The sequence below is a fragment of the Stenotrophomonas sp. FW305-3-2-15-E-LB1 genome (assembly GCF_058787375.1).
Genome location: NZ_JBYSZR010000003.1, coordinates 169,821 through 225,224 on the forward strand (window position 1 = coordinate 169,821; position 55,404 = coordinate 225,224).

Below are 55,404 nucleotides of genomic sequence, written 5' to 3' on the forward strand. Positions count from 1 at the left end.
ACGTACCGATGCACGCCTGCCGGCACCGCTGTATGCGTTCCAGCTCAAGCAGGTCGGCATCGACATCGACCCGAAGCTGCTGATGCAGCGCGCCCAGCTGGAATTCATGGAAACCCGCTCGGCGATGCAGCAGCTGGCGCCGCTGGTGGCGAAGGAGAAGGGCCTGAAGGTGGCCGACCCGAGCGACCCGGTGGCGGTCATCCGCGCGCTGAAGGCCGACAAGATCGCCGATGACCAGCTGGAAGGCCATTACCGCAAGGTGATCGATGCGATCGATCCGCTGATCCGCGAACACCGCATCGTCGATGTGCCCAAGCGCGCCATGCAGATGCGCCTGGGTTCGGCGGCGGAGAGTGCGGCCAGCCCGGCCCCGCACTTCCTGCCGGCGCCGCTGGTCAACAACACCGGGCAGCAGGGCACCTTCGTGCTGCCGCTGGGCAACCCGGCCGCCGGCCCGGGCGCGCAGTACGACGATTTCAATTTCGGCTCGGCAGCGTGGACGCTGAGCGCGCACGAGGGCCGCCCCGGCCACGAGCTGCAGTTCACCGCGATGGTCGAGCGCGGCGTGTCGCTGGCGCGCACGATGTTCGCGTTCAATTCGGTGAACGTGGAAGGCTGGGCGCTGTATGCCGAAGCGGAAATGGTGCCGTACGAGCCGTTGGACGGGCAGATGATCGCGCTGCAGTTCCGCCTGCTGCGCGCCGCCCGCGCGATGCTCGACCCGATGCTCAACCTGGGCCTGACCGACCGTGCCAACGGCGAGCGCGTGCTGATCGAGCAGGTCGGCCTGTCCAAGGCGATGGCCACCCAGGAACTGGACCGCTACATGGTGCGCATGCCGGGCCAGGCGGGCAGCTACTTCTACGGCTACACCCGCATCCTCGAACTGCGCATGCAGACCGAACTGGCGCTGGGCGCGAAGTTCGACCGCCTGGCGTTCAACAACTTCCTGCTCGACCAGGGCCTGCTGCCGCCGGACCAGCTGGCAGAAGCGGTGCAGCAGCAGTTCGTGCCGAAGTACCGGTAGCGCCGGGCCGTGCCCGGCGAGCGCAGCGGGAAAGCCGCCGGGCATGGCCCGGCGCTACCGGCCTAGCGCTGCGGGGTAATGGTCTGCGTCGGCAACCGCGCCGGCGCCTCCGGGTTCGGCACCCAGATCGCCACGCCGGCCGCGCGCTTCTGCGTGGTCGGAATGCCGATGCCCAGGCCACCCCCCACGTGCGAGCCATAGCTGCCGGCACCCACCGACATGCCGACCGGCGAGCCGCTGCTGCCTACGCCCATCAGGATCACCCCGTTGGCGCCCAGTGCGGCCGCTTCGCGCTTGAGCCGGGCGACGGCGGCGTCGGTCTGGCCCTGGGTGCCAAAGCCCACCGCCGAGGACGATTCCAGCTGGGCAATCTCCAGCGAACCGGCCGGCGGGGTGGAATAGATCTGCACCTGCGCCGGGTCGATCGGCGCACGCGCGCGGCCCAGCATGACCTTGGAGGTGCTGGCGCAACCGGCAGCGGCCAGCAGCATGGCGGTCAACGCGACCCAACGGATGTTCATGGCGTATACCCCTGTAGGACAGTTCGGATCATCGGCCGGGGACTCTGAATCGGCGCCAACACCCGCGCCCGGGCCATGACCGCATGCTGGCACGGCAGGGGTGAGCGTGTCGCCAACGGCGGTAGGCGGCAGCCGCGGGAAGGGCTAAGGTTGGCGGGTAAACCAACCTGAGGGGAGCTGGGCATGGGTGTGATCAGTCTGTTGTGGGGCATCGTGGCGCTGTTGTGGATGATCCTGGCCCTGATCCCGCTGCTGGGCTGGGGCAACTGGTTCCTGATCCCGTTTGCCGCCGTGGGCGCGGTGGTCGCTGCGCTCGGCATCCTCTTCACCCACCCCAGCAAGCGCGGCCGCGCCAAGACCGGCCTGGTCCTGAACGGCATCGTGGTGCTGGTCGGCATCGTCCGCCTGAGCATGGGCGGTGGCGTGATCTGAGCAGCATGGTCTGAGCGGCATGTTCCGGGTCGCGGCCACGGGTGCGACAGGGCGTCGCAGGCCCCCGGCCGGGCGCCGGGCAGGGGAGTACAATGCCGGGCTGCGCGAGCCCCCCGCGTGCCTGTGAAACCGCGCCTGGCGCGGCTGCCCCCATGATCATTCGTTCCCGTCCCCACGGCTGGCAACTGCTGTACATCCTGCGCGGTTCCATCGTGCCGGCCATCGCACCGAAGGTGCTTGCCATCCTGGTGCTGTCCATCGCGGTGGCCGCAGTGGTGGAACTGGCCCCGCCGTTCGGCATCGAGCGGGTCTCGGTCACCCCGTTCACCCTGCTTGGCCTGGTCCTGTCGATCTTCCTCAGCTTCCGCAACAGCGCCTGCTACGACCGCTGGTGGGAGGGCCGCAAGCTGTGGGGCCAGCTGATCTACGAATCGCGCTCGCTGGCGCGGCAGGTACACCTGCTGCTGGCCGATGACAGCGGCCGCCGGCGCCGCATTGCCTACCTCACCACCGCCTTCGCCCATGCGCTGGCTGCGCGCCTGCGCGGGCGCATCGTCGCCCTGGTGGCGCTGCCGTGGCTGGACAAGCCGCAGCGCGAGCAGCTGGCCGAGCGCGAGAACGTGCCCGACGCGCTGCTGTCGATGATCGCCGCCGAACTGGCCCAGGCGCTGCGCAGCGGCGAGCTGGAGCCGATCCTCTACACCCAGCTCGAAGACCGCCTGCACGCGATGTCCTCCATCCAGGCCGGCTGCGAGCGCATCCTCAGTACGCCGCTGCCGTTCGCCTACACCCTGCTGCTGCACCGCTGCGCATGGATGTTCTGCGTGCTGCTGCCGTTCGGCCTGGCCAGTTCGCTGGGCTGGGGCACGCCGGTGCTGTCGGCCGTGCTGGCGTATGCCTTCTTCGGCCTGGACCAGCTGGGCGAGGAGATGGAAGAGCCCTTCGGCCTGGAGCCGAACGACCTGCCGCTGGACGCCATGGTGCGCACGATCGAGATCGACCAGCTCGACGCGCTCGGCGAACGCCCCCTGCCCGAACCCCTGCTGCCGCAGGGCTACCTGTTGCAATAGCCACTCCTCGGAGCCTGCCATGCCTCATCCCCATTACCGCCCGCGGCGCATGCGCCATGACGAGTTCTCGCGCCGCCTGATGCGCGAAAACACGCTGACCACCGACGACCTGATCTACCCGGTGTTCGTGCACGAGCTGGCCGGCCGCACCGCCGTGCCGTCGATGCCCGGCGTGGAGCGCCTGTCGATCGAGGAACTGCTGAAGGTGGCCGAAGAGGCGCTGGAGCTGGGCATCCCGGTGATCGACCTGTTCCCGGTGATCGACAGCTCGCAGAAGTCGCTGGATGCATCGGCCGCGTGGGCCGAGGACGGCCTGGCGCAGCGTGCGATCCACGCGCTGAAGACGCGCTTCCCGGAACTGGGCGTGATGACCGACGTGGCCCTGGACCCGTACACCACCCATGGCCAGGACGGGATCATCGATGACAAGGGCTATGTGCTCAACGACATCACCGTCGAGGCGCTGGTGAAGCAGTCGCTGTCGCATGCCGAAGCCGGCGCCGACATCATCTCGCCCTCGGACATGATGGACGGCCGCATCGGCGCGATCCGCCGTGCGCTGGATGCCGACCACCACCTCAACGTGCGCATCATGGCCTACTCGGCCAAGTACGCCTCGGCGTTCTACGGCCCGTTCCGCGATGCGGTGGGCAGCGCCGGCAGCCTCGGCAAGGCCGACAAGAAGACCTACCAGATGGACCCGGCCAACGGCGACGAGGCCCTGCGCGAGATCGCGCTGGACCTGGAAGAGGGCGCGGACATGGTGATGGTCAAGCCGGGCATGCCCTACCTGGACCTGGTGCGCCGGGTGAAGGAGACGTTCGGCGTGCCGACCTTCGCCTACCAGGTCAGCGGCGAGTACGCGATGATGAAGGCCGCCTTCGCCAACGGTTGGCTGGACGAACGCGCCTGCGTGATGGAGTCGCTGCTGGGCTTCAAGCGCGCCGGTGCCGATGGCGTGCTGACCTATTTCGCGCCGCAGGTGGCGCGTTGGCTGCGCGAGCGCTGACAATAGCGCTCACGACGGACGGAGGAACACGCGATGGGACCGGAAATGGGATGGATGCAATGGCTGATCTGGGGCACCGGCACGCTGGTGTTCGGCGCCATCATCATCGGCGTGTTCATTGCTGCCTGGCGCGCCAGCCGGCGCCCGCCGGAGCAGCTCTCCGCCGCCGCCCACGTCGCCCGTGAGCAGGCCCTGCCGGAAAGCGTGCAGGCCGAACTGGCCGCGCTGAACCGCCGCAAGGACAACGGCCAGCTGAGCGAAGTGGAGTACGAGAAGCAGCGCGCGCAGGTGCTGGCGCGCCGGTAGCCGCCAACCTTGGTTGGCGTTCCAGGGTGTGCCAACCAAGGTTGGCATCTACCAGACGGTCATCCACGCCCGGCGTGGATCTACCGCACGCACCCGGCCACGGCCACCACCTTCGGCACCGCCAGGCGGTACACATCCACGCCACCGGCGCGCGGTGCCTTGGCGGCACTGCTGGCCACCATCATCTCGCCCGGCTTGGCGTTGTCGACCACCGGTGCGCTGGTCCAGCCGCCGGTCTGGTTGAACGACAGCCCCAGCGGCTGCAGCGCCGCCCCGGTCCAGGCGCAGGCGCTGGTCATCACCTGCGCGGCCTCGCCATTGCCTCGGCTGAACACCACCGCGCCGTCGTTGCCCAGCCAGTCGCCGCCGGTTTCGTCGGCAGCCGTGTTGAGGCCGGCCAGCGCCACCGCGGCGCCGCGCACGCCCTGCGCATCCAGCGGCGCCACGAACAGATCCCAGCCCGCGCCACGGCCCTGGTCGCGCGCGAACAGCAGCCGGCGGCCATCGGCGCTCAGGGCCGCGCCGCGCTCGGCGCGGGTATCGTCCCTGCCAGCCAACGCCTGTGCGCGGCCCACGCTGCCATCGGCCGCCACCGGTGCGCGGTACAGGGCCAGCGCGCCTTCGCGGCCGGCGGCGAACAGCAGCCAATGGCCATCACGGCTGAAATAAGGGTCCAGCGCCTGCCCGGCCACGCCCACCGGCAGGGCCTGGGCCTGCTGCCAGCGGCCGTCCACCACCCGTGCCTGCCACAGCCCCCAGCCGGCCTCGCCACGGCGGGCGAAGACGATGCGCTGGCCGTCGGCGCTGATTGTCGCCCGGCCCTCGTCGGCGCGGGTGGAGACCACGCCCATGCCCTCGATGCCGTACTCGTTCAACGCCATCGCCACGGGGGCAGAGAGTAGACTGGCGGCAAGCACCAGCAGGGTCGGGGTGATGCGCATCATCCGGGTCCTTGCACGAAAGTGCACCAGTCTAGCCAGCTTGAGGATTCCATGACCGATCGTTACGCCGTCTTCGGACACCCCGTTGCCCACTCGAAGTCGCCGCTGATCCACGCGACGTTCGGTCGCCAGGAAGGCATCAGCATCGACTATCGCGCGATCGACCTGGCCCCGGATGCCTTCCTCGCCGGGCTGGAAGCGTTTGCCGCCGAAGGCGGTGCCGGCGCCAACGTCACCTCGCCGCACAAGGAAGCCGCGTTCTCGGTGTGCACCACGCTGACCGCGCGCGCGCGCCGCGCCGGCTCGGTCAACACCCTGCTGCGCAAGGGCGACCGCTGGCACGGCGACACCACCGATGGCATCGGCCTGGTGCGTGACCTGACCGACCGCCACGGCCTGGACCTGCGCGGCCGCCGCGTGCTGCTGATCGGCGCCGGTGGTTCGGCACGCAGCGTCGCCCCGGCGCTGCTCGATGCCGGCATCACCGAGCTGGTGGTGGTCAACCGCACGCCGGAACGCGCCGACGAACTGATCGATGCCATGGGCGAACCGGGCCGCGCGCTCAGCCGCTACTGGGAAGACCTGCGCGATCTGGGCGATTTCGAGCTGATCCTCAACGCCACCTCGGCCGGCCGCGACCGTGACGTGGAATTCAAGCTGCCGCTGTCGCTGGTCAATTCGATGACCACGGCGGTGGACCTGAACTACGGCGAGGCGGCCATCGCCTTCCTGGCCTGGGCGCGCGCGGCCAACTGCCGCAATACCGTCGATGGCCTGGGCATGCTGGTCGAGCAGGCCGCCGAGAGCTTCCTGCAGTGGCACGGCGTGCGCCCGCAGACCGACGAGGTCTACCAGCAGCTGCGTGCCGGTGCCGGCGCGTTTGCCGGCCAGGACTGATCGATGGACAGTTCCTCGCTGCTGCTGAGCGTGCTGAGCATGATCGGCGTGCGCCTGCCGGTGCTGATCGCCCTGTGCGTCGGCCTGGTCTGGGTGGTGGGCGCGCCGCGTGATGCGGCCCGCAGCGGTGCGCTGGCCGGGCTGGTGCTGCTGCTGGTGGCCAACCTCGGCGGCGTGGTCGCCAACGTGGTGCCGCTGTGGCTGGTCAGCAGTGGCGATTTCACCGCCATCTCGGCGATGAGCGCAGTGCTGGGCGGTGTGCAGTTCGTGCTGTCGCTGCTGACCGCCTTCGGCATCGTGCTGATCGTCTGGGCCCTGGTGCGCGTGCTGCGCCAGCGCCCGCCACTGCCGCCTGCGGCAGGCCGGTAGCGCCGGGCCATGCCCGGCGCTACCGTAGATGGGCTGGCAACGCCGCATCCGGCCCGGCCCCATCCGGCCATCCAGCCCATGACCGCCAACCCCCGACGCCGCTGACCCTGTTCAGCGCACGCGCCTCGGTCCCGGTGGCCGGCCATGCGACAATGGCCGGCCTGATCCAGCCACGGTAGTTCCCGGCGTGACCGAAACTGTCGCCGCCCCGCGCAAGCTCGATGACGCCTTGAAGGACGCGATCCGCAAGGCGTACACGACGCTGCAGGCCAACACCCCCGGCTTCTCTACCCGCCGCTCGCAGAGCCAGATGATCGGCGTGGTGTCGCGTGCGCTGTCCACCAGCGGTGGCGTCGGCGTGGTCGAAGCGCCCACCGGCGTCGGCAAGAGCCTGGGCTACCTGACCGCGGGCGTGCCGATCGCCCTGGCCAGCAAGAAGAAGCTGGTCATCAGCACCGGTACCGTGGCGCTGCAGTCGCAGCTGGTCGAGCGCGACATTCCCAATTTCCTCAAGGCCACCGGCCTGGAAGCGACCGTGGCGCTGGCCAAGGGCCGCACCCGCTACCTGTGCACGCGCAACGCCGCCGAAGCGCAGGGCGAGGGTGCGCAGGGCGGCATGTTCGAGGACGAAGCGCCGCTGTACGACCGGCCGCTGGCGCCCATCGAAATGGACATCGCCAAGCGCCTGTCCGATGCCTTCACCAGCGGCACGTGGGACGGTGACATCGACAACGCGCCGGAAACCATCAGCCCCGGCCTGCGCAGCCGCATCACCACGCCCGCCTCGGCCTGCGCCGGGCGCCGCTGCGCGTATTCGGCGCAGTGCGCGGTGCTGCGCTCACGCAACACCGTGCGCGACGCGCAGATCGTGGTGACCAACCACGCGCTGCTGCTGTCGGCGCTGTCCATTGGTGACAGCGACAATGGACAGCCGATGATCGCCGCGCCGTCGGACATGCTGCTGGTTCTGGACGAAGGCCACCACATCGGCAACGTGGCCATCGACCAGGGCGCGGCCAGCCTGGCCCTGGACGAGATGGCCAAGCGCACCGGCCGCCTGCAGATCCTGATTGCCGGCGCGTACCGCGCGGTCGACAAGGACCGCCTGGGCAACCTGCTGCCGAACGAAGCCATCGACGTGGCCAGCAACGTCGCCAAGCAGCTGCGCGCGTTCCGCGACCACGTGGAAGCGGTGTGGATGCCGGCGCCGGCCGACGAGGACCCGATGTGGCGCGCCGCCAACGGGCGCCTGCCCGAGGCCTGGCGCGAGCCGATCGAAGCGCTGGCCGACGACACCCGCAGCCTCTACAACTGGGCCCATGCCGCCAACGCACAGGTGGCCAAGGGCAAGCCGGATGACGCCGCGCGCGAGCGCCTGCAGCGCAACCTCGGCATGGCGCTGGAAATGATCGAGCAGCAGTACAACCTGTGGCAGGCCTGGCGCCGCGAGGACAAGGAGGGTGCGCCACCCACCGCGCGCTGGGTCACTGCCACCCGCGACGGCGACCTGGTGCTGCACGGCTCGCCGGTGTCGGCCGCGCACGTGCTGCGCAAGCTGCTGTGGGATGAAGTGGATTCGGTGGTGATGACCTCGGCCACGCTGACCGGCGGCGGTGATTTCCAGTCGCTGGCCATCGACAACGGCATTCCGCCGGAAGCGGAAATGGTTTCGCTGGCATCGCCCTTCGACCTGCCCAACCAGGCCGAGCTGATCGTGCCCAAATTCCCGGTCACGCCCGATGACCGCGAAGGCCATCCGCGCGAAGTGGCGCGCTACCTCGACCAGGAGTTGGACTGGGCCAAGGGCTCGATGGTGCTGTTCACCTCGCGCTGGAAGATGGAGAAGGTGGCCGGCCTGATGTCGGCCGCGCGCCGCAAGCAGGTGCTGGTGCAGGGCGACATGTCCAAGACCCGGCTGATCGACGAACACCTGCGCCGCGTCGCCGCGGGCGAAGGCTCGGTGCTGTTCGGCCTGAACTCCTTCGGCGAAGGCCTGGACCTGCCCGGCGAGGCCTGCACCACGGTCGTCATCACCCAGGTGCCGTTCGCGGTACCGACCGACCCGCAGACCGCCACGCTGAGCGAATGGGTGGAAGCGCGCGGCATGAATGCCTTCAACCTGATCGCCATCCCGCACGCGCTGCGCACGCTCACCCAGTTCGCCGGTCGCCTGATCCGCACGTCCACCGACACCGGCCGCGTGGTCATCCTCGATTCGCGGCTGCTGACCCGCCGCTACGGCAAGCGCATCATCGACGCGCTGCCACCGTTCAAGCGCGTGATCGGCTGACGATCAGAAGGTAGCGCCGGGCCATGCCCGGCGGAGCGCCTCAACCGCCCTTCGGCTTCCGGCAGGCCTGGTCGCCATAGGCGTTGTGGTAATCGCGATCAAAGCAGCGCAGGAAGCCATCGAGCACATCCAGGTTCGGTGGCCAGGCGACATCCACCTTCTGCCCGCCTGCCGTCGTGAAGTGGTAGCGCCCATCCTTCAACGCTCCCGCGAATTCCTCCGGTGTGGGAATCGCGACCAGGGCCGCGCGGGCCTTCTCCAGTGCCGCACGGTTGTGCTGCAGGAACGCAACCGTCCCGTCCACGTAGGCATTCCAGTAACCGGGATCTTTGTCCTTCGGCTTGTAGGTGCGCTGCATCAGCGCAATCGCCTGGGCCGTCTGCCCGAGCTCGGCGCGCAGCTGCCCCTCATGCCAGAGGATGGTGGTGTTGCCCGCCGCCTTGGGCAGGGCGCTGTAAGCGGCAAGCAGGTCGGCCGCCTCGCGCTGGCAATCACGCTCGGCCAGCGGGCGCCAGCCGCCTTCCAGGTCCTGATCGAACGCATCCGGTTCCATCGCCAGCAGCGCATCGCGGTCGTAGTTGCAGTCTGGCGCCTTCGGCGGTTCGGCTGCGGTGCCCAGTGCAGCGGCCAGGGCAAGCGAAAGCAACGTCATCACAACCTCCGTGTCAGTGAGTACCCGGACACCGTACCAAACTGGCACGGGTAGTGCCGGCCGCTGGCCGGCAACCTCGCAGATCGGACGACCGTGGTGCGACTGCACACGACTGGACCATCATCGCGATTCGGCTCAAGCAGACTGGATGCTGTGCTGTGCTGTGCTGTGCTGGGGTCGGAGCCCTTTCTGCGAAAGGGATCCGACCCCACGGCCATTCAATCGCCGAGCAGGGCGGTATTGCGGACCGCGCCCTTGTCGGCACTGGTAGCCAGCAGCGCGTAAGCCTTCAGCGCACTGGTGACCTTGCGCGGGCGGGCTTCACGCGGCTTCCAGCCACGGGCATCGGCTTCGGCGCGGCGCTGGGCCAGGGTGGCGTCGTCCAGCAGCAGGTCGATGCGGCGGGCGGGGATGTCGATGCGGATGCGGTCGCCGTCTTCCACCAGGCCGATCGTGCCGCCGCTGGCGGCTTCGGGCGAGACGTGGCCGATCGACAGGCCCGAGGTGCCGCCGGAGAAACGACCGTCGGTCAGCAGCGCGCACTGCTTGCCCAGCCCCTTCGATTTCAGATAGCTGGTGGGGTAGAGCATTTCCTGCATGCCCGGGCCGCCCTTCGGGCCTTCGTAGCGGATGACCACCACGTCGCCGGGCTGCACTTTGTCGGCGAGGATGCCGGCCACGGCCGCGTCCTGGCTTTCGAACACGCGCGCGCTGCCTTCGAACACGTGGATGGATTCGTCCACGCCGGCGGTCTTCACCACGCAGCCATCAACGGCCAGGTTGCCGCGCAGCACGGCCAGGCCGCCTTCGGCCGAATAGGCGTGCTCGACGCTGCGGATGCAGCCTTCGGCGCGGTCCACGTCCAGCGTGGGCCAGCGCGTGGCCTGGCTGAAAGCCACCTGGGTGGGAATGCCGGCCGGACCGGCACGGAAGAAGTCGTGCACGGTGGGTTCGCTGCTGACCGCCACGTCCCAGCGCTCGATGGCGTCGGCCAGGGTGCGGCTGTGGACGGTCGGCACGCCGGTATCCAGCAGGCCGCCACGCGCCAGTTCACCGAGGATGCCGTACACGCCGCCCGCGCGGTGCACGTCTTCCATGTGGTACTTAGGCGTGTTCGGGGCCACCTTGCACAGCTGCGGCACGCGCCGCGACAGCGCGTCGATGTGGGTCAGGTCGAAGTCCACTTCGGCTTCCTGCGCGGCGGCCAGCAGGTGCAGGATGGTGTTGGTGGATCCGCCCATGGCGATGTCCAGGGTCATCGCGTTGGCGAACGCGGCCTGGGTGGCGATGCCACGCGGCAACGCGCTTGCTTCCTCGCCGCCGTACCAGCGGTGGCACAGTTCGACGATCAGGCGGCCGGCGCGCAGGAACAGCTGCTCGCGATCGGCGTGGGTGGCCAGGGTCGAGCCGTTGCCGGGCAGCGACAGGCCCAGCGCTTCGGTCAGGCAGTTCATCGAGTTGGCGGTGAACATGCCTGAGCACGAACCGCAGGTGGGGCAGGCGCTGCGCTCGAACTCGGCCACCTTTTCGTCGCTGGCGCTTTCGTCGGCGGCGATGACCATCGCATCGACCAGGTCCAGCTTGTGCTCGGACAGCCTGGTCTTGCCGGCTTCCATCGGGCCGCCGGAGACGAACACCACCGGGATGTTGAGGCGCAGCGCGGCCATCAGCATGCCGGGGGTGATCTTGTCGCAATTGGAAATGCACACCAGCGCATCGGCGCAGTGCGCGTTGACCATGTACTCGACCGAGTCGGCGATGATCTCGCGGCTGGGCAGCGAGTACAGCATGCCGTCGTGGCCCATGGCGATGCCGTCGTCCACGGCGATCGTGTTGAATTCCTTGGCGACGCCGCCGACCTTCTCGATCTCGCGCGCGACCAGCTGGCCGAGGTCCTTCAGGTGCACGTGGCCGGGCACGAACTGGGTGAAGGAGTTGGCGATGGCGATGATCGGCTTGTGGAAGTCGCCATCCTTCATGCCGGTGGCGCGCCACAGGGCGCGGGCGCCGGCCATGTTGCGGCCGGCGGTGGAGGTGCGGGAGCGGTATTCAGGCATGGCTGGCGGAACGGGCGGGCCGTACAACGTGGGGGTCGCTCGATCATGGACAATTTTTTCGGTTGCTGCTGCAACCACCGAAGGTGGCCCGGCAGGGCTGCGCCCTGCACCTGCCGAATCAACGCCAACGTCAAAAGCTGGTTATCCGTGGGATGGCGGGGTGGGTCCGGTGGCAGGGGACGCCGTGAACCCGTCCATGGGGGCTTGGTCGCCGCATCCATGCGGCTCACACCTCTGCCACCGGACCCACCCCGCCTCCGACAGTTGGCCGCGACCTGACGAGGTCGGATCCCATCGCGGCGCGAAGGCTCTGACCCCGGTGGCCAACGAAAATGAAATTCCGTTCATCTTTCCCACTTTGCCGATTCCGGTTGTTGGCCCGGATTTGGCATCATTGGGGGAATTGATCCGACTCCGAGGCATGACGCCATGAAGCGTTCCCGCACCACCGCGCTGCTGTTGATGAGCGCTGCACCCCTGCTGTTCACCGCCTGCCAGAAGGAAGAGCAGGTGCAGGTGCAGGAAGGCCTGTACACCTCGGTGCAGGCCTGCACCGAGGCGACGGGCGACCCGTCCTCGTGCCGCAACGCCTTTGCCGAGGCGCAGCAGAAGGCCGCCGATGCGGCGCCGAAGTACGCCAGCAAGGAAGCCTGTGAGCAGGACTACAAGCCCGAGCAGTGCGTGCAGCAGCACACCTCGGCCGGCACCTCGTTCATCGGCCCGATGATGATGGGCTTCTTCATGTCGCAGATGCTGAGCAACCGCGGTGGCCTCGCCCCGCAGGCGCCGGCGTCGGCCCCGGCCTACCAGGACAAGAACGCCGGCTGGGCGCGCCCGGCCCCGGGCGGCACCGGTGGCATGAACACCGCCAGCGGCATCGGTGCGGGCAAGGCCGGCCTGGCCCCGGTCAGCAGCGAGCCGAACCGCGCCGTCACCGCCAGCCGCAGTGGCTTCGGCAGCACCAGCGCCCGCCGCAGCGGCGGCAGCTTCGGCGGCTGATCGACCCATGCAGCGAATTCGCATTGCCGAGCGCGCCCAGTGGCGGGCGCGCGCGGAGGAAGCCGGTTTCCGCTTCCATACCATCGATGGCCAGCCGTACTGGGATGAAAGCGCGTATTACGCCTTCACCCTGCGCCAGATCGAGGTGGACATCGAAGACCCCAGCGCCGAGCTGCACCAGATGGCGCTGGACCTGGTGGGCGATGTCATCGCCAGCGAGCGCCTGATGGACCAGCTGGCGATTCCCGCGCAGTACCGCGACTGGATCGCCGAGAGCTGGCGCCAGCGCCAGCCGCACCTGTACGGGCGCCTGGACCTGGCCTATGACGGCACCGGCCCGGCCAAGCTGTACGAACTGAACTACGACACGCCGACCTCGCTGTTCGAGGCCAGCTTCTTCCAGTGGCAGTGGCTGGAGGACCAGCGCAATGCCGGCCGCCTGCCGCAGCACGCCGACCAGTTCAACGGCATGCACGAGGCCCTGGTCGAGCGCTTCGGCGAACTGGCCGTGCGCCTGCCGCCGCCGCTGTATTTCAGCGCTGTGGGCAGTTCGGACGAGGACCGTGGCACGGTCGATTACCTGCGTGACTGCGCGGCCCAGGCCGGCCTGCAGGGCCAGGCAATCGCCATCGAGGATATCGGCCTGTCCGAGGATGGCCGCTTCACCGCGCTGGACGACACGGTGATCGGCACGCTGTTCAAGCTGTACCCGCTGGAAGACCTGATGGCCGAGGAATTCGGCCGCGCGCTGCCCGGCTCGGGCATCCAGCTGCTGGAACCGGCGTGGAAGGCGGTGCTGAGCAACAAGGGCATCCTGCCGCTGCTGTGGCAGCGCAACGTGGGCCACCCGAACCTGCTGGAAGCGCACTTCGATGACGGCAGCGCGCTGGCCTCGGGCTGGGTGCGCAAGCCGTTGTTCTCGCGCGAAGGTGCCAACATCGAGATGCACCTGGCCGATGGCAGCACGCAGCGCAGCGACGGCCCGTACGAAGGCCCGGCGATCATCCAGCGCGCGCACCCGCTGACCCGCTTCGAGGGTGGTTATCCGCTGGTCGGCAGCTGGGTGATCGGTGACCACGCCTGCGGCATCGGCATCCGCGAGGACGACAGCGCGATCACCCGCGACAGTGCGCGCTTCGTGCCGCACGCGATCGTGGACGAGGCGCCGACGCGGATCTACGTCTGATGGCGGTGCGGCGCGACCGCACCCCGCGGGTTACAGCGCCGCCGGGTCGCCATCGGGATGATGGCCATGCCCTGTGGCGCTATGCCGACCGGGTGGCGGTGCGCTGCCACCGCTGTGATACGCCCGGCTGGGTGACCGGACCCACCGACTCGCGGCGCTTCCGTTGCCTGGGGTGCAGCGAAGCACTGGACGGCGGTTGCGGCTGCGGTCGCTGCAGGCCCAGTGCCTGGGTGGGGCCGGTGCGCTACAGCGGCTACCGGCCCTGTGGCTACTGCGGCCACAAGTGGGTAAGCGCTGAAGTGCACCGTGCACGCGCGACGGCGCCGCTGCGGACGCTGTCGGCGGATTGCAGCCAGTGCGGCCGCAGCAGTGAGGTGGACGTGACCCTGTCGCGGCGGCGTGGCAACGAAGCCATCGACCCCGATTTCGGCCTGCCGCTGCGGTTGGTGGAGAAGACCGCTGCCGGTCTGCTGTGGGCGTACAACGCCGAGCACCTGCAGGCGCTGCACGACTACGCCACGGCCACGCTGCGCGAAGGCAGCGGGCATCATCGCTCGATGTTCTCGCGCCTGCCGCAGTGGATGAAACTGGCCCGCAACCGGGTGCTGCTGCAGCGCGCGGTGGAGCGGTTGCAGCGGCGTTTGCTGGGCGAACGCTGACACTGCAGCCGAGCATGGGCTCGGCTCTACGGGAATCCGGCTGTCTGTAGAGCCGAGCCCATGCTCGGCTCCGGCCCGGCGCTACCGGTCAGAGCAGGCCTCCGCGCTTCACTGCCAGATACCGTTCCACCAGCGCGGCGGGCAGGGCGTCGGCGGTTACGTCCAGCACCATCACCTTCTCGCTGCGCAGGGCTTCATGCGCCTTCGCGCGCTGCTGCAGGTACAGCGCGGCAGCACCGGCCTGGGCGGCGTCTTCCAGCGTGTGCACCTCGCCATCCAGTGCGGTGTCCAGTTCGCGTTCGCGCAGGCTGGCCACGCACACCAGGTGGCGGCGCTGCAGCAGGCGCACTGCGGCCAGCAGGTCTTCGATGTCTTCGTCGCGCACGTTGCTGACCAGCATCACCAGCGCGCGACGGCGCTGGCGCAGCGAGACTTCGGTGGCGGCGGCCAGGTAATCGGTGGCCACGGCCTGCGGCTGCAGGTCGTAGCTGGCGCGCAGCAGGTGTTCCACCGTGCCCATGCCACGCTGTGGCGCCACCCAGCGGCGTTCACCGCCCACCGCGAACAGGCCGGCGGCATCGCCCTGGCGCAACGCCAGGTAGGCCACCACCAGCGACGCGTTCAAGGCATGGTCGAAGTGCGAAAGACCGCCTTCGCTGGCCAGCATGCGCCGGCCGCTGTCGAGCATCAGCAGCAGCTGCTGGTTCTTTTCGTCCTGGTACTCGCGCGAGATCAGCTTGCGCGCGCGGGCGGTGGCCTTCCAGTCGAGCTGGCGCAGGCTGTCACCGATGCGGTACTCGCGCATCTGGTGGAAATCGGTGCCTTCGCCGCGGCGCCGCTTCACGTGTGCACCCACCAGCCGCGACGCCTGGTCGGCACTGAACAGGGCAAAGCGGGTGAGCGGCACGAAGTTGGGATAGACCCGTACCTCCAGTGCCGGCGGCAGCGTGCGCTGCTGCCACCACAACCGCCACGGCGAGCGGATGCGTACGTCCACGCCATCAAACTGGAAGCGCCCGCGCTGTTGCGGCTGCACCTGGTAGTGCAGGGTGCTGGCGTGGCCGGCGCGCAGCTGCAGGCGCTGCGGCAGCGCTTCCAGCGGCCAGCCACCGGGCACGCGATCAAACACGTCCACCCGCATCGGCTGCTCGGCGAACAGGCGCAGGCCGATCTCGCGGCGTACGCCCAGTGCCAGCGCTTCGGGTACCTGGCGCTGCACCTGTGGCGAGGCACGCCGCCACTGCCGCCACAGGTCGGCCAGCGCCAGCGCGGCCACCACGGCACCGCCCACGGCCCAGCTCCAGCGCGGCAGCAGCCCGCCCAGCACCAGGCCGCCCAGCGTGGCCCAGGCGGCCAGCAGTACCAGCAGCAGCGGCGCAGGCCTCATCGGCGCGGCGCTTCCACCTTGGCCAGCAGGGCACCCAGCACGTCGTCCGGGCCCTGGCCTTCGATCTGCAGTTCCGGCGCCAGTGCGATGCGGTGGCGCAGCGCCGGCCGTGCGATGTCGCGCACGTCGTCGGGGGTGACGAAATCACGACCGGCCAGCACCGCCTGCGCACGCGACGCACGCACCAGCGCGATGCTGCCACGCGGGCCGGCGCCGACGGCGATGCCCGGCCAGGAACGGGTGGCGGCCACGATCCGCACCGCATAGTCGATCACTTCGTCATCGACGGTGATGGCGGCAGTAGCCTGCTGCAGGGCCAGCAGTTCGCCGGCGCCGAGCACGCGCGGCACCTGGCTGAGGTCGAAATCGCTGGCGGCGCGGCCCAGCGTGATGGCCGTGACCATGCGCTTCTCATCGTCCAGCTGCGGGTAGTCGATCAGCACCTTCAGCAGGAAGCGGTCCAGCTGCGCTTCCGGCAGCGGGTAGGTGCCTTCCTGTTCCAGCGGGTTCTGCGTGGCCAGGGCCATGAACGGCGGCGCCAGCGTGAAGGCCTTGCCTTCGATGGTCACCTGGCCTTCCTGCATCACTTCCAGCAGCGCCGACTGGGTCTTGGCCGGGGCGCGGTTGATCTCGTCGGCCAGCAGGAGGTTGGTGAACACCGGGCCGCGGCGGATCTTGAAGCTCTCGCTCTTGGGGTCGTACACCGCGTGGCCGCTGACATCGCTGGGCATCAGGTCGGGGGTGAACTGCACGCGCCCGTAGTCCAGTTCCATGGCCTGCGCCAGCGCACGCACCAGCAGGGTCTTGCCCAGCCCGGGCACGCCTTCGATGAGTACGTGGCCACCGGCCAGCAGCGCCACCATGATCTGGTCGAGCACGTCAGCCTGGCCGATGAAGGCGCGGCCGACGGCATCGCGGATGGCGTCGACGCGTTCGATCAGGCGGGCGGCAGCGGCCGCCGGAAGCTCAGGGGCATCGGTCATAGCAGGGATCTCATCTGGAGCAGCAAGCGGATGCGCTCGCGCAGGGCGGAGGAATCGTGCGGCGAAGGAGTGGTGAGGGCGGTGGCTACGCGGCTGGCCGGCCACTGCAGTACCTCGGCGATGGCCTGGTCGCGGGCAGCGCCATCCAGCGCGGCCGCCACCGGCGCGCGCAGGCGCAGGCGATGCAGGAACAGCGCCTGCACCGCGTGGTACAGCTGGGTGCCATGGCCGAAGCGCATCAGCAGCTCGCCGCTGGCACGCACGTGTTCCAGCAGCGAGCGGCGCTCGACCACGGGCGAGGGCAGCACGCTGCCCAGGCGCTGCGCGCGCGCCCACAGCCAGCCCAGCAGGGCCAGCAGCAGCGGAATCCACACCGGCCACCCCTGCAGTACGATGCGCGCCAACAGCGTCGGCGGGCGGCTGCCGTAGACCAGCCACACTGTGCCGCGCCCGTAGTTGGGGTCCAGCAGGTAGCGGGTCAGGTCGCGGTGGGACAGATCGTGCAGGCCGTCGCGCTGCGGCGTGTCCTTGGCCGTCGCGCCCTTGCGCGGCAGCGTATTGGTGCCCGCGCCCAGCATGAAATCCATGTCGGCCAGCACATCGATGCGGCCTTGGCCATGGCGCAGGCGGGCGAAGGCGAGGCCTTCTTCATTGCCCCAGCGGCGCTCGGCCGCGGCGCTGGCCTGGAAGCCGAGGCTGAAGCGGCGGCCCCCGCAGAATTCCACGTGGCTGGGATCATCCACCACATGGAAGGGCTGGCAGTCGTTGCCATGGAACAGGCTTTCCACGCCGATGCGATCCAGCAGCGGGCCCTGGGTGGTGCTGGGCTTGTCCTCGCCCGGCGGCTGCGTGCGCAGCAGCAGGTGGCCGCCCCGCCCGACCCAGTCCAGCAGCGCCTGCGCGGTGCCCGGCGGCATTTCGCGGGTGTCCTGCAGCAGCACCACGGTGTCGGTGTTGCCCAGGGGCATCTTTGCCAGCTGCAGGCGTTCCCGCGACTGCACCTCGATGCCATCGGCGCGCAGCGCCTGGCCCAGCACGTACAGCGGGTTGTAGCTGGCTTCGCCGCGTGGCGGCAGCACCACGGTTTCGGTCACCTTCTCGTGCGTGCGCAGGAACAGGATGGCCAACGGCACGCCCAGCAGCACCAGCAGGCCGAGCAGCAGGGCCCAGAAAACGCGCGGGCTCATGCCTTCCACCCGAACTGCTGGCGCAGGGTCGCGGCCAGTCCATCGAATTCATCGCGCGTGGGCAGGCGGCCGCCATACGCGGCGTACTGCCACGTGCGCACGATGCGCGCGAACAGGTCGCGGTCCGCCGGCTGCGGCATCCGCCGCGAGGCGCGCAGGCACTGCGCTTCGGTGGCGCCGGGGGGCAGGGCGTTGCCGGTGCGCTCGACCAGGGTGCGCACGCTGGCGCGGTACAGCAGGGCCAGCGCCTGGCGCGGGCGTCCCTGGTCCCACAGCAGGCCGGCCTGGGTGGCCACATCCGGCGGCAGCACCACCGGCACGTCCACGGCTTCTTCCTGCACGCGCGGTGCGTCCTTCGCCTTGCGCCGGCCGGCGCCGCGCAGCCACGGCCACCACAGGCGCGCGGTCAGCAGCAGCACCAGCACCACCAGGCCAAGCAGGCCCCACAGGCCCCATTCGGCCACGCGTGCCAGCAGTTTCAGCGTGCGCTTGCGTTCGCCCGCTCCGCTGCTGGCGGCGTCATCCTTGCTGTTGTTCTTTTTGGCGTCTTTCTTTTTTTCGGCGTCCTCGATCGGCTTCCACTCGGTCACCTGGCGCAGTGGGCGCTGCAGCGGATCCTCGTAGGCACGGTTCACCGCCTGGCGGAAGCCGGCCGTGTCGACCGGTTCCTCGCCGAAGACGCCGGCGGCGGTGTTGGCAGGATCATTGGCGGCATCCTGCGCATGCGCCGGGGCCAGCGGCAGCGCCAGGCACAGCAGCAGGGCCAGCGTGGATGCCGCCGGCAGCAGCCGCTCGCGCAGCCGGCGCAGCGCGATCTCCACGTCCCACGCTTCCATCTGCGTGCGCCGGTTGAGGTACAGGCCGAAGCCGGCGCCGACGTAGAACGGGCCGATCAGTGCGGCGCTGAGCCAGCCCAGCAGGTTCAGCAGCAGATCGGCCCACGGCGGGGTTTCAACGCTCAGCATCGCCCAGGCGGCGCGCCACGAATCGGGCAGCAGTTCCAGCGGGATGAACATGAAGACCGCAGCGATCGCGCCGAGCACCAGCACCATCTCGAAGGCCACGCAGACCAGCGCGAGGATGATGGCCGGACCGGCGGCACCGGCCGCCACCGCGCGCCGTCGCGGCCCGCGCTGCGCCGGGGCGTTGCCCTCCAGCAGGTTGACCGGCAGGCACAGGCTGCGCAGCAGGCTGAAACGGCGCCAGCCCAGGTAGCCCCAGAACCCGGTGCCGCCCCAGTGCCGTTGCGCGGCCAATGCCGCGCGGGCGCCCACCTGCTCGCCGAAGATGCCACGCGACAGCACGTACAGCGGCGCGCGCTCGAACACCGGCTTGCACCACCACATCGCCAGCGATGCCCAGGCGAAGCCGTCCAGCCACCAGGCCAGCGCGTTGAACAGCACGAACAGCGGCGCACTGGCCAGCAGCCAGCTGCCCCACACCGCGCGCGCATGGCGGCGGGTCAGGGCCGTGCCCAGTTCCATGGCTTCCCAGCTGCTGCGCGCGCGCAGGGCCACGTCCAGGTGGTCAATCCGCACGTTCACCCCCGCGACCGCCACGCCACAGCCACAGCAGCACACCGGTCCACAGCACGCCGGCCACGCTGTACTTGGCCCACGCCGGGATCTGGGCGATCGACGACCAGAATGCCTCCACGAAGGCCGCCAGCAGCAGCATGAAGGCCACGCCCAGGCACAGGCGGGCACCGATGCGGCCGCCTTCCACCAGCGCGTCGATGCGGCGGCGGCGGCCGGGCGCGAGCAGTTTCATGCCCAGCTGCAGGCCGGCGCCGCCAGCGATGACGATGGCGGTCAGCTCGAAGGCGGCATGGCCGACCACGAAGCGCCAGAACGGATCGCCGTGGCCGATCTGCTGCAGGTGGCCCGCCACCGCGCCCATGATGACGCCGTTGAACAGCAGCACCAGCAGCGTGCCCAGCCCGGCCAGCAGGCCGCTGGCGAAGGTGCGCAGGGCGATGCTGATGTTGTTCATGATGTAGTAGCCGAACATCATCCAGTCGGTGCCGCTGTCACGCCCCAGGCGGTCGGCCGCGGGGTCGTACATGCGTTCCATCTCGGCGATCTGGCTGTTGTCCATCAGCAGGTGCACGCTGTCCGGGTACAGCTGCACCACCACGAAGCAGGCCAGCGCCGGCACCGCGAACATCGCCAGCGCCACCCACATGCTGCGTGCCTGGCTGCGCACCAGCATCGGGAAGTCGGCCACCAGGAATTCCAGCGCCCGCCGCCAGCGCACCGGCGGCGTGCGGTACAGCACGCTGTGGCCCTGCTGCATCAACTGCTGCAGGCGCTGCACCAGCTGCGGGCTGTAGCCGCGCTCGCGGGCCAGCGCCAGCTGCTGGCACAGGCGCCGGTAGCGTTGGGGGAAGGCAACATCACCGGGATCACCGGCGTCGGGCCTGCGCCGCTTGCGGCGCGAGGCGCCCGCGCGCTGCTGCAGCCACTGCTCCAGTTGCTGCCATTCCTGCTGGTGGCGGGCGACGAACTGTTCCTGCTTCATCGGCGGCCCAGCAGCCAGTTGGCCATCGCATACAGGCGCAGCACGCCCACCTGGCCGGACGCGCCGGTCAGCGGCTCGGCGATGCCCGCCAGTTCCTGCTGGCGGCCCGGCGACAGGCGCGGCGCGCGCTCGGCAAAGGCCATCACGGCGGCCTGTTCCTGCGGGCGCAGGGGCTGCGGCGGTACCAGCACGCTGTCGATGGTGGCCGGCGGCTGCAGGTAGCGCATCGGCTCGTGCACCACCACGGTGCCGGCCACCAGGTCGCCGAGGCGGCGCCCGTAAGGATCGAACAGGCTGCTGAGCAGGCCCAGGGCATAACCGAACGGCAGCATGTCCACGGTGCGCAGCAGGTTGCGGGTGATCGAGGCCATCCAGCCCACCGGTGCGCCATCGCGCGACAGCACGCGCAGGCCGAGCGCGCGCTTGCCCAGGGTGCGGCCCCACAGCGCCTCGCAGACGATGGGGTAGGCCCACATCAGCAGGAACATCGCGGCCATGTAGATGCCACGGCCGAATTCATCGAGCAGGGCCAGCGGAATGGACAGCACCACCAGCGCGCCGAAGCGGATGCCCAGGTCGACCAGCCAGGCCAGCGCACGCGGCATCGGCCCGGCGGTGGGCAACTGCAGCGGCACGCCTTCCGGCGTTACCACCTCGCGGTAGGTATCGAGCATGGGCGCGGCCATCAGTGCGATGGCCGCGGATGTGGGCGCTGGAGTCCTCTCCGGCGTGCTGCCACAGGCATGGGGGTCTCGACGGTTCCTGGTCGGGCCCCGACTTTAGCAGAGCGCCGTGGCCGGCGAAGCGCCTCAGCCCAGGTATTCGTCCTTCAACCGCACGTAATGGTCGGCCGAGTAATGCAGCGACTCGATTTCCTTGTCGCTGAGCGTGCGTGCCGGACGCGCCGGGTTGCCCACCCACAGCTCGCCCTCGCCGACCACCTTGCCCGGGCCGACCACCGCACCGGCGCCGACGAAGGCATGGCGCTCGACACGTGCGCCGTCGAGGATGCACGCGCCCATGCCGATGAGGCTGTAATCGCCGATGGTGCAGGCGTGGATGATGCAGCCGTGGCCGACGGTCACGCCTTCGCCGATCAGGGTCGGGTAGCCGGCCTTGTTGTACGGGCTGTGGTGGCTGACGTGGATGATGGTGCCGTCCTGCACGTTGGTGCGCGCGCCGATGCGGACGAAATTGACGTCGCCGCGGATGACGGTGCCCGGCCAGATGGAGACATCGTCGGCCAGTTCCACGTCACCGATGAGGGTGCAGGCCGGGTCGACGTACACGCGCTCGCCGAGGACGGGCATCTTGTCGCGGAAAGGGCGCAGGGGGTTCATCGGTGTCTCCAGGTGGGGCGATTGCGACGATGATACGCGGCCAATCCATCGGTAGCGCCGGGCCATGCCCGGCGGATGTTCGCGTGCCGCTGCGCTCGCCGGGCATGGCCCGGCGCTACCGCAGATGCGCGTTACGCGACGCGGCCGCGACGGGCGCGTTCCAGGTGCACCAGCAGCAGCGAGATCGCTGCCGGGGTCATGCCGGGGATGCGCTGTGCCTGGCCGATGGTCTGCGGGCGCACGCGTTCCAGCTTCTGCAGCACTTCGGCCGACAACCCACGCACGCTGGCGTAGTCGAAGCCTTCGGCGATCGGCGTGGCTTCGTGGCGCTGCTGGCGTTCGATCTCGTCGCGCTGGCGGTCCAGGTAGCCGGCGTACTTCACGCCGATCTCGACCTGCTCGGCCACCTTGCCATCGGCCACGGCCGGGCCCAGCGACGGTACCTGCATCAGCTGCGCGTAATCCAGCTCCGGGCGCTTGATCAGGTCCAGCACGTTGGTTTCGCGGCTGACCGCCACGCCCAGCGTTTCCTGCACTTCGCGGCCCAGCGCATTGGCCGGCGTCGCCCACAGCGCACCCAGTCGTGCGCGCTCGGCGGCCACGGCGGCCTGCTTGGTTTCGAAGGCGCTCCAGCGGCGATCATCCACCAGGCCCATCGCGCGGCCGGCCGGGGTCAGGCGCTGGTCGGCGTTGTCCTCGCGCAGCTGCAGGCGGTACTCGGCGCGGCTGGTGAACATGCGGTACGGCTCATTGGTGCCGTGGGTGATCAGGTCATCGACCAGCACGCCCAGATACGCTTCGTCGCGGCGCGGGCACCAGCCGTCCAGCCCGCGTACCTGGCGGGCGGCGTTGAGGCCGGCCAGCAGGCCCTGTGCGGCGGCTTCTTCATAGCCGGTGGTGCCGTTGATCTGGCCGGCGAAGAACAGGCCGTTGACCAGCTTGGTTTCCAGCGATGACTTCAGGCCGCGCGGGTCGAAGAAGTCGTACTCGATGGCATAGCCGGGGCGGGTGATGTGCGCGTTCTGGAAACCACGGATGCTGCGCACCATCTCCAGCTGCACGTCGAACGGCAGCGAGGTGGAGATGCCGTTGGGATAGATCTCGACGATGCCCAGGCCCTCGGGCTCGACGAAGATCTGGTGGCTGGCCTTCTCGGCGAAGCGCACCACCTTGTCCTCGATGGACGGGCAGTAGCGCGGGCCGATGCCCTCGATCTGCCCGCTGTACAGCGGCGAGCGGTGCAGGGCGTCGCGGATGATCTGGTGGGTCTGTTCGGTGGTGTGGGTGATCCAGCAGCTGACCTGCTGCGGATGCTCGTCCACCGAGCCGAGGAAGGACATCACCGGGCGCGGCGTGTCGCCGGGCTGCTCGTCCATCACGCTGTAATCCAGCGAGCGGCCGTCGATGCGCGGCGGCGTGCCGGTCTTCAGGCGGTCGACCTGGAACGGGCGCTCGCGCAGGCGCGCGGCCAGCGTGGTGGCAGGCGGGTCGCCCATGCGGCCCGCGGCGTACTGGGTCGGCCCGACGTGGATCTTGCCGGCCAGGAAGGTGCCGGCGGTCAGCACCACGGCGTCGGCATCGAAGCGCAGGCCGGTCTGCGTGATGACTCCGCGCACGGCGTCGCCTTCGATGACCAGGTCATCGACGGCGGCCTGGAACACGGTCAGGTTGGCCTGGCCTTCGACGATGGCGCGGATCGCCATGCGGTACAGGTTGCGGTCGGCCTGGCAGCGGGTGGCGCGCACGGCCGGGCCCTTGGAGGCGTTGAGCGTGCGCCACTGGATGCCGGCCCGGTCGGCGGCATGCGCCATCGCGCCGCCCAGGGCGTCGATTTCCTTGACCAGGTGGCCCTTGCCGATGCCGCCGATGGCCGGGTTGCAGCTCATCGCGCCCACGGTTTCGATGTTGTGGGTCAGCAGCAGGGTGCGCACGCCGGTGCGGGCCGCGGCCAGCGCGGCCTCGGTGCCGGCGTGGCCACCGCCGATGACGATGACGTCGTAACGATGGAAGGACTGGGTCATGGGGGCAGGTCAGCAAGGGACGGGCGCGGCCGGGGGCGGCGCCGGGGTGGCGATTTTAGCGCCATTCGGAGGGGGGCGACGGGCCCGGATCGGGTGCGGGATGAAATCCGCCCTAAAGTTGGCAGGATTTTTGCAGATAACCCAATAGCACCCATCGTGGCTGGCGCCGTAGGCGCCGTTGACCGGAATTGGAACAGGGGCCGGTACAGGCGCACGGTGGGGAAGCGGGGGGCCGGCAGTCGGGGGACTGTCCGGCCCTGTTTTTTTGGCGGTTTGCCGGAAGAGCCCATCCACGCATGGCGTGGATCTACCAGGGCGGGCGGCTTGCCGGGAGGGCCCATCCACGCATGGCGTGGATCTACCGACGCCAAAAACAAACGGCCCCGCATTGCGGGGCCGTCTGCTTTCAGAGGTGCCGACATCCGACAGGGCCGGAACAGGGGGGATCCAGATGTTCCTGTCGGATATCGACGTAGAGCTGTTTGGGACCGGCCCTTAACACTTTCGTCACTTTGTGACGCGGGCCGTCACCACCGGCGTAGATTGCGGCCTGAACCGGATGAAATGCAAGATGTTTCAGGGCCCAACTGTGCGCTGCGTCGCACGATTCATGTTTCGCTACGGGGAACCGTTCATCGTTCCATGTTTCGCCACGGCGAACCGTTCGACCTCGGCGCACGCGGTGCCGGTGCCGGACGTGACTGCGGCGGTGCAGACGGACGAGCCTGCGGCGGCGCGGACGGACGCGCCTGGGCCGGCCTGCCAGCCTGCGGCGGGCGACGCATCGAGTCCATGTTGCGCCAAGGCGAACCACCATTGTTCTGGCGCGGCGGCGGCGGCGGACGGTTCTCGCCACCGTTGCCCGGGCGCGGCGGCGGGCGGTGGTTGTGGTGCGGCGGCCGGTAGATCGGGCGCGAGTAATAGGGGTTGCCGTAGTAGCCATAGCCGTAGCCACCACCGCCGTAGCCACCGTAATACGGGTAGCCATAGGTGGACGGGTAGCCATACGGATAGCGGTACTCCGTCGACGGGGCACCGTGGTAGTAACTGCCACCGCCGCCACCGCCGACATAGTCGTAGGTGGAACAGCCGGTGAGGGCCAGCAACAGGCCACCGGCAAGCAACAGGCGCGTTTTCATGTGGGTCCCCCCAAGGACGGGTGTAGGGCCAGCTTCGTGCGTGGGCATTGAATCGCCCCTTAACTGTGTCGGCCCAGGATGAATGGCGGTGAAGGCCAGCATGCTGGCACGGCAAGGTGCGTGGCCGCCAGCGTCGGGGCATACGTTAATCTTGCGTCATGAGCGATCCATTGTTGCCCCGCGCCGAAGATGTCCTGGCCGCCGCCGCGCGGATCGCGCCGCATGCCCACGTCACCCCGGTCCTGCGCTCGCACACGCTGGATGCGCTGGCCGGGGCACAACTGGCGTTCAAGGCCGAGCACCTGCAGCGGGGCGGCGCGTTCAAGTTCCGCGGGGCCTGCAACGCGGTGTGGTCGCTGGACGCCGAGCGCGCCTCGGCGGGCGTGGTCACCCATTCCTCCGGCAACCATGGCGCGGCGCTGGCCCTGGCGGCCCGCACCCGCGGCATCCCGTGCCATGTGGTGGTGCCCGAAGGGGCCGTGGCCGCCAAGCTGGCCAACATCGCCCGCCATGGCGCCACGTTGTGGCGCTGCCCGCCGACCATCGCCGACCGTGAGGCCACCTGTGCCCGGGTGCAGGCCGATACCGGCGCGACCCTGGTCCATCCCTATGCCAACCCGGCGGTGATGGCCGGGCAGGGCACCGCGGCACTGGAGCTGCTGCACAGCGACGGCCCGTTCGACGTGCTGGTGGTGCCGGTGGGCGGCGGTGGCCTGGCCAGCGGCACTGCCCTGGCCCTGCAGCACGCCAGCCCGCAGACCCGCCTGGTGCTGGCCGAACCGGCCGGCGCTGACGACACGGCGCGTTCGCTGGCTGCCGGCCAGCGGATGACCGATTTCACCCCCGACACCTTCTGCGATGGCCTGCGCACCCTGATCGGCGCGCCGAACTTCCAGCTGCTGCAGGCGGCCGGTGCCGAGGTGATCGTGGTCGACGATGACGCCACCCGTGCGGCGATGCGCCTGCTGTGGGAGGTGCTGAAGCAGGTGGTGGAACCGTCCTCGGCCATCGTGCTGGCGGCGGTGCTGGCCCAGCCGGCGCGGTTTGCCGGCCAGCGCGTGGGCCTGGTGCTGTCCGGCGGCAACGTCGATCTGCCAGCGCTGCGCTGGGAGGCGGCGTGAGCCGCGGCCGTCATCGACCGCGCACCGGCCTGCTGGGCTGGCTGTGGCGCCTGTTCGTGCTGGTGCTGGTGTGGCTGCTGGGCGTGACCGCCTGGATCGTCTGGGTGGGTGAGCGTGACCAGGCCGCCAAGGCCGACGCGATCATCGTGCTGGGTGCAGCGGCCTACGATGCCAAGCCTTCACCGGTGTTCGAAGAGCGCATCCGCCATGGCCTGGACCTGTACCAGGCTGGCTATGCGCCGTTGCTGATCTTTACCGGTGGCTACGGCGGCACGGGCGCGCGCTTTTCCGAATCGCAGGTGGCACGGCGCTATGCGCTGAAGCACGGGGTGCCCGATGACGCCATCCTGATCGAGACCGCCTCGCGCAACACCGTGCAGAACCTGGTGGAAGCCAAGCGGCTGATGGAGCAGCGCAAGCTGCACACGGTCATCATCGTCAGCGACCCGCTGCACATGGCCCGCGCGCTGCGCCTGAGCCAGGCGCTGGGCATCGATGCGCTGGCCTCGTCCACGCCGAGCACGCGCTTCCGCAGCTTCCACACCAGCTGGCGTTTCCTGGTGCAGGAAATCTATTTCTTCCACCGCGACCTGGTGCGCCCGCCGTTGAGTTCGACGGCCAATACCTGAGCGGCTGCCGCTGCGCTCGCCGGGCATGGCCCAGCGCTACCCATATCGCGCGCCGGTCGCGGCTCACATCGCGCACCTGGTAGCGCCGGGCCATGCCCGGCGGCTTTTGATCAGGGCTGCTTGCGGCGGATCGGGATGGCCGACACCGGCACCGAGGCGATGTCATGCCCGCCTTCGCGGATCGGCGCGCCCGGGTCCGGCGCCCAGGCGTGGGCATAGATCACTTCCCAGCTGCTGGGCAGCTTGCCGTCGGCACGCCGCATGGGTTCGTACGCTGCTGCAGCGGCGGCAAAACGGCCGCGCCCGGTCAACGTGTGGCGGCGGTCCACCCGCGCATTGGTCGCGCCCATCGCACGCAGCTCGCGCATCAGCGCCGGCAGGTCGTCGTAGGTCAGGGTGAACAGGTCACGGTCCAGCACCGGGTCGCGGAAGCCGGCCATCATCAGCGCATCGCCGAACTGGGCGATCTGCGCGAACCGGCTGACGTGCGGGCGGTCATCGGCGGCGGCGAACGCCTCGTTGAGTTCCACCAGCGTTTCCGGGCCGAAGGTGGAGCACAGCAGCAGGCCGCCGGGCTTGAGCACGCGACGGAAACCGGCGAAGACCGCCGGCAGGTCGTCCAGCCACTGCAGGCACAGGTTGCTGAAGATCACATCGACGCTGTTGTCGGCCAGCGGCAACGCGGCCGCATCGCCGCACAGGCGCTGGAACGGCTTCCACCAGCCGGCCTGGCGCTTGGCCTGGTCCAACATCGGCAGGGCCACGTCCATCGCGATCACCTGCGCCTTCGGCCAGCGCTTTTTCATCAGCGCGCTGGCGTGGCCGGTGCCGGCGCCGATGTCCAGCACCACCTCGGGCTTGCGTGATTCCAGGTAGTCCAGCGATTCGATCAGCCGCGACTGCACCTCGCGCTGCAGGGCAGCGGCGGCGTCGTAGCTGTTGGCGGCGCGGGCGAACGCGCGGCGGACGTGGCGGGCATCGAAGTGGGACGGCATTGCGGAAGTCTCTTAGAACGTACCGGGGTAGGCGCCGCCGTCGATCAGCAGGTTCTGCCCGGTGAGGTAACCGGCCTGTGCGCTGCACAGGAAGGCGCAGGCGGCGCCGAATTCGTCCGGCGTGCCGAAGCGGCCGGCGGGGATCTGCTGGCGGCGCCGGTCGGCCACGGCCTGCACATCGCCATCCCCACCCGCGGCATGGGCGAAGTTGGCGCGCAGGCGGTCGGTGTCGAACTGGCCGGGCAGCAGGTTGTTGATCGTGACGTTGTGGCCGACGGTGCGCCGCGCCAGGCCGGCGACGAAGCCGGTGAGGCCGCTGCGCGCGCCGTTGGACAGCGCCAGCGTGTCGATCGGTGCCTTCACCGAGGACGAGGTGATGTTGACGATGCGGCCGAAGCCGCGCGCGATCATCGCGTCCACCGTGGCGCGGATCAGCGCGATCGGCGCCAGCATGTTGGCATCCAGCGCGGCGATCCAGTCGTCGCGCTCGAACGTGCGGAAATCGCCCGGCGGCGGGCCACCGGCATTGGTCACCAGGATGTCGACCTGCGGGCAGGCGGCCAGCGCCTGCGTGCGGCCGGCTTCGGTGGTGACATCGGCGGCGACCGTACGCACTTCGGCGGCACCGGGCAGGGCACGCAGTTCCTCAGCGGCAGCCTGCAGGGCGGTTTCGCCACGGGCCACGATCACCACGTTCACGCCTTCAGCCACGAGGGCGCGTGCGCAGCCCAGGCCCAGGCCCTTGCTTGCGCCACAGACCAGTGCCCAGCGGCCGGAAATACCCAGATCCATGCGTCAACCCTGCGGAGTTCGGAAGGCGCTCATTGTCCGCCATCGGCCGGTGACAGGCCGGCAACGAAGTGTTGCAGGGCGGCGGCCACCTCGTCGGCGTGGCCGAGGAAGGGCGCATGGCCACCGTGGGCCACGGTGAGTGCCTGCGCGCCCGGCGCCAGTGCGGCGGCGGCCTGCATCGCGGCGGGGGACACCAGACGGTCGCGCTGGCCGGCAATCCACAGGCTGGGCTTGCCCAGCGCCGGCAGGGCGCCGCGCAGGTCGGTGCCTTCCAGCAGGCGCAGGCCTTCCAGCAGGGCACGCTCGCTGGGGGCGCCGCGCTCGACCAGGCGCTGGCGCAGGGTGCGCAGCTCCTCGCGGGCGTGCGCCGAGCCCATCACGTCCAGCGCCAGGAAGCGTTCCAGCGTGCCGCCGAAGTCCGTGGCCAGGTCGCGGCCGAACTGCTCGAACACGGCCGGTTCCACCGCATGCGGCCAGTCTTCGCCACGCACGAAGCGCGGCGTGGCGGCAATCATCGCCAGCCCGCGCACCTTCGGCAGGGTGGCCGCCGCGTGCAGCGCGAACAGCCCGCCCAGCGACCAGCCGCACCACACCGCCGGTGGCGTGGCGGCGGCAATGGCGTTGACCACGTGCGGCAGGCGCAGCGGGGTGCTGTCGTCGCGGCTGTGGCCATGGCCGGGCAGATCGACCACGTGCAGGGTGAAACGGTCGGCCAGGCGCTGCACCAGTGGCGCGAACACGCCGCCCTGCAGGGCCCAGCCATGGATCAGAACCAGGTCCGGCCCGTGGCCGGTGACGTCGATATGCATGGGGTACGACGGGCGCGTGTCAGGCCAGCGCCGGCAGCGCAGGCGGCAACAGTTCGTGCGGCGCCGAGGCGACGCGATCGCGCGCCACGGCGATCGCTTCGACCAGCTCGCGCACCTGTTCGGGCGTATGCAGCGCCGACAGGGTGACGCGCAGCCGCGCCTTGCCTTCGGGCACCGTCGGCGGGCGGATGGCACCGACCAGCCAGCCGGCCTGTTCCAGCGCCTGCGACATCGCCACGGCGGTGTGGTCATCGCCACACAGCAGCGGCTGGATCGGGGTTTCCGAGGCCATCAGGTCGAGCCCGTGGCGGCGCGCTTCGCCGCGGAACTGAGCGATCAGGTCGGCCAGCTTGGCGCGGCGCCAATGGTCACGGCGGGCCAGCCGCACCGCTTCCAGTGCCGAGGCTGCCAGGGCCGGCGGCAGGGCCGTGGTGTAGATGTAGGGACGTGCGGTTTCGGCCAGGTGCTCGACCAGGTCTTCGCGGCCGAGCACCAGCGCACCGGCGCTGCCCAGCGCCTTGCCCAGGGTGACCAGCTGCAGCGGCACGTCGTCCACGCCCAGGCCGGCGGTCGCGACGGCACCACGGCCATCGCCGAGCACGCCCACGCCATGCGCGTCGTCCACGTAGAACAGCGCCTGCTGCAGGCGCGCGACCAGCGACAAGGCACGCAGCGGTGCAACATCGCCGTCCATGCTGAAGACACCGTCGGTGGCCAGCATCGCCGCACCCTCGGGTGCGTGCTTGAGCTGGCGCATCGCGCCTTCCGGGTCCAGGTGCGGGTAGCGGCGCAGGCGCGCACCGGCCAGGCGCGTGGCATCCAGAAGGCTGGCGTGGTTGAGCTTGTCCTGCACGCAGACGTCGGTCTCTTCGCTCAGCAGCGCCTGCTGCACCGCCAGGTTGGCGGCGAAGCCACTGCCGAACAGCAGGGCGCGCGGGTAGCCCAGCCAGTCGGCCACTTCGCGTTCCAGTGCGTCGTGCAGTGCGTGATGGCCGCAGACCAGGTGCGAGGCACCGGCGCCGGTGCCATCGCGCGCGGCGGCGTCCTGCAGCGCGTTGACCACGCTGAACTGCTGGGCCAGGCCCAGGTAGTCGTTGCTGCAGAATCCGGTCAGCCAGCGCCCGTCGATTTCCAGGCGCACGCCATCACGACGGGTGACCGTGCGCCGCGGGCGGCGACGGCCTTGTGCATCGCGCAACGCGCGCTGGGCTTGGAGGCGGGCGGTCAGGTCGGGGCGGGCCATGCTGGCTTCAGGCGACGACGGGGCGGCTAGGGTAGCGCGTTGCCGCCACGCCTGCTCGACGCCCCAATCACGCGGCGTGTCACGCGGCGTGGGCGCAGCCACAACCGGGGCCATCGGCGCTGATATCGGCATGCACGGTGCCGCCGTGGTCGTGGCCGTCGGCATCCACCTGCACCGGCATCGGCTGCAGGCCCAGGCGCGCGAACAGGGCAAGGTCGCGCTCGCTTTCCGGGTTGCCGGTGGTCAGCAGTTTTTCGCCGTAGAAGATCGAGTTGGCACCGGCCAGGAAACACAGCGCCTGCAGCTCGTCGCTCATCGCCTCGCGACCCGCCGACAGCCGCACCATCGAGCGTGGCATCGCAATGCGCGCCACCGCGATCATGCGCACGAACTCGAACGGGTCCAGTTCCGCGCTGCCATGCAGCGGGGTACCGGCCACCTGCACCAGCTTGTTGATCGGTACCGAATCGGGATGCGCCGGCAGCGTGGCCAGCGCCAGCAGCAGGCCGATGCGGTGTGCGCGCGTTTCGCCCATGCCGACGATGCCGCCGCAGCAGGTTTTCAACCCGGCATCGCGCACGTGGCCGAGCGTGTCCAGGCGGTCCTGGTACTGGCGGGTGTGGATGATCGAATCGTAGTAATCCGGTGCGGTGTCCAGATTGTGGTTGTAGTAGTCCAGCCCGGCATCCTTCAATGCGCGTGCCTGCTCGCCCGTGAGCATGCCGAGCGTGGCGCAGGTTTCCAGGCCGAGTGCCTTCACCCCGGCGATCATCGCGGCCACCCTGGGGATGTCGCGGTCCTTGGGCGAGCGCCACGCTGCGCCCATGCAGAAGCGCGATGCACCGGCCGCCTTCGCCTGGCGCGCCTTGGCCAGCACCGCGTCGGTGTCCATCAGTTTCTGCGCGCTTACACCGGTGCTGTAGCGCTGCGCCTGCGGGCAGTACGCGCAGTCCTCGGGGCAGCCGCCGGTCTTCACCGACAGCAGCGTGGATACCTGCACCTGCGCCGGATCGAAATGCGCGCGATGCACGCTGGCGGCGCGGAACAGCAGCTCCGGCAGGGGCAGGTCGAACAGCGCCTGCAGTTCATCGTGCTGCCAGTCGTGGCGGATGGCAGAAGCCATGGCGGGACCCTGGGGAGTTGGAGCGAGGGCGGCAGTGTGGGTGGGTTGGCAATGACTGTCAACTTTCAGCTATGCAAATAGGTTTACATCATTCCGGCATCGGCGTGCCGCTAGACTGGGCCGCCGAGCGAAGGAACTGCCATGGGCCTGCCGCGCTTCACCTATCACCCCGACCCCGTCGCCACCGGCAGCGTGGTGGCCGCCGATACGCCCTGTGTCTGCTGCGGGCAGGCGCGCGGTTACGTCTATGCCGGGCCGGTGTATGCCGAAGAGGAGTACGAGCAGCAGATCTGCCCGTGGTGCATTGCCGACGGCTCGGCACATGAGCGCCTGGGTGTCACCTTCAGCGACGAGGAAGGCGTGGGCGGTGGTGGCGAGTGGGATGAGGTCGGTGAGGACATCATCGACGAAATCGCGCAGCGCACCCCCGGCTTCAACGGCTGGCAGCAGGAACAGTGGTGGACGCACTGCGGGGATGCCGCGCAGTTCATCGGCCGCGCCGGTCGCGCCGAACTGGAAGCACACGGCAAGGATGCGGTGGTGGCGATCCAGGACAGCACCGGGCTGGACGACGGGCCGCAGTGGCAGCACTTCCTTGCCGCGTTGGACAAGGACGGATCACCGACGGCCTACCTGTTCCGCTGCAGGCACTGTGGCGTGGTGGGTGGTTACCAGGATTGCGACTGACGCGTACTGATGGAGCCCTTCGACGCCCGCGCCGGATGCTGGCAGCCAATCACCCGCGACGAACTCGATGCGTTGGTTGCTGCCCAGCTGGCCTGCTGCACACACGAACAGCAGGCCGCCTTCGCTGCGCTGCGCGTGCCGTTCCATGCGGTGCCGTTGCATCGCCTGGGTGCGGTCGAGCCGGTCTGGGTCGTCGCCCATCTCGCTGACGGGTGGCTCTACTACGAAGACGTGGAAGAGGGATTCGAGATGGGTGTCCCCGGCGAAGACGGTGCGCTGCCGGGGCGAGGGTGCAACCAGTACGAGCTGACGCACATCCTTTATCAACAAGCGCATGCCGGCCTGAGCCGGCAGCGCTGATTCATCCGTGGCCGCACGGGCCACCACGCATCACACCTGGGCCATGCCGCCATCGACAAAGAACTCGATGCCGTTGACGAAGCTGGCCGCATCCGAGGCCAGGAAGGCTACGGCATTGGCCACTTCCTGCGGTTCGCCGAGGCGGGCCAGCGGCACCTGCGCGGCAAGGTGATCGAACAGGCCCTGGCGTGCTTCGTCGGGCACCAGGTCGCCCAGGCCGGGGGTGCGGATCGGGCCGGGGCTGACCACGTTCACCCGGATGCGGCGCTTCTTCAGGTCCAGTGCCCACGAGCGGGCGAAGTTGCGCACCGCAGCCTTGCTGGCGCTGTACACGCTGAAGTTGGCCGTGCCCTGGATCGAAACCGTCGAGCCGGTGAGGATGACCGAGGCCCCATCGACCAGCAGCGGCAGCGCCTTCTGCACGGTGAACAGCACGCCGCGCACGTTGGTGGCGAAGATGCGGTCGAAGTGTTCTTCGGTGATGGCGCCCAGCGGCAGCATGTCGCCGCCACCGGCATTGGCGAACAGGATGTCCAGGCGGCCGGCCTGGCGGGCGATCTGCGCGTACACCGCATCGAGGTCGCTGGGCTGCGCGGCATCGGCGCGGATGCCGGTGGCCTGCGTGCCGATGGCGGCCACGGCGGCGTCCAGTTCAGGCTGGCGGCGGCCGGTGATGAAGACCTTGGCGCCGAGGTTGGCCAGGTGCTGGGCGGTGGCCAGGCCGATGCCGGTGGTGCCGCCGGTGACGAGGGCGATCTTGCCGTTGAAATCAGTGCTCATGGTGTTCTCCTGCAAGGGCTGCCGGGGAGGGGTGGCAGCGGGTGGGAGAATGATGGGCAGCGGCGCTGCTGCGATAAATCATGCGCAATGACAATGACTATGCATGTGCGTGCATAATCAATCGCATGAACCAGCTCAATGCCATCCGTGCCTTCGCCCGCGTCGTCGAGGCCGGCAGCTTCACCCGCGCCGCCGATTCGCTGGACATGCCCACCACCTCGCTGAGCAAGCTGGTGCGCGAGCTGGAAACGCACCTGGGGGTGCGCCTGCTGCAGCGGACCACGCGGCGCGTAGCGGTGACCGCCGAGGGCCAGGCGTACTACGAGAAGGCCGGCCGCCTGCTGCGTGACCTGGAGGATGTCGACGCCTCCTTCAGCGCTGCACGCGGCGCACCCCGCGGCTTGCTGCGCGTGGACATCGGCGGCTCCACCGCGCGCGATGTGCTGATTCCCGTGCTGCCTGACTTCATGGCGCGCTACCCGGACATCCGCATCGAACTGGGCGTTTCAGACCGCGCGGTGAACCTGATCAGCGAGAACGTGGACTGCGTGATCCGCGGCGGTGCGCTGGATGATTCCTCGCTGGTGGCCCGCCACCTGGGTGACGCGCACCTGGTGACCTGCGCCAGCCCACGCTACCTGAAGGCGCATGGCATTCCCGCCTATCCCGAAGAGCTGCGCAACGGCCATCGGCTGGTCAGCTACCTGCTGCCGTCGAACGGCCGTGCGGTGCCGTTCCGGTTTCGCGGCGAAGACGGTGCGTTTGAGATCAAGGCCGAGCACCGCATCGGCATCAACGAAAGCAACGCGCACCTCGCCGCCGCCATTGCAGGCATGGGCCTGGTGCAGACCTTCGGCTATGCGGCCGGCGCTGCGCTGCGCAGCAAGGCACTGGTGGAAGTGCTGCAGCCGTGGCGGCCGGCGCCGTACCCGTTCCACGTGGTGTACCCGAACAACCGGCACGTGACGCCGCGCCTGCGGGTGTTCATCGACTGGCTGGCGCAGGTGTTGCCTCCGTTGCTGGCGGGTGGGAGCTAGCGCTTGCGTGGCCGCACCGAGACATGCGGATGGTCCGGCACATGCCATCGCCATGGGAAATCGATTGCGCGGCTGATGCCGATGCGTGGCCCGACGACGGGTGATTCCGGTGGCGGCGTGCCATCACAGACGATGACGATGCCACGGTCAGCGGCCACCAGATCTGCTCCATCCAGATCGCGGGTGATGCCGAGCGCCTGGGACAGCTTGCCGGGGCCGCTGGCCAGATCGCGTTCGCGCCTGGCGGCAGGCCGTGCCGCCTGCATGGCGCCCACCCCGGCGACCGGTTCGGCCGCCCGCAGCAGCACGCCCACCCCTTCGCCAACCTCGCCACAGACCGCGTTGCTGCCCCAGTGCATGCCGTAGGTGAAGTAGACATACAGGTGGCCGGCTTCGCCGAACATGGTGGCATTGCGGGCGGTCTGCCCCCGGTAGGAATGCGCGGCGGGGTCCTCGCTGCCTGCGTACGCCTCCACTTCCACGATGCGCGCAGCGCGACCGTCATCGCGCACGATCAGCTTGTTCAGCAGTGCGGGTGCCACCGCCGTGGGGTGGCGGCGATAGAAGTCGCGCGGCAGCACGTTCCAATGGTCCGGCAGCCAAGCCGGTACGACGGGTGCGCGGGGGGCGGATGCTGGCACGTCAGGGTTTGTCCTGCTCCTGCTGCATCCGGTCCGCCTCTTTCTGCAGGCCCGGGTCGTGGGTTTCGCCGTACTTCATGTACAGAATGAGGCTGGGCACGGCCATGGCGAGTGCCCCGATCACCAGGACAAGGATGATGATTCTGGTCCGCTTGTTCATACGCGATCCGCAACTCCGGCATGTGGCGGGCACAGCGTAGGCGGGCGGATGTGCATTCCCTGTGTCCTCGCCACCGCCTGCGCTGGACAGCCTGCACCTACCCGCCGAGGCGCTTAACCCTGATGCCATCCGGCGAATGCAGCGCACACAGTAGCGGGCATGCCGATACAGGGAATCCACAACGCGCTGGCTCGCGCCGCTTCAGCGGCCCTGCAGGTGCTGCTGCCGCTGCGCTGCCTGGTCTGCGACGACCCCGGCCACGATGGCCTGGATCTGTGCGCCGCCTGCCTGGACGACATGCCCTGGTCCGGCCGCGCCTGCCTGCGCTGTGCACTGCCGCTGCCGGACAGCGCGCTGCCGGTCTGCGGCACCTGCCGCGAGGAGCCGCCGCCGCAGGCTGCGACCCACGCCAGCCTGCTGTACCTGCCGCCCGTGGACCAGCTGCTGGTCCGCTACAAATTCCACCAGGACCTGGCCGCCGGCCGACTGCTGGCGCAGTTGATGCTTCGCCATCCGCCACCGTGGGCGTGCCCGCCGCTGGCACCGGTGCCGTTGCATCCGCGGCGCCTGCGCCAGCGCGGTTACGACCAGGCCGGCGAGCTGTGCCGGCTGCTGCGCCAGCCGGTGTGGCGCGGCCTGTACCGGCGCCGGCACACCGCGCCGCAGTCGGAGCGCAGCGCCGAGCAGCGCCGCGACAACCTGTTCGACGCCTTCGGTGTGCGCGGTGCGGTGCCACCGCGCCTGACCTTGGTGGACGATGTGATGACCACGGGCAGTACCGTGCTGGAAGTGGCGGAAACGCTGCGGCTGGTCGGTGGCGACGAAGTGCGCGTGTGGGTGTGCGCGCGGGTGCCGTGATGCGTTCCGGTAGAGTCGACCGTTGGTCGACTGCCCTTCGATCTGGATAATGCTAGTCGACCAACGGTCGACTCTACCCAGTCGGTTGCCCCGCGGGTGCCGTGATGGTGCCATCAACGGGGCGGGCGCTAGGATGGGCCAGGAACCTGATCGAAGGAGTGGTCATGCTGTCTCCCGAATCTTCCCCGTCGCCGCTGTTGTCGGCCATCGGCCGCAGCTGGTCGATCCTGCTGCTGTATGGCGTGGTCGCGCTGGGCTTTGGCATCACCGCAATCGGCTGGCCGATGGCCGCAGCCACGGCGCTGGCCTGGGCACTGGGCCTGATGGCCATCGTCGAAGGGGTCATCAGCCTGATCGCCTTGATCAGTGGCGGCAGCGGCGCGCCGCGGGGCTGGCTGCTGTTGTATGCGGTGGCTTCGCTGGGCTTCGGCACGCTGGCGGTGATCAATCCGCTGGCCACCGCCAGCGTGCTGGTGCTGCTGCTGGCTGCCTGGCTGCTGGTGGCGGGCATCTACCGCATCGTGTTCGCCGTGCGCGTGCGCAGGCACATCCGGGGCGAGTGGGTGCTGATCCTCAGTGGCGCGCTGGCGATCGTGCTCGGCCTGCTGTTTGCGGCCAACCCGCTGGCCGGGGTGGCGGTGACCACCCTCTGGATGGGCATCGGCAGCCTGCTGTACGGGCTGCTGCAGATTGTCGTGGCACTGAAACTGAGGACGCTGGCGTGAGGGCCGCGCTTCCGTTGTTGCTGGCGGCGGCGCTGGGTTTGACCGCCTGCATGCCGGGCGCACCTGCTGATGCGCCGGTGGGCAGGCAGCAGGCACCGCGTCCCGGCGTGGACGTGCGCCTGAGCGCGGTCGATGCGGAGGGCAAGGGCACGCCGGTTGAGTGGCAGGGCGAGGCACTGGCCCTGCGTGAACCGCCGATTGCCGGCAGCGCGGACATCGCCGATGTGCGCTATGTGCTGGACAACGGCAACCAACCGGGCCTGCAGATCCGCTACCGACCGGAGGCACACCAGCGCATCCACGATGGCACCGCAGCCCTGGTGGGCCAGCGTGCGGCCATCAGCGTGGATGGCCGCGTGCTGATGGTGGCGACGGTGCAGGGCCCGTTCGGCGAATCAATGCTGCTGAGCGGGCTGTCCAGCATTGCCGAAGCGCAGGCGCTGGAGAAGCACATCACCGGCCGCTGACGTCGACGGGTAGAGTCGACCGTTGGTCGACCGTCCTTCCCGCGCTTCGCGCAAGTCGACTGACAGTCGACTCTACCCGCCTGTCCTTCACGCCCGGTTGCCGGCAAACCGCGCTTCGATCTCTTCCAGCGACTTGCCCTTGGTTTCCGGCAGCCACAGGGCGGCCACCAGGAAGAACACAAACGTGCAGCCGGCCCAGAACAGGAACATGCTGGCATAGCCATGGTGCCCCACCGTGGGCAGGAAGATGGCGGCAATCGTGGTGGAGACGAACTGGTTGATGAGCAGGGCGATGCTCATGCCATTGGAGCGGATGCGGTTGGGCATCAGTTCCGACAGCGCCAGCCACACGCACACGCCGGGGCCGACCGCGAAGAACGCAACGAATACCAGGATGCACGCGGCCACGGCCCAGCCGTGTGCCGGTGGCGGCACCGGGCCGATGCGTGCCTGTTCGATGCGCAGCGGCGCCTGCGCGGCGCTGGCCGGGTCGGCGAAGGGGTTCAGGTGCAGGTGGCGGAAGAACGCGCCGATGACGCTGTCCGGCTGCACGGTGCCGGCACGCGCGATGCGCAGTTCGCGGTCACCCAGGTTGTCGCTGCGCAGGGCACGCACGTTGGTGAAATCGCCATAGGCGTACGACACGGTGAGTTGCATCGGCCGGCCCTCGCTGTCGGTGCCAGCGGCCAGGCGCTGCCACTGCGCGTCATCCAGCACCAGCTGCAGGCCGTCACCACTCACTGCGGCCTGCAGCTGCGGCTGCACGTCGGCGCGACCGCGCTCGGCCTGGAAGAACAGCGTGGCCGCGGCCAGCAGGGCCACGCAGATGCCGCCGCTGCCCAGCATCAGCAGGAAGCGGCGGCCCTTGCGGTCGACCAGCAGCAGGGCGACCACGGTCATCACCGCGTTGAGCAGCTTGATGGCCACGTCAGCGCCGTTGGCCACCGAGCCGGACAGGCCGGCCTGGTTGAGGATGTTGACCGCGTAGGCCAGTATCGAATTGATGCCGGTGGCCTGGGTGCAGGCCAGCACCACGCAGGCCAGCAGGAACGGCACCACGTAGCGGCGGCTCAGCAGCGGATCACGGCGGCCATCGCTGCTGCGCGTTTCCGGTGCCTGGATCTGCGCCAGCGTGGGTTCCACATCGGCAGCGGGCAGCACGCGCTGCAGGCTGCGGCGGGCGTCTTCCACGCGGCCACGGCGTACCAGCCAGCGCGGTGATTCGGACAACCAGAAGATGCCGGCACAGAACAGCAGGCCCGGTGCCAGGCAGCTCCAGAAGATGGTGCGCCAGGCGTGGTCCTTCACCGCGAACAGTTCCTGCGCCTGCTGTGCCAGCGGCAGCGAGTGCACCGCCTCGGCGGCGGCATCCACGGCATGCGCCTGGTACAGGCCGATGAGTGCAGCCAGCACCAGGCCGATGGTCAGCAGCAGCTGGAACATCGCCGCACCGCGGCCGCGCCGCTCGGGGCTGAGCACTTCGGCCAGGTACAGCGGCACCACCACGCCGATCAGGCCTCCGCTGATGCCCTGCAGCAGGCGGCCCAGCAGCAGCGGCGTGTAACCCGAGGCCAGCGCCATGATCGGGATGGAGGCGGTGAACAGCACGCCCGCCAGCAGCATCGCGCCGCGGCGGCCGATCAGGTCGGCCACCATGCCGGCAAACAACGAAGACAGCACGCTGCCCAGCAGTACCGCTGCGACCACGAAGCCGAGCTGTTGGCTGCTGAGCTGCCAGGCGTGGCTGGCGGTGGCTTCCAGGTAGGGCAGGGCGCCGGCGATGATGCCGATGTCGATGCCGTACAGCAGGCCGCCGAGGCCGCCGATGAAGAGCAGGTAGCGAACGGGCCAGCGCGGGGCGGTGGGTGCGGTCATCGACAGGTTCCCAGGTAGAGCCGGGCCGTGCCCGGCGGCGTTTCAATGCGGCGTTCCCGCCGCACGACGTGCATCAGGCGCGTGCAGCGTTCAGATCGACAACATGCCCACCCACCACCACCTGCTGCAGGCGCAGTGCGGCGTCCAGCACCACCAGGTCGGCGCGGGCGTCGGGCGCGATGCGGCCGCGATCGTCCAGGCCGAGGTACGCGGCGGGGAAGGTGGAGACGCGCTTGGAGGCATCGGCCAGGTCCAGGCCCACCTGCACCAGGTTGCGCAGCGCCTGGTCCATGGTCAGCGCACTGCCGGCCAGCGAACCGGTGGCCAGGCGCACGCAGCCGCCGCACTTGTGCACGCGTTGTTCGCCCAGCGCGTATTCGCCATCGGGCATGCCGGTGGCCGCGGTGGCATCGGTCACCGCGTACAGGCGCGGAATCGCGCGCGCGGCCAGGCGGATCACGCCGGGGTGGATGTGCTGCAGGTCGGGAATGATCTCGGCGTACTGCGCATGCGCCAGTGCGGCGGCGGCAATGCCCGGGCGGTAATGGTCGACGCCGGTCATGCCGTTGAACAGATGGGTGAAGCCGGACGCACCGGCCTGCAGCGCGGCCACGCCTTCCTCGTAGGTGCCGGCGCTGTGGCCCAGCTGCACGCGGATGCCCATCGCCGACAGCGCGGGAATCAGCGCGGTGTGCCCGCCGATCTCCGGCGCCAGCGTCATCACCCGGATCGGCGCCAGCGCGTGCAGCTGCTGCACCAGCGCCAGCGTTGCCTCGATCGTGCGGTTGGGCTGCGCGCCCAGCCGCTGCGGGCTGATGAAGGGGCCTTCCAGATGCACGCCGGCGATGGTCGCGGCCTCGGCATCCGGCGCCGCCATCGCGGCGGCCACACCCTGCAGCGCATGCTCGATCTCGTCCAGGCCGGCGGTCATGGTGGTCGCCAGCAGGGTGGTGGTACCGAAGCGCAGGTGGGTGCGGGCGATGGTGCGGGCCACCTCGCCGCCCTGCATCAGGTCCACGCCGGCCGCGCCGTGCACGTGCAGGTCGATGAAGCCGGGCAGGATCACCGGCAGCTGCAGATCGTCGGCGCCACTGTGGTCATCCACCTGCAGCTGGCGCACGTGCGAATCGAACTGGACATGGCCACGGCGCCAGCCCAGCGGGGTGAGGATGCGGCCGTGCAGGGAACGGGTGTCGGTCATGGCGGTGTCTCGGCGATGATCACTTCGATGCCCAGCCGCTGCAGCCCCTCGCGGGTGGCATCGTCGATGCCGGCGTCGGTGATGATGGCGTGGATCTGGTCCAGGAGCGCGATGCGGTGCAGGCTGACGCGGCCGAACTTGGAGGCGTCGGTGAGCACCACGATGCGGCGCGCGCGCTCGACCATGCGGTGGTTGAGGCGGGCTTCGGCTTCATCGTGGGTGGTCAGGCCGAACTGCAGGTCAAGGCCGTCCACGCCCAGGAACAGGGTGTCGAAGCTGTAGGAGTTGAGGCTGGCCTCGGCCTGGCTGCCCTGCAGCGAGAGCGACTGCTGGCGCAGCAGGCCACCGGTGAGGAGCACGGTGATGCCCGGCGCGTTGGCCAGTTCCCAGGCGATGTTCAGGCCGTTGGTCATCACCGTCACGTCGCGGTGGCCGCGCAGGTGGCGGGCCAGGGTCATCGTGGTCGAGCCGGAGTCGATGATGATGTTGTCGCCGGCCTGCACCAAGCGCGCGGCAGCAGTGCCGATGGACTCCTTCAGCGGCAGGTTCAGCGCATCCTTCTCGTGGATGTCCTGTTCCTGCGGCGGCGTGCGCACCAGGGTGGCACCGCCGTGGGTACGGGTGGCCAGGCCCTGCGCCTCGAAGTGGGTGAGGTCGGCACGGATGGTCACCGCCGACACGCCGAAGCGCTCGACCAGATCGGCCACCTGCACCGAGCCATGCTCGATCAGCAGCTGCAGGATCTGTTGCCGGCGGGAGCGGGTGTTGCGCATGGCCATCTCTCGGTTTCGTCAGGAAAGGTAGAGATTAGCCGTTCGCAAGAACGGAGGCAGCCGAACTTGCGTTCTGCTTGCGGGTGCCCGCCTGGTTGGCGCTGCAGGCGCGGGCGTACTCGCCCAGGCACTGGCCGATGCGGTGCTGCACCAGCGCGCTGGGGGTGTTGGCCAGCCGGCCTTCGCGCACGGCGCGGTACTGCTCGGGCAAGTACTGGCTGAGCAGTACCAGCGGCGGCGCCTGCCGTTCCAGGTTGGCGAACAGGGTCTGCACCGCCTGCAGCAATGCGGGCTCGCCCCAGTAGTAGCGGCAGCGGTCGCTGAAGGAGAAGCGGCGCAACAAGCGCAGTTCGGCTTCGTCGCCCTGGTAGTAGGGCTGCCAGTACTTCGGCTGCGCCTGCATCACCTCATCCAGTACCTGCGGCAGGCGCGAGCACTGCGCCGCTGGCAGCAGGTCGGCCTCGATGGCGGCCAGCGCGAACAGCGCCTCGCGGTACGCGAAGGTCGCCGCCGGGCCCACCTTGAGGATGGCGAAGTGGTCGCGCACCAACGCGTGCAGGCCGCTTTCGCGCTGGTAATCGGTGGAATGCGCTTCGAACACGATGCGCGGCTGCTGTTCGAGGAAACCGGCCAGCGCATCGGCTGCCGCCGGGTCGTACTCGTGCACGCTGCTGTGGTCGAAATCCACGCCCGGCTGCACCACCATCGCGATCACCCGCTGCCACGCATCGCGCAGCTGCGGCGTATCGAAGGCGTGCTGGTGGATGGCCAGCGTCTGCGCGGCGGCGGCCGGGGTGGTCACCTGCAGGCCGCCGGCCAGCGAGGCTTCGCCACCGGGCACCGGCACTTCGGTGCCGATGACATAGACCGGCGGCGGCAGGCCGTGCCCGGCGGCGGTGCGCTCGGCGATCTCGGCCAACTCGGCCGAACGTGCGGCGACGATCGCATCGGGCAGCGGCACCGGGTCGTCGGCGCAGGACATGCTGCAGTCCAGGTGGATCTTGTGGAAGCCGGCGGCCACGTAGGCCTCGATCAGCACGCGCGCATGGGTCATGGCTTCGGCGGCCGGGCGCTTCTGCCAGGCGTTCGGGCCAAGGTGGTCGCCACCGAGGATCAGCCGCTCGCGCGGGAAGCCTTCTTGATCGGCCAGCGCGCCGACGTAATCGCGGTACTGCGGCGGGGTCATGCCGGTGTAGCCGCCAAACTGGTCGACCTGGTTGGACGTGGCTTCGACCAGCAGCACGGTGCCGTGCGCCAGCGCCACGTGCATGGCCGCGCGCAGCACCTGTTCGTTGCTGCAGCAGACGCTGTACAGGCCGACATTGGCACCGGCGCGGTGGGAGGCAAGCAGGGTCTGCAGCGGGGACATGGTCAGGCTCCGGTCGATCAGGAAAACGAGGGTTGGCAGGCCAGCAGCGCGGCACCGCGCGCACCACCGGCATCGCCGAAGCGCGGCGGTACGATGGGCGGCACCTGCGCGCCGTTGAACAGATGCGCGGCGACGGCGGCGGGCAGCAGCTGGTACAGCGGCGCGTACTGCGAAAGGCCGCCGCCGAGCACGATCACGTGCGGGTCCAGCGCCAGCACCAGTGCGGCCAGGCTGTGGCCGAGCAGGTCGCGGTGGATGTCCAGCGCCTGGCGGGCGCGTGCATCGCCGGCCTCGGCCAGGGCGATCACCGCGCTGGCATCGCGCGCGCTGCCACCGAGATGGCGTTCGATCATCGCCACGCCGCTGCCGGACACGTAGCGCTCCACGCAGCCCTGCAGGCCGCAGCCGCAGTCCAGCAGCGGCAGGCCGTGGCGCTGCAGCAGGTGGCCGGGCACGCTCCAGTGGCCCCATTCGCCGGCCAGGCCGTTGAAGCCGGTCAGCAGGCGGCCCTGCAGGCAGAAGCCACCACCGGCACCGGTGCCGAGGATGGCGCCGAACATGCTGGGGTAGCCATCGGCGGCGCCACCATGCGCCTCGGACAACGCAAAGCACTGCAGGTCATTGCCGAAGTGCAGCGGACGCTGCAGGCGGGCCTGCAGGTCGTGGGCGACGCACTGGCCGGTCAGCGCCGGCACGTTCGCGCTGAGCTGGCGGCCACTGCGGCGGTCGCGCACGCCGGGCAGGGCGATGCCGATGGCGGCGTCACTGCGCCCCAGCGTGGCATCGGCCTCGGCCACCAGTGCAACGACGGCCTGCAGGAAACCGCCGTAGTCGCCCTGCGGCGTCGCCACGCGGCGGCGCCAGGTGACCTGCATCGCCGCATCGCACGCCACCAGCTCGATCTTGGTGCCGCCGATGTCGATGCCGTAGCAGGCATGGGCGATCAGCTCAGCCATGGTGGATGGTGACGCCCTGGACGACGCGGTTGACGGTGCCGTCCGGGAACGGATTGTCCGGGGTCAGGCCCAGCGCGGCCGAGCGCTGCAGCGCGAACAACTGGGCGAAGCCCAGCCACACCGGCGCCAGCCACGGGTCGTCCAGTGCCGGCACGGTCAGCGTGTGCTCGTCGTCCGCGCCGATATCCGCATGCGGGCCGATCGCCAGCACCTGCCCGGCCACGCCGTCGCGGCGCAGTTCTTCCAGCAGGTCCTGCTCGTAGCGGCGTGCCAGCGGCTGCACGCTGCGCAGCACCACCACCAGGGTGTCGCCATCCAGCGTGGACTTGGGGCCGTGGCGGAAGCCGAGCGGGGTATTGGCCAGCGCCAGCACGCGGCCAGCGGTCAGTTCCAGCACCTTCAGCGCGCACTCGCGGGCCAGCGCTTCCAGCGGTCCGCTGGCCAGGTAGATCACCCGGTTGAACGGGCGCTGCGCCAGTGCCGCCACCGGCGCATCCCACTGTGCCAGGCCTTCGCGGCCCAGCGCGGCAATCTGCTTCAGGCGTGCGCTGCGCGCCTCCCACGGCGAGCGGTCGAACACGGTCAGCGCGGCCAGCAGCATGCAGGTCAGGCTGCTGGTCATGGCAAAGGCACGGTCGCAGCTGGCCGAAGGCATCAGCAGGGTGAAGGTATCGCTGCGGCCGGCACCACGGCGGGCCAGTTCGCCGTCGGCATTGCAGGTGATGTCCAGGAAACGGGCGTCGGCCACGTCGGCGCGCACGCGGTCGACCGCAGCCACGCTTTCCGGGCTGGAGCCGCTGCGGCCGAACGACACCAGCAGGGTGGGGCGGTCGCGCTGCAGGTACAGCGCCGGGTGGGTCAGCAGGCTGGTGGTATGCACCACGCGCACCTCGGCCGGCCACTGCGCGTTGATCGCATCGGCCACCATTTCGGCGATGAAGCCGGAGCTGCCAGCGCCGGTGAACAGCACGCGCTGGTTGGGATCGTTGAGGCTGTCGCCGAGGAAGGCCTGCAGGCGGTCGCGGGCACGCGACAGGTCCTGCGCAAGGGCTTCCCACAGCGCCGGCTGCTGGGCGATTTCGGTAGCGGTATCGGCTCCGCCCCGGCGCTGCCAGGCGGACACATCGGAAAGCAGGGTGACGTCCATTCGGAGGTTCCAGTTGGGCCAGCGCACCATCAGTGTTTTCTTTCGAAATGTCAAACATCGAAAGCAAAAAGAAAGAAATGGCTTGACGCAGCTTGCTCGTGAACAGGTGGATCCAGAAACGCAAGAACCGGCCGAATGCCGTATCGCACAATGCTTAACAGGGGTTTGCAAGCGCTTACACAAAGTATTGCAACGCAACAACTTTCGTTTCTAACAAATATATCTTCCTTTTTCCTTTCAATTTATTGACATCTTTCGAATCCCTGCCCTAGAGTCGGCCGCAACTGCTTTCGAAACGCCCGGTGAACGGGTTGGGAGTTCGTGTGGAGAACCGCATTCGTCGCTCGCCGCTGCTGCTGGCCCTGCTGCCGGCATTGATGCTGGCAGCGACATCGGCCCAGGCCGAGCCGGTCGGCAACCTGCGTTCGGTCAGCGCCAGTGACAGCCGCGACGGCGTGCACGGCTGGGACCTGCAGACCGACAGCGGTGCGCGCATCCGCATCGAACTGCCGGCCGCGGACATCCTCCGCGTGCAGGCTGGCCGCAAGGGCACGCTGACCGGGGCCGGTGACAAGGCCGCGCCGATCGTGCTGCCGCAGCCCAAGGCGAACGTGCGGGCGCAGCTGGAAGAAGACGCGCAGGAGATCCGCGTGCGTACCGACGCGCTGGTGCTGCACGTGCAGCGGCAGCCGCTGCGCCTGCGCCTGGAGCGCCTGGACAACGGCCAGCCCACTGCGCTGTGGCAGGAACTGCAGCCGCTGGACCTGGATGCCACGCAGAGCGTGCAGGTGCTCTCTTCGCAGGCCGATGAAGGCTACTTCGGGGGTGGCCAGCAGAACGGCCGCTACCAGTTCAAGGGCCGCGAGCTGGAGGTGTCCTACTCCGGCGGCTGGGAAGAAGGCGATCGCCCGAGCCCGGCGCCGATGCTGCTCAGCAGCCGTGGCTGGGGCATGCTGCGCAACACCTGGAGCGATGGCAGCTACGACCTGCGCCAGGCCGACCAGGCCACCCTGCTGCACCGCGAAGACCGCTTCGATGCCTACTACTTCGTCGGTGCCGACCTGCCGAAGCTGATCGAACGCTACACCCAGCTGACCGGCCGCCCGAACATGGTCGCGCGCTGGGCGCTCTCCTACGGCGATGCCGACTGCTACAACGACGCCGACAACAGCCGGAAGCCCGGCACCGTGCCCGAAGGCTGGAGCGACGGCCCGACCGGCACCACGCCGGATGTGATCGACAGCGTGGCCAAGCAGTACCGCGAACATGACATGCCCGGCGGCTGGATCCTGCCCAACGACGGCTACGGCTGCGGCTACCAGAAGCTGCCCGAAACCGTGCAGGGGCTGGCCAAGTACGGCTTCCACACCGGCCTGTGGACCGAGAACGGCGTGGACAAGATCGCCTGGGAAGTGGGCAAGGCCGGCAGCCGGGTGCAGAAGCTGGACGTGGCCTGGACCGGCAAGGGCTACCAGTTCGCGATGGATGCCAACCGCCAGGCCTTCAACGGCATCCTCGACAACTCCGATTCGCGCCCGTTCCTGTGGACGGTGATGGGCTGGGCCGGCATCCAGCGCTACGCGGTGGCCTGGACCGGCGACCAGAGCAGCAGCTGGGATTACATCCGCTGGCACGTGCCGACCCTGGTGGGCTCGGGCCTGTCCGGCATGGCCTACGCCAGCGGCGACGTCGATGCGATCTTCGGCGGCAGCGCCGAGACCTTCACCCGCGACCTGCAGTGGAAAGCGTTCACCCCGGTGCTGATGGGCATGAGCGGCTGGTCGTCGAACGCGCGCAAGCATCCGTGGTGGTACGACGAGCCCTACCGCAGCATCAACCGCGATTACCTGAAGTTGAAGATGCGCCTGACCCCGTACATGTACGGGCTGGTGCACGAGGCCGCGCAGACCGGTGCACCGCCGGTGCGTGGCCTGATGTGGGACAACCCGCGCGACCCGCACGCGCAGGATGAAACCTACAAGTACCAGTTCCTGCTCGGCCGCGACCTGCTGGTGGCGCCGGTGTACCGCAGCCAGGCGGCCAGCCGTGGCTGGCGCCGCGACATCCACCTGCCGGCCGGCGGCTGGATCGACTACTGGGATGGCCGCCGCGTGCAGGCCGGGGCCGAGGGCCGCCAGCTCGACCGCCAGGTGGACCTGGCCACGCTGCCGGTGTTCGTGCGCGCCGGCGCGATCCTGCCGATGTATCCGTCGATGCTGTTCGACGGCGAGAAGCCCCTCGATGAAGTGACCTTCGACCTCTACCCGCAGGGCGATGCGCAGTACACGCTGTACGAAGACGACGGCACCACGCGCCGCTACCAGAACGGCGAATCGAGCACGCAGGTGGTGCGCGTGCAGGCCCCGGCGCAGGGCAGCGGCCCGGTGCAGGTGCAGATCGACGCGGTGCAGGGCAGCTACAACGGCCAGCTGGCACAGCGCCGCTACGGCCTGCGCGTGCTCAGCCGGCAGGCGCCGCGTGCGGTGCAGGCCGGTGGCCGCGCACTGCCGGCGCTGGCCGATGCGGCGGCGTTCAACAGCGCCAGCGAAGGCTGGTACTTCGATGCGAAGGACCGCCGCGGCACCCTGCATGTGCGTACCGCCAAGCAGGACATCCGCCAGCCGCTGCAGCTGCAGCTGGATTTCGCCGTGGCCGCTGCGGCTGCCGACGATGCCTTCCCGGCCGCGCCGGTGCTGGGCCGCGAACTGCCGGCCGACAGTCTGCTGGTGGTCAATCGTCCGGCCGAAGAACCGGGCCATGCACTGGAAAATGCCTTCGACGATGACCCCGGCACCTGGTTCCGCAGCGTGCGCAACCAGGCCGTGCGCACCGGTGCCCACGAGTGGGTGGTCGGCTTTGGCGAGCGCAAGATGATCGACGGCATCGAGATCGCCCCGCGCAACGACAAGAACTGGAAGCACGGCCAGGTCCGCGACTACGAGGTCTACCTGGGCGACAGCAACGGCGAGTGGGGCGAGCCGATCGCCCGTGGCCGCCTGCAGTTGAAGGAAGGCGTGCAGCGCATCGACTTCCCGGCCCATGCTGGCCGCCTGCTGCGCTTCCGCGTGCTGAGCGTGCAGAACCCCGAAGGCGACGGCGCCAGCAGCACCGATCCGATGGTCACCGCCGCACAGGGCAGCGCACGAGCCTTCGATGCACTGCAGCCGCGCGATGTCGGCCCGATCGCGCTGTCCACCTTCCACATCCTCGAACACCAGGAACCGGAGCGACCGGCCCGGCAGCAGTATCTCTCCGAGCTGCCGGTGCCGGCCGCGCTGGCCAGCCAGGTGCGCGCCGACCAGTCCTTCCGTGGCGACGCCGGCCTGCGCATGAACGGCCTGCAGTTCCGCCGTGGCCTGGGCGTCGGCGGCAACAGCCGCATCGACCTGCGCCTGCAGGGCGGCTGGCACCTGCTGCGCGCCGATCTTGGCATCGATGACGCCTGCCGCGCCGCCGGTGGCCTGCAGTTCCAGGTCTGGGGCGATGGCCGCCTGCTGTACGACAGCGGCCTGGTGAAGGCACCCGGCGTGGTCAAGCCGGAACTGGACATCCGTGGTCTTTCCGCCCTGAGCCTGCGCACGCTGGGTGCGCAGGGCAGCCAACCCGCCCAGGTCTGCGCCAACTGGGCCAACGCCGTGCTGATCGGCCAGGAGGGCGACTCCGCCAGCATCGTCGCCCCATGACCCCCACGTAACACCGCTCCTCCCCCGCCCATTCCGACTACGGCTTCCGAGCCGTGGCCCGGGAGCGTTTTGCCCGCCAATCGCTTTCGCGCCGCCCACCCGCGCCGCACCCCTGCCAGGAGAGAACCCCGATGTTGCCCGCACGCCACGCCCGTCCCCCCTGTCGCTCGATCGCTCCGCTGTCGCTGGCCATCGCCGGCGTGCTGTTGTCGATCGCCCTGCCTGCTGCCGCCCAGGACAGCAAGGACAACGCCACCGACCTGGCCCGCATCGAGGTCACCGGCTCCAACATCCGCCGTACCGACGTTGAAACCGCATCGCCGGTGCAGGTGATCAGCAAGCAGGACATCCAGAACATGGGTGCGCGCACGCTGCTGCAGGTGCTGGACAACCTGCCGGCCGCGCGGCCCGCGCAGCAGGATTCGCGCTCGCTGTTCACCGGTTCGGACGGTGCCTCGCAGGCCAACCTGCGTGGCCTCGGCGCACAGGGCACGCTGGTGCTGCTGAACGGCCGCCGCCTCTCGTACTACGGCGCACCGGCGGGCTTCCAGACCCAGTTCGTCAACATCGATGCGATCCCGGCGGCAGCCATCGAACGCATGGAAGTGCTGACCGACGGCGCCTCGGCGGTGTACGGCACCGATGCGGTGGCCGGCGTCATCAACGTGATCACCAAGCGCAACTTCCAGGGCGCGGAGATCAACTTCACCAACGACACCTCCTCGCGCATCGACTCCTACGGCGAACGCCAGGCGAGCATCACCGCCGGCTTCGGTGACCTCACCGAGAACCGCTTCAACGTCTACGCCGCGGTGAACATGTACCGCCGCGACGCGATTCCGCTCAGCGATTTCTACGACAAGCGGCCCAGCCAGTACTACGTCAACAACCCCAACTACCTGACCAACCTGCGCCTGGGCGTAGGCAGCAAGCCGGGCCAGTTCAACCCGGGCACGTACTTCGCCTTCGACCCGGTGACCGGCCGCCGCGTGCAGGAAGCCGCACCGGGCTGCCAGAACGTGCTGCAGGGCCAGGCCGCCGGCCCCAGTTGCGTCTGGGAAACCTGGATGAACAACGAGATCGATGCCGGCGCCAAGTCCGAGCGCAACACCGCCTACCTCAACGGCACCTTCCTGGTGGGCGACAACACCGAGATCTTCGCAGAGGCCACCTACACCGACATCGACCTGCGCGCCAACGGCGGCACGCCGCGCACCTACGGCACCACCACCGGCAACCCGACCAGCTGGTTCTCGCGTGATACCGGCACCTCGGTCAATCAGTTCCTGTACCCGTACCTGGGCCCGAACAACGAGTACAACCACGCCAGCCCCGAACTGAAGGCGATGATGGGCGGCGTGGTCGGCCTGCAGTACCTGCTGCAGGATGCCGGCGCCAACTACTTCGGCCAGCGCAACACCGACCAGAGCTACCGCGTGCTGACCGGTGCGCGTGGCAACGTGGGTGACTGGAACTGGGAAACCGCCTTCGCCACCGCAGGCACGCACTCCACCACCTACCAGACCATCAACGTCAACCTGAAGGGCTTCGAGAAGGCCTTTGGCCCGTACTCGGTGGATCCGGGCACCGGCCGGGTCATCATTTCCGACCACCCGGCGTACAAGTTCGGTGAGATCAGCGAGGCCAACGCCGCGCTGATCCGCGAAGCCTTCCCGACCTTCGACATCCAGTCCTGGACCCGCCTGCACACCCTGGATGGCAAGATCGAAGGCCCGCTGTTCCAGCTGCCCGCCGGCGAGATGCGCGCAGCCTTCGGCTTCAATGCCAGCCGCGAAACCTTCTACACCCCGGGCAACCCCGATGCCGCCGCCGGCCTGATCACCCAGCAGGGTGGTTCGTGGTTCGACGGTGCGCGCAACACCTATGCGCTGTTCGCCGAAACCGTGGCACCGATCACCGACAAGCTGGAACTGGATGCGGCGCTGCGCGTGGACAAGTACCCGAACTTCAGCGCCAATGTCGCGCCGAAGATCGGCTTCAAGTACCAGGCTTTCGACCAGTTGATGCTGCGCGGTACCTATTCCACCGGCTTCCGTGCGCCCAGCCTGGCCGAGTCGGGCAGTGGTGGTGTGTTCGCCCAGCTGGGCGGTTACCGCGACGAGGTGCGCTGCGCCGAGACCAACGCCATCGCCGACCTGCTGCGGCAGTCGCAGCGTGCCGGTGACGTGGACCTGGGCAAGAGCCTGGCCAACGTCGACTGCAGCCGCACCGTCGCCCGCATGACCCAGCCCAACCAGGACCTGAAGCCGGAGAAGGCCAAGATCGCCACCCTGGGCTTCGTCTACGAGCCGGCCAGCTGGCTGTCGGTGTCGGCCGATTACTGGTTCATCTACCGCAACAACGAGATCGTCGCCCCGGATTTCAGCCGCGACACCGACATCATCTCCTCCAGCCGTTCGCCGATCACCGACGCCGACCGCGCCAACCTGGCCCAGCTGGCGGCGATGTGCGCCGACCCGGCCAGCGGCGTGAGCTGCCCGGCCGTGCTGCCCGGCTACAGCGTGGGCAACGTGGCCAGCGTGGTGGGCCAGTACAAGAACCGCGGCAAGACCCTGGTCGATGGCTTCGACGTGGATGCGCGCAGCCGCTTCTCGCTGGGTGAATGGGGCGGGCTGAACGTGGGCCTGGCCGCCACCATCGCCAACCGCAACCGCTACTACATGGATGACGAAAGCGGCTGGTACTACGGCGACGTGGTGGGCTACTACAACAACCCGCGCCTGCGCGCCACGCTCAACGCCGACTGGACCTACAAGCAGGTGACCACCAGCATGTTCGTCAACTACGTGGGCGGCACCAAGTGGGCCCGCGACCGCGTGGACGAAGTGGACAACAACAAGGACACCTGCACCGCCGGCTTCCTTGCGCTGGAGGCCAGCAAGTGCGATGGCGCGCCGTCGTGGTGGACCGCCAACCTGAGTGTCACCTGGCGCCCGGATGACGCCTGGAACCTCAGCTTCACGGTCAAGAACCTGTTCGATCGCCTGCCGTTCTACGATCCGAACAGCTTCCTGGGCGATTCCAGCGACTACGCCACCATCTTCGGCCGCGGCTACAGTGTGACCGTCGGCTACCGGTTCAAGTAATTCCGTTCGTGTGACCCTGGTGCGCCGGTCGTGGCCGGCGCACCTTCAAGAGGAGAGTGTTTGCCATGAAGCGTAGGGAGTTCATCGCGGCCAGTGCCGCCGTCGCCGCCAGCAGCCTGCTGCCGCAGACCCCCGCCTGGGCGGCAGGGCGCAAGGTGCGCCTGGCCCTCATCGGTACCGGCATGCGCGGCCTGGTGCTGCTGAAGGAGCTGGTGCGCCGGGATGATGTGGAGGTGGTCGCGCTGTGCGACATCGAGCCGATCATGCTGGGCCGCGCCGTGGACATGGTGGCCAAGGCCGGCAAGGCCGCGCCGAAGACCTACGGCCAGGACCGCGACACCAACGCGTGGAAGCGCCTGCTGGAACAGAAGGGCATCGATGGCGTGGTCATCGCCACGCCGTGGGAATACCACGCGCCGATGGCGATTGCCGCGATGCAGGCCGGCGTGGCCGTCGGCTGCGAAGTGGTGGCCGGCATCACCCTGCAGGACCACTGGGACGTGCTGAAGACCCAGCTCAACACCGGCACGCCGTACATGCTGCTGGAAAACGTCTGCTACCGCCGCGACGTGATGGCCGCGCTGCAGATGGTGCGGCAGGGGCTGTTCGGCGAACTGGTACACCTGCAGGCCGGCTACCAGCACGACCTGCGCGGGGTGAAGTTCAATTCCGGCGATCCCAACCAGCCCTACGACAGCGGCGTGGAGTTCGGCCCCAAGGGCTGGAGCGAAGCGCGCTGGCGCACCGAGCATTCGGTGCAGCGCAACGGCGAGCTGTACCCCAGCCACGGCATCGGCCCATGCGCGATGTACACCGGCATCAACCGCGGCAACCGCTTCACCCACATCAACGCGTTCGCCACCAAGGCGCGTGGCCTGCACGACTACACCGTGGCCAAGAGCGGTGGCACCACCCACCCCAGCACCAAGGTGAAATTCAAGCTGGGCGACATCGTGACCACCACGCTGGCCTGCGAGAACGGCGAGACCATCCTGCTGCAGCACGACACCTCGCTGCCGCGCCCGTACTCCATGGGCTTCCGCGTGCAGGGCACCAAGGGCCTGTGGATGGACGTGAACCATTCGATCCACATCGAAGGCCGCAGCCCGCCGCACCAGTGGGAAGAGTTCAAGACCTACCAGGACCAGTACGAACACCCGCTGTGGAAGCAGAACGCCGACACCGCGGCCAGCGCCGGCCATGGCGGCATGGACTGGTTCGTCATCCACGCCTTCGTGGAAGCGCTGAAGGCCAAGGCACCGATGCCGATCGACATCTATGACGCGGTGACCTGGAGCGCGATCACACCGCTGTCCGAGCAGTCGATCGCCAACGGCTTCCAGACGCTGGAATTCCCGGATTTCACCGCCGGCGCATGGAAGCAGCGCAAGCCGATCTTCGCCTTCGACGGCAAGTACTGATCTGTGCCCCCACGGTAGCGCCGGGCCATGCCCGGCGTTGCTGTCTGATCCGGCGTAGCGCCGAGCCCACGCTCGGCCGCCAGCGCACAGCGGGTAGAGTCGAGCTTGCTCGACTGTCTCGGAGGCAACGCTGGACCATGCAAGGCGTTGCCGCCCGGTGCGGCGCATTTGCATCTGTAGAGCCGAGCCCACGCTCGGCTGGCCTTTGCTGCCCACCAGCGCGCACCCGGTAGAGTCGAGCTTGCTCGACTGCTCCTGCAGCCGCCCCACTACACTATGGCTCCCACCACCGGCAGAGCCTCACACCATGCCATGGCAGAAGATCAGCGACCAGCCGGACCAGCGTTTCCTCGGTCCGTTCCGCATCGAATTCTGGCGCCTCCACGAGGGCCGGGTGTTCCACCAGGGCCGGCTGCTGCGCAAGGCCGATGCAGCGAGCTTCGAGTTCATTCCGGCGCACTTCTTCATCCGGCGCGATCCGCATGCGGTCTACCACGCGTGGACCCGGCAGACCTCCATCGACCGCGACAGCTTCCGCCAGTGCGGCGCGTACTGGCTGGACGACCATGCCGTCTACTTCGAGTACGAGACCTCGCTGAAGGCGCTGGCCGGGGCGGATTGCACGACGTTCCGCGATCTCGGTGGCGGCTACGGGGCCGATGACCAGGGCGGCTGGCATTGCGGCAGGCGGATGAAGCACTGCCTGCGCGGAGACCTGCTGCAGGGGGTGATGACAGCAACGTCTACTGCGACGGGAAGCCGCTGCCCGGTGTGGATCGCGCGCGTTGGCAGCTGCTGGACGGGTGCTTCTCGGGTGATGGCAGCCGGGTCTACTACCTGGAACGGAAGCTGCCGCGGGTGGATGCAGCGACGTGGCGCTGGCTGGAAGGGGGCTGGTCGCGGGATGCGACACAGTTGTTCACCCTGCATCTGGTGGAGAAGGATGCCGGGGTGCGGGCGCTGCATGGGTTTGAGTGACTGGGGCCGACGCGCGGGCGATCGGCCATGGCGCTGTGCCGCCAGCTGAAGCGCCTGGCGGTGGGGCTCTGGGAGCCGGGATGCTGCTGGGGGCGACCTGCTGGAAGGGGGGGGGGCCTGCAAGGGCAGACGTGAGCAGGGGAAGATGGCGCGCCCGGAGGGATTCGAACCCCCGACCAATGGCTTCGGAAGCCACTACTCTATCCGGCTGAGCTACGAGCGCGTTGTTGAGCTGTCGCGGCGCCATGAACGTCCGTGGCGCCGCAGCGCAGCGCGATGGCGCGATGCGGATGAGGGAGTCTACCTTAGAGAAGAAAAAATTTCGATGTCTCCTGCTCAGAGCAGCAAAGCGCAATCGGTTGCATGGCCGTGGCCAGCCTCGCGCCAAAACCAGCCTAGTGCCCGATACTGACAGTACGGTAGCCTGATCCTCTCAGCATGCTATTTCTGGAGCGAAAACATCCAAGGCCTTAGCGCTGCTACGGAGCATTCTTACCCGTAACGAGACCGCGAACGTAGTCCATGTTCCAACCGAAGAAGAAAGACTTGGCATCAGCAGACGAAGAGCTGGCCAGTGCTCCACATTTCTCTGGTTCGGCAGCCGTGATCAACGAGACGTAAGGAGAGGCGCCTTTAACATTCTGAGCAGGAATTCCTGCAAACGTAGTGCCGCTTGACCCCGTCAGGGCGTCGGAGCAGAAGCGACCAGAAAGCTTGCTGACAAAGGCCTCTACTGACGCGTCATTCTGGTTCCAAAGCCTGGTCTGAACCAGAAGTGCTGCGATAGAGAATGCAGAGTAGTGAAATGCCATGGTCCCTCTACTTACCTCTGCACTCAACTGTCCAGAATCATTTACATTTTTCTCAGACTGAAGCAGAACCCACTTTGAGAATTGGAGAGGATCATCCGATTTCAAGTAGCGAGCGGAAGACGCAGCGGCAACACCAGCCCAGTAGCAGTGATTATTATGGCAACCACTTTCCCTGAAGAAGGCCGTTATTTCGTGTGTCCGAGTGCCAAGCCATGTGCGGAATTTGGCATCCTGAAGTTTAGGCGCGGATCGAGAATCAGCCTCCAATCCAAGAAGCGAAAAATTTATGGCTGAGATCATCCAACTCTTGTAAAGAATATTGTACTCACCCGAGCCTTCAAGGTAGTTGCTTTCCGCTAACGCATTGAGATGCGTTGTGAGGCAATTTGCGATCTCGTTGCTCGGGCCCTTGCGATAGAGCATTGAGAGGTTAACGATTTTTTTTGCCGGATAACTAACCTCCTCACGCACTCCTGACTGGGCTGCCACGGCGTCTGGATCCAAGGTCGAAGACGTTGGATCAATTCGCTTTGCCATGTAGCGGGTCTTGATGCCCATATCTCCGGCGGACACTTCGACCTTCGGGCAGGAGAATTTACTGGCGGGTGTGGCTGCGTAAACTGTGGGAGCCGTAAGCGCTAGAAGAAGTGTCAAACTCTGCAT

At 68.9% G+C, this 55,404-nt stretch carries 51 protein-coding genes and 1 tRNA gene (1 of these 52 cut by a window edge); 23 read left to right on the forward strand and 29 right to left on the reverse strand.

What is annotated here, in order from left to right; genetic code table 11:
- Window positions 1-1,027 carry the 3' portion of a DUF885 domain-containing protein gene (locus tag AC3WL7_RS04020; protein ID WP_492749426.1) on the forward strand. Its footprint begins 770 nt before the window's first position, so 1,027 of the gene's 1,797 nt are visible here — the last part of the coding sequence; its start codon lies beyond the left edge, outside the window; it ends in the stop codon at window positions 1,025-1,027.
- Between the two features lie 62 nt (window positions 1,028-1,089).
- On the opposite strand, the gene AC3WL7_RS04025 is transcribed toward AC3WL7_RS04020, so the two are convergent.
- A complete protein-coding gene (locus tag AC3WL7_RS04025; RefSeq protein WP_108759174.1) occupies window positions 1,090-1,548 on the reverse strand; it encodes a hypothetical protein in 459 nt (152 codons plus the stop codon).
- 183 nt (window positions 1,549-1,731) lie between these two features.
- Between AC3WL7_RS04025 and AC3WL7_RS04030 the strand changes: the two genes are divergently transcribed.
- The 4 genes from AC3WL7_RS04030 to AC3WL7_RS04045 all read left to right on the forward strand — a co-directional run bounded on the left by AC3WL7_RS04030 (window position 1,732) and on the right by AC3WL7_RS04045 (window position 4,365).
- Window positions 1,732-1,980: a hypothetical protein gene (locus tag AC3WL7_RS04030; protein WP_079224127.1), complete on the forward strand. Its 249-nt coding sequence runs from the start codon at window positions 1,732-1,734 to the stop codon at window positions 1,978-1,980.
- 152 nt (window positions 1,981-2,132) lie between these two features.
- Complete coding sequence (locus AC3WL7_RS04035) at window positions 2,133-3,050, forward strand: bestrophin family protein (protein ID WP_108747636.1); 918 nt, start codon at window positions 2,133-2,135, stop codon at window positions 3,048-3,050.
- 19 nt (window positions 3,051-3,069) lie between these two features.
- Window positions 3,070-4,059 (forward strand): porphobilinogen synthase, encoded by a 990-nt coding sequence (hemB, locus tag AC3WL7_RS04040; RefSeq protein ID WP_079224123.1) that lies wholly within the window; start codon window positions 3,070-3,072, stop codon window positions 4,057-4,059.
- A 33-nt stretch (window positions 4,060-4,092) separates the two neighbouring features.
- Complete coding sequence (locus tag AC3WL7_RS04045; protein WP_312735674.1) at window positions 4,093-4,365, forward strand: gas vesicle protein GvpG; 273 nt, start codon at window positions 4,093-4,095, stop codon at window positions 4,363-4,365.
- A gap of 80 nt (window positions 4,366-4,445) precedes the next feature.
- On the opposite strand, the gene AC3WL7_RS04050 is transcribed toward AC3WL7_RS04045, so the two are convergent.
- Window positions 4,446-5,309: a TolB family protein gene (locus tag AC3WL7_RS04050; protein ID WP_492749429.1), complete on the reverse strand. Its 864-nt coding sequence runs from the start codon at window positions 5,307-5,309 to the stop codon at window positions 4,446-4,448.
- A 48-nt stretch (window positions 5,310-5,357) separates the two neighbouring features.
- On the opposite strand from AC3WL7_RS04050, the gene aroE reads away from it, so the two are divergent.
- The 3 genes from aroE (at window position 5,358) to dinG (ending at window position 8,862) form a co-directional block, all read left to right on the forward strand.
- On the forward strand, window positions 5,358-6,203 hold the full coding sequence (gene aroE, locus AC3WL7_RS04055) for a shikimate dehydrogenase (protein ID WP_492749430.1): 846 nt from the start codon (window positions 5,358-5,360) through the stop codon (window positions 6,201-6,203).
- 3 nt (window positions 6,204-6,206) lie between these two features.
- Window positions 6,207-6,572 carry a hypothetical protein gene (locus tag AC3WL7_RS04060; protein ID WP_079224116.1) on the forward strand — a complete coding sequence of 122 codons (366 nt, stop codon included), beginning with the start codon at window positions 6,207-6,209 and terminating at the stop codon, window positions 6,570-6,572.
- A gap of 187 nt (window positions 6,573-6,759) precedes the next feature.
- Window positions 6,760-8,862: an ATP-dependent DNA helicase DinG gene (dinG, locus tag AC3WL7_RS04065; RefSeq protein WP_492749431.1), complete on the forward strand. Its 2,103-nt coding sequence runs from the start codon at window positions 6,760-6,762 to the stop codon at window positions 8,860-8,862.
- Between the two features lie 40 nt (window positions 8,863-8,902).
- On the opposite strand, the gene AC3WL7_RS04070 is transcribed toward dinG, so the two are convergent.
- Together AC3WL7_RS04070 and ilvD are read right to left on the reverse strand one after the other, a co-directional pair.
- Entirely contained in the window at window positions 8,903-9,514 is a 612-nt protein-coding gene (locus AC3WL7_RS04070; RefSeq protein WP_492749433.1) for a hypothetical protein, read from the reverse strand.
- Between the two features lie 218 nt (window positions 9,515-9,732).
- Entirely contained in the window at window positions 9,733-11,571 is a 1,839-nt protein-coding gene (gene ilvD, locus AC3WL7_RS04075; protein WP_492749435.1) for a dihydroxy-acid dehydratase, read from the reverse strand.
- A gap of 429 nt (window positions 11,572-12,000) precedes the next feature.
- Between ilvD and AC3WL7_RS04080 the strand changes: the two genes are divergently transcribed.
- From AC3WL7_RS04080 to AC3WL7_RS04090, 3 genes are read left to right on the forward strand one after another with little or no spacing between them, the layout of a single operon-like run.
- Window positions 12,001-12,570 (forward strand): DUF1190 domain-containing protein, encoded by a 570-nt coding sequence (locus AC3WL7_RS04080; RefSeq protein WP_079224108.1) that lies wholly within the window; start codon window positions 12,001-12,003, stop codon window positions 12,568-12,570.
- Between the two features lie 7 nt (window positions 12,571-12,577).
- Window positions 12,578-13,756 carry a glutathionylspermidine synthase family protein gene (locus AC3WL7_RS04085; RefSeq protein ID WP_492749437.1) on the forward strand — a complete coding sequence of 393 codons (1,179 nt, stop codon included), beginning with the start codon at window positions 12,578-12,580 and terminating at the stop codon, window positions 13,754-13,756.
- On the forward strand, window positions 13,756-14,415 hold the full coding sequence (locus AC3WL7_RS04090; protein ID WP_492749438.1) for a hypothetical protein: 660 nt from the start codon (window positions 13,756-13,758) through the stop codon (window positions 14,413-14,415). Before AC3WL7_RS04085 ends, AC3WL7_RS04090 begins: the two co-directional genes overlap by 1 nt.
- A gap of 88 nt (window positions 14,416-14,503) precedes the next feature.
- On the opposite strand, the gene AC3WL7_RS04095 is transcribed toward AC3WL7_RS04090, so the two are convergent.
- From AC3WL7_RS04095 to AC3WL7_RS04135, 9 genes are all read right to left on the reverse strand, one after another.
- The gene (locus AC3WL7_RS04095; RefSeq protein ID WP_492749439.1) at window positions 14,504-15,802 is read right to left on the reverse strand and encodes a DUF58 domain-containing protein; all 1,299 of its coding nucleotides are present in this window, start codon (window positions 15,800-15,802) and stop codon (window positions 14,504-14,506) included.
- Entirely contained in the window at window positions 15,799-16,785 is a 987-nt protein-coding gene (locus AC3WL7_RS04100) for an AAA family ATPase (protein WP_079224102.1), read from the reverse strand. Before AC3WL7_RS04100 ends, AC3WL7_RS04095 begins: the two co-directional genes overlap by 4 nt.
- On the reverse strand, window positions 16,782-17,972 hold the full coding sequence (locus AC3WL7_RS04105) for a DUF4350 domain-containing protein (RefSeq protein WP_492749441.1): 1,191 nt from the start codon (window positions 17,970-17,972) through the stop codon (window positions 16,782-16,784). Before AC3WL7_RS04105 ends, AC3WL7_RS04100 begins: the two co-directional genes overlap by 4 nt.
- The gene (locus AC3WL7_RS04110) at window positions 17,969-19,510 is read right to left on the reverse strand and encodes a DUF4129 domain-containing protein (protein WP_492749483.1); all 1,542 of its coding nucleotides are present in this window, start codon (window positions 19,508-19,510) and stop codon (window positions 17,969-17,971) included. Before AC3WL7_RS04110 ends, AC3WL7_RS04105 begins: the two co-directional genes overlap by 4 nt.
- Window positions 19,500-20,492 carry a stage II sporulation protein M gene (locus AC3WL7_RS04115; protein WP_492749442.1) on the reverse strand — a complete coding sequence of 331 codons (993 nt, stop codon included), beginning with the start codon at window positions 20,490-20,492 and terminating at the stop codon, window positions 19,500-19,502. Before AC3WL7_RS04115 ends, AC3WL7_RS04110 begins: the two co-directional genes overlap by 11 nt.
- Window positions 20,489-21,178, reverse strand: coding sequence for an RDD family protein (locus AC3WL7_RS04120; RefSeq protein ID WP_108747625.1), 690 nt, complete (start codon window positions 21,176-21,178; stop codon window positions 20,489-20,491). The genes AC3WL7_RS04115 and AC3WL7_RS04120 overlap by 4 nt, the downstream gene beginning before the upstream one ends.
- Before the next feature lie 123 nt (window positions 21,179-21,301).
- Window positions 21,302-21,832, reverse strand: coding sequence for a gamma carbonic anhydrase family protein (locus AC3WL7_RS04125; RefSeq protein WP_079224098.1), 531 nt, complete (start codon window positions 21,830-21,832; stop codon window positions 21,302-21,304).
- A gap of 131 nt (window positions 21,833-21,963) precedes the next feature.
- Window positions 21,964-23,853, reverse strand: a complete 1,890-nt coding sequence (mnmG, locus tag AC3WL7_RS04130) for a tRNA uridine-5-carboxymethylaminomethyl(34) synthesis enzyme MnmG (RefSeq protein WP_492749443.1) — start codon at window positions 23,851-23,853, stop codon at window positions 21,964-21,966.
- A 632-nt stretch (window positions 23,854-24,485) separates the two neighbouring features.
- Window positions 24,486-24,992, reverse strand: a complete 507-nt coding sequence (locus tag AC3WL7_RS04135) for a hypothetical protein (RefSeq protein ID WP_079224088.1) — start codon at window positions 24,990-24,992, stop codon at window positions 24,486-24,488.
- 158 nt (window positions 24,993-25,150) lie between these two features.
- Here AC3WL7_RS04135 and AC3WL7_RS04140 point away from each other — a divergent pair, with 158 nt between their 5' ends.
- Together AC3WL7_RS04140 and AC3WL7_RS04145 are read left to right on the forward strand one after the other, a co-directional pair.
- Complete coding sequence (locus tag AC3WL7_RS04140) at window positions 25,151-26,113, forward strand: pyridoxal-phosphate dependent enzyme (protein WP_492749445.1); 963 nt, start codon at window positions 25,151-25,153, stop codon at window positions 26,111-26,113.
- Window positions 26,098-26,742: a YdcF family protein gene (locus AC3WL7_RS04145; protein WP_174208739.1), complete on the forward strand. Its 645-nt coding sequence runs from the start codon at window positions 26,098-26,100 to the stop codon at window positions 26,740-26,742. The genes AC3WL7_RS04140 and AC3WL7_RS04145 overlap by 16 nt, the downstream gene beginning before the upstream one ends.
- Window positions 26,743-26,852: 110 nt before the next feature.
- On the opposite strand, the gene bioC is transcribed toward AC3WL7_RS04145, so the two are convergent.
- The 5 genes from bioC to bioB all read right to left on the reverse strand — a co-directional run bounded on the left by bioC (window position 26,853) and on the right by bioB (window position 31,704).
- Window positions 26,853-27,737: a malonyl-ACP O-methyltransferase BioC gene (bioC, locus tag AC3WL7_RS04150; protein WP_079224084.1), complete on the reverse strand. Its 885-nt coding sequence runs from the start codon at window positions 27,735-27,737 to the stop codon at window positions 26,853-26,855.
- Between the two features lie 12 nt (window positions 27,738-27,749).
- A complete protein-coding gene (locus AC3WL7_RS04155) occupies window positions 27,750-28,529 on the reverse strand; it encodes an SDR family oxidoreductase (RefSeq protein WP_108747619.1) in 780 nt (259 codons plus the stop codon).
- A gap of 29 nt (window positions 28,530-28,558) precedes the next feature.
- Window positions 28,559-29,338 (reverse strand): pimeloyl-ACP methyl ester esterase BioH, encoded by a 780-nt coding sequence (gene bioH, locus AC3WL7_RS04160; RefSeq protein WP_492749446.1) that lies wholly within the window; start codon window positions 29,336-29,338, stop codon window positions 28,559-28,561.
- A 19-nt stretch (window positions 29,339-29,357) separates the two neighbouring features.
- Window positions 29,358-30,581, reverse strand: coding sequence for an 8-amino-7-oxononanoate synthase (gene bioF, locus AC3WL7_RS04165; RefSeq protein WP_492749448.1), 1,224 nt, complete (start codon window positions 30,579-30,581; stop codon window positions 29,358-29,360).
- Between the two features lie 79 nt (window positions 30,582-30,660).
- Window positions 30,661-31,704, reverse strand: a complete 1,044-nt coding sequence (bioB, locus tag AC3WL7_RS04170; RefSeq protein WP_492749449.1) for a biotin synthase BioB — start codon at window positions 31,702-31,704, stop codon at window positions 30,661-30,663.
- 141 nt (window positions 31,705-31,845) lie between these two features.
- Here bioB and AC3WL7_RS04175 point away from each other — a divergent pair, with 141 nt between their 5' ends.
- Window positions 31,846-32,391 carry a CbrC family protein gene (locus AC3WL7_RS04175; protein ID WP_492749450.1) on the forward strand — a complete coding sequence of 182 codons (546 nt, stop codon included), beginning with the start codon at window positions 31,846-31,848 and terminating at the stop codon, window positions 32,389-32,391.
- 9 nt (window positions 32,392-32,400) lie between these two features.
- Window positions 32,401-32,751, forward strand: coding sequence for a hypothetical protein (locus tag AC3WL7_RS04180; protein ID WP_492749451.1), 351 nt, complete (start codon window positions 32,401-32,403; stop codon window positions 32,749-32,751).
- A 30-nt stretch (window positions 32,752-32,781) separates the two neighbouring features.
- Here the strand turns inward: AC3WL7_RS04180 and AC3WL7_RS04185 are convergent, their stop codons facing one another.
- Window positions 32,782-33,531, reverse strand: coding sequence for an SDR family NAD(P)-dependent oxidoreductase (locus AC3WL7_RS04185; RefSeq protein WP_492749452.1), 750 nt, complete (start codon window positions 33,529-33,531; stop codon window positions 32,782-32,784).
- A gap of 125 nt (window positions 33,532-33,656) precedes the next feature.
- On the opposite strand from AC3WL7_RS04185, the gene AC3WL7_RS04190 reads away from it, so the two are divergent.
- Window positions 33,657-34,568 (forward strand): LysR family transcriptional regulator, encoded by a 912-nt coding sequence (locus AC3WL7_RS04190; protein ID WP_492749453.1) that lies wholly within the window; start codon window positions 33,657-33,659, stop codon window positions 34,566-34,568.
- Here AC3WL7_RS04190 and AC3WL7_RS04195 read toward each other — a convergent pair.
- Together AC3WL7_RS04195 and AC3WL7_RS04200 are read right to left on the reverse strand one after the other, a co-directional pair.
- Window positions 34,565-35,149: a DNA-3-methyladenine glycosylase gene (locus AC3WL7_RS04195; RefSeq protein WP_492749455.1), complete on the reverse strand. Its 585-nt coding sequence runs from the start codon at window positions 35,147-35,149 to the stop codon at window positions 34,565-34,567. The genes AC3WL7_RS04190 and AC3WL7_RS04195 overlap by 4 nt on opposite strands.
- 61 nt (window positions 35,150-35,210) lie before the next feature.
- Window positions 35,211-35,369 carry a hypothetical protein gene (locus tag AC3WL7_RS04200; RefSeq protein WP_159095080.1) on the reverse strand — a complete coding sequence of 53 codons (159 nt, stop codon included), beginning with the start codon at window positions 35,367-35,369 and terminating at the stop codon, window positions 35,211-35,213.
- Between the two features lie 159 nt (window positions 35,370-35,528).
- Between AC3WL7_RS04200 and AC3WL7_RS04205 the strand changes: the two genes are divergently transcribed.
- The 3 genes from AC3WL7_RS04205 (at window position 35,529) to AC3WL7_RS04215 (ending at window position 37,419) form a co-directional block, all read left to right on the forward strand.
- A complete protein-coding gene (locus AC3WL7_RS04205; protein ID WP_492749456.1) occupies window positions 35,529-36,227 on the forward strand; it encodes a ComFC family protein in 699 nt (232 codons plus the stop codon).
- A gap of 164 nt (window positions 36,228-36,391) precedes the next feature.
- Window positions 36,392-36,952 carry an HdeD family acid-resistance protein gene (locus tag AC3WL7_RS04210; protein ID WP_079224066.1) on the forward strand — a complete coding sequence of 187 codons (561 nt, stop codon included), beginning with the start codon at window positions 36,392-36,394 and terminating at the stop codon, window positions 36,950-36,952.
- The gene (locus AC3WL7_RS04215) at window positions 36,949-37,419 is read left to right on the forward strand and encodes a SecDF P1 head subdomain-containing protein (protein ID WP_079224064.1); all 471 of its coding nucleotides are present in this window, start codon (window positions 36,949-36,951) and stop codon (window positions 37,417-37,419) included. The genes AC3WL7_RS04210 and AC3WL7_RS04215 overlap by 4 nt, the downstream gene beginning before the upstream one ends.
- 87 nt (window positions 37,420-37,506) lie before the next feature.
- Here AC3WL7_RS04215 and AC3WL7_RS04220 read toward each other — a convergent pair whose 3' ends face one another.
- The 6 genes from AC3WL7_RS04220 to AC3WL7_RS04245 form a co-directional block, all read right to left on the reverse strand.
- Window positions 37,507-39,294, reverse strand: a complete 1,788-nt coding sequence (locus tag AC3WL7_RS04220; protein ID WP_492749457.1) for an MFS transporter — start codon at window positions 39,292-39,294, stop codon at window positions 37,507-37,509.
- A gap of 73 nt (window positions 39,295-39,367) precedes the next feature.
- Window positions 39,368-40,495: an N-acetylglucosamine-6-phosphate deacetylase gene (gene nagA, locus AC3WL7_RS04225; protein WP_492749458.1), complete on the reverse strand. Its 1,128-nt coding sequence runs from the start codon at window positions 40,493-40,495 to the stop codon at window positions 39,368-39,370.
- A complete protein-coding gene (locus tag AC3WL7_RS04230) occupies window positions 40,492-41,268 on the reverse strand; it encodes a DeoR family transcriptional regulator (protein ID WP_079225420.1) in 777 nt (258 codons plus the stop codon). Before AC3WL7_RS04230 ends, nagA begins: the two co-directional genes overlap by 4 nt.
- Before the next feature lie 34 nt (window positions 41,269-41,302).
- The gene (locus tag AC3WL7_RS04235; RefSeq protein WP_492749459.1) at window positions 41,303-42,637 is read right to left on the reverse strand and encodes a D-tagatose-bisphosphate aldolase, class II, non-catalytic subunit; all 1,335 of its coding nucleotides are present in this window, start codon (window positions 42,635-42,637) and stop codon (window positions 41,303-41,305) included.
- Between the two features lie 17 nt (window positions 42,638-42,654).
- Window positions 42,655-43,593: an ROK family protein gene (locus tag AC3WL7_RS04240; protein WP_492749460.1), complete on the reverse strand. Its 939-nt coding sequence runs from the start codon at window positions 43,591-43,593 to the stop codon at window positions 42,655-42,657.
- A complete protein-coding gene (locus AC3WL7_RS04245; RefSeq protein ID WP_492749461.1) occupies window positions 43,586-44,740 on the reverse strand; it encodes an SIS domain-containing protein in 1,155 nt (384 codons plus the stop codon). Before AC3WL7_RS04245 ends, AC3WL7_RS04240 begins: the two co-directional genes overlap by 8 nt.
- Before the next feature lie 323 nt (window positions 44,741-45,063).
- Between AC3WL7_RS04245 and AC3WL7_RS04250 the strand changes: the two genes are divergently transcribed.
- The 4 genes from AC3WL7_RS04250 (at window position 45,064) to AC3WL7_RS04265 (ending at window position 53,978) form a co-directional block, all read left to right on the forward strand.
- A complete protein-coding gene (locus AC3WL7_RS04250; protein ID WP_492749462.1) occupies window positions 45,064-48,423 on the forward strand; it encodes a TIM-barrel domain-containing protein in 3,360 nt (1,119 codons plus the stop codon).
- A 131-nt stretch (window positions 48,424-48,554) separates the two neighbouring features.
- Entirely contained in the window at window positions 48,555-51,530 is a 2,976-nt protein-coding gene (locus tag AC3WL7_RS04255; protein ID WP_079224052.1) for a TonB-dependent receptor domain-containing protein, read from the forward strand.
- Between the two features lie 65 nt (window positions 51,531-51,595).
- On the forward strand, window positions 51,596-52,951 hold the full coding sequence (locus tag AC3WL7_RS04260) for a Gfo/Idh/MocA family protein (protein ID WP_492749463.1): 1,356 nt from the start codon (window positions 51,596-51,598) through the stop codon (window positions 52,949-52,951).
- Window positions 52,952-53,258: 307 nt separating this feature from the next.
- Window positions 53,259-53,978 (forward strand): hypothetical protein, encoded by a 720-nt coding sequence (locus AC3WL7_RS04265; RefSeq protein WP_492749464.1) that lies wholly within the window; start codon window positions 53,259-53,261, stop codon window positions 53,976-53,978.
- 97 nt (window positions 53,979-54,075) lie between these two features.
- Here the strand turns inward: AC3WL7_RS04265 and AC3WL7_RS04270 are convergent.
- Window positions 54,076-54,152, reverse strand: a tRNA-Arg gene (locus AC3WL7_RS04270).
- 256 nt (window positions 54,153-54,408) lie between these two features.
- Complete coding sequence (locus AC3WL7_RS04275) at window positions 54,409-55,299, reverse strand: alginate lyase family protein (RefSeq protein WP_492749465.1); 891 nt, start codon at window positions 55,297-55,299, stop codon at window positions 54,409-54,411.
- Window positions 55,300-55,404 lie beyond the last annotated feature (105 nt).

Coding starts and splice junctions, on each gene's coding strand:
- ilvD (WP_492749435.1), bottom strand. CDS start 11,571: ATGCCTGAATACCGCTCCCGCACCTCCACCGCCGGCCGCAACATGGCC.
- AC3WL7_RS04255 (WP_079224052.1), top strand. CDS start 48,555: ATGTTGCCCGCACGCCACGCCCGTCCCCCCTGTCGCTCGATCGCTCCG.
- AC3WL7_RS04095 (WP_492749439.1), bottom strand. CDS start 15,802: ATGAGGCCTGCGCCGCTGCTGCTGGTACTGCTGGCCGCCTGGGCCACG.
- AC3WL7_RS04125 (WP_079224098.1), bottom strand. CDS start 21,832: ATGAACCCCCTGCGCCCTTTCCGCGACAAGATGCCCGTCCTCGGCGAG.
- bioC (WP_079224084.1), bottom strand. CDS start 27,737: ATGCCGTCCCACTTCGATGCCCGCCACGTCCGCCGCGCGTTCGCCCGC.
- AC3WL7_RS04210 (WP_079224066.1), top strand. CDS start 36,392: ATGCTGTCTCCCGAATCTTCCCCGTCGCCGCTGTTGTCGGCCATCGGC.
- AC3WL7_RS04200 (WP_159095080.1), bottom strand. CDS start 35,369: ATGAACAAGCGGACCAGAATCATCATCCTTGTCCTGGTGATCGGGGCA.
- AC3WL7_RS04205 (WP_492749456.1), top strand. CDS start 35,529: ATGCCGATACAGGGAATCCACAACGCGCTGGCTCGCGCCGCTTCAGCG.
- AC3WL7_RS04275 (WP_492749465.1), bottom strand. CDS start 55,299: ATGGGCATCAAGACCCGCTACATGGCAAAGCGAATTGATCCAACGTCT.
- AC3WL7_RS04260 (WP_492749463.1), top strand. CDS start 51,596: ATGAAGCGTAGGGAGTTCATCGCGGCCAGTGCCGCCGTCGCCGCCAGC.
- AC3WL7_RS04090 (WP_492749438.1), top strand. CDS start 13,756: ATGGCGGTGCGGCGCGACCGCACCCCGCGGGTTACAGCGCCGCCGGGT.
- AC3WL7_RS04230 (WP_079225420.1), bottom strand. CDS start 41,268: ATGCGCAACACCCGCTCCCGCCGGCAACAGATCCTGCAGCTGCTGATC.
- AC3WL7_RS04085 (WP_492749437.1), top strand. CDS start 12,578: ATGCAGCGAATTCGCATTGCCGAGCGCGCCCAGTGGCGGGCGCGCGCG.
- AC3WL7_RS04045 (WP_312735674.1), top strand. CDS start 4,093: ATGGGACCGGAAATGGGATGGATGCAATGGCTGATCTGGGGCACCGGC.
- AC3WL7_RS04135 (WP_079224088.1), bottom strand. CDS start 24,992: ATGAAAACGCGCCTGTTGCTTGCCGGTGGCCTGTTGCTGGCCCTCACC.
- AC3WL7_RS04175 (WP_492749450.1), top strand. CDS start 31,846: ATGGGCCTGCCGCGCTTCACCTATCACCCCGACCCCGTCGCCACCGGC.
- AC3WL7_RS04120 (WP_108747625.1), bottom strand. CDS start 21,178: ATGGCCGCGCCCATGCTCGATACCTACCGCGAGGTGGTAACGCCGGAA.
- AC3WL7_RS04060 (WP_079224116.1), top strand. CDS start 6,207: ATGGACAGTTCCTCGCTGCTGCTGAGCGTGCTGAGCATGATCGGCGTG.
- AC3WL7_RS04235 (WP_492749459.1), bottom strand. CDS start 42,637: ATGTCCCCGCTGCAGACCCTGCTTGCCTCCCACCGCGCCGGTGCCAAT.
- hemB (WP_079224123.1), top strand. CDS start 3,070: ATGCCTCATCCCCATTACCGCCCGCGGCGCATGCGCCATGACGAGTTC.
- AC3WL7_RS04070 (WP_492749433.1), bottom strand. CDS start 9,514: ATGACGTTGCTTTCGCTTGCCCTGGCCGCTGCACTGGGCACCGCAGCC.
- AC3WL7_RS04100 (WP_079224102.1), bottom strand. CDS start 16,785: ATGACCGATGCCCCTGAGCTTCCGGCGGCCGCTGCCGCCCGCCTGATC.
- AC3WL7_RS04080 (WP_079224108.1), top strand. CDS start 12,001: ATGAAGCGTTCCCGCACCACCGCGCTGCTGTTGATGAGCGCTGCACCC.
- AC3WL7_RS04155 (WP_108747619.1), bottom strand. CDS start 28,529: ATGGATCTGGGTATTTCCGGCCGCTGGGCACTGGTCTGTGGCGCAAGC.
- bioH (WP_492749446.1), bottom strand. CDS start 29,338: ATGCATATCGACGTCACCGGCCACGGGCCGGACCTGGTTCTGATCCAT.
- AC3WL7_RS04030 (WP_079224127.1), top strand. CDS start 1,732: ATGGGTGTGATCAGTCTGTTGTGGGGCATCGTGGCGCTGTTGTGGATG.
- nagA (WP_492749458.1), bottom strand. CDS start 40,495: ATGACCGACACCCGTTCCCTGCACGGCCGCATCCTCACCCCGCTGGGC.
- AC3WL7_RS04105 (WP_492749441.1), bottom strand. CDS start 17,972: ATGAGCCCGCGCGTTTTCTGGGCCCTGCTGCTCGGCCTGCTGGTGCTG.
- AC3WL7_RS04035 (WP_108747636.1), top strand. CDS start 2,133: ATGATCATTCGTTCCCGTCCCCACGGCTGGCAACTGCTGTACATCCTG.
- bioB (WP_492749449.1), bottom strand. CDS start 31,704: ATGGCTTCTGCCATCCGCCACGACTGGCAGCACGATGAACTGCAGGCG.
- bioF (WP_492749448.1), bottom strand. CDS start 30,581: ATGGCCCGCCCCGACCTGACCGCCCGCCTCCAAGCCCAGCGCGCGTTG.
- AC3WL7_RS04190 (WP_492749453.1), top strand. CDS start 33,657: ATGAACCAGCTCAATGCCATCCGTGCCTTCGCCCGCGTCGTCGAGGCC.
- AC3WL7_RS04140 (WP_492749445.1), top strand. CDS start 25,151: ATGAGCGATCCATTGTTGCCCCGCGCCGAAGATGTCCTGGCCGCCGCC.
- AC3WL7_RS04025 (WP_108759174.1), bottom strand. CDS start 1,548: ATGAACATCCGTTGGGTCGCGTTGACCGCCATGCTGCTGGCCGCTGCC.
- AC3WL7_RS04180 (WP_492749451.1), top strand. CDS start 32,401: ATGGAGCCCTTCGACGCCCGCGCCGGATGCTGGCAGCCAATCACCCGC.
- AC3WL7_RS04115 (WP_492749442.1), bottom strand. CDS start 20,492: ATGAAGCAGGAACAGTTCGTCGCCCGCCACCAGCAGGAATGGCAGCAA.
- AC3WL7_RS04245 (WP_492749461.1), bottom strand. CDS start 44,740: ATGGACGTCACCCTGCTTTCCGATGTGTCCGCCTGGCAGCGCCGGGGC.
- aroE (WP_492749430.1), top strand. CDS start 5,358: ATGACCGATCGTTACGCCGTCTTCGGACACCCCGTTGCCCACTCGAAG.
- AC3WL7_RS04185 (WP_492749452.1), bottom strand. CDS start 33,531: ATGAGCACTGATTTCAACGGCAAGATCGCCCTCGTCACCGGCGGCACC.
- AC3WL7_RS04220 (WP_492749457.1), bottom strand. CDS start 39,294: ATGACCGCACCCACCGCCCCGCGCTGGCCCGTTCGCTACCTGCTCTTC.
- AC3WL7_RS04050 (WP_492749429.1), bottom strand. CDS start 5,309: ATGATGCGCATCACCCCGACCCTGCTGGTGCTTGCCGCCAGTCTACTC.
- AC3WL7_RS04265 (WP_492749464.1), top strand. CDS start 53,259: ATGCCATGGCAGAAGATCAGCGACCAGCCGGACCAGCGTTTCCTCGGT.
- mnmG (WP_492749443.1), bottom strand. CDS start 23,853: ATGACCCAGTCCTTCCATCGTTACGACGTCATCGTCATCGGCGGTGGC.
- AC3WL7_RS04240 (WP_492749460.1), bottom strand. CDS start 43,593: ATGGCTGAGCTGATCGCCCATGCCTGCTACGGCATCGACATCGGCGGC.